This is a genomic window from Microvirga sp. KLBC 81 (assembly GCF_003075415.1).
In the GTDB taxonomy this organism is placed as follows: Bacteria; Pseudomonadota; Alphaproteobacteria; order Rhizobiales; family Beijerinckiaceae; genus Microvirga.
The window spans coordinates 113,086-167,053 of sequence record NZ_QDAH01000005.1 but is presented as its reverse complement, the minus strand read 5'-3'; the positions used below and the strand labels follow the sequence as shown (position 1 = coordinate 167,053).

The window sequence follows — 53,968 nt, the reverse complement described above, 5'->3', positions numbered from 1 at the left end:
CCGATCAGGACAGGCCGCGTACCCAGGATGCCTTGCCATGTGAGGGAAGGCGCGTGCAGGAACCGCACGCTGAACAGATAGAAGATCTCCAGCACCACGAGAGTGTTCACCACGATCGTGCGGGCCTCCTCGATGGGCAGGTCGCGCCTGATCGCCCATTCGAACATGCCGAAGGTAGCGACGACGAATAGCACCGACACGAAGACGATCCGCCAGACCAGGAACCCGGACACGATCGGCTCGTCCAAGCGGCGTGGCGGACGGCGCATGACACCGGGCTCCGGCGGCTCGAAGGCGAGCGTCAGGCCTAAGGTCGCGGCCGTGATCATGTTGACCCACAGAATCTGGACGGGCGTGATCGGCAGCGTCAGGCCGAGCAGCATCGCAGCAATGATGGCGAGCGCCTCGCCGCCGTTCGTCGGCAGGGTCCAGGCGATCACCTTCTTCAGGTTGTCGTAGACCGTCCGCCCCTCGTGCACGGCCGCGACGATCGAGGCGAAGTTGTCGTCGGCCAGCACCATCTCGGCGGCCTCCTTCGCCGCTTCCGTTCCCTTGCGGCCCATGGCGACGCCGACGTCCGCCTGCTTGAGCGAGGGGGCGTCGTTCACGCCGTCGCCGGTCATCACGACCACTTCGCCGTCGGCCTGCAATGCCTGGACGATGCGCAGCTTGTGCTCCGGGCTGGTGCGCGCGAAGACGGCCACGTCCCGCACTGCGGATCGGAACCTGTCGTCGTCCATTCGGTCGAGCGCGGTGCCCGTGATCACCGCGCCGTCGCCGCCATGGATGCCCAGGGCACCGGCAATGGCCCATGCCGTCGCCGCATGGTCCCCGGTGATCATCTTGATCCGGATCCCGGCCGACTGACACTCCCTGACCGCCGCCAGCGCTTCCTCGCGTGGCGGGTCGATCAGCCCGAGCAGGCCCAGCATGGTCAGCCCGGTCTCCACGTCGGCGAAACTCAGTGAACCCGATGGGACCTGCGGCAGCCATTTCGCCGCGATCCCGAGAACCCGCCGTCCCCGGCGCGCCGCCGTGTCGGCTTGAGCCGTCCACCAGTGAGGATCCAGGGGCCGCTCACCCGACCGGGTGCGCTCCCTGGCGCACATGGCGATGACCGGTTCGGGAGCCCCCTTCACGTACAGGATGGCGCCGCCCTCGGGCAGGCGGTGCACGGAGGCCATGAAGCGGTGCTGCGCGTCGAACGGGATCTCGTCGACGCGGCTGAACCGACGCCTGAGCTCCTGCGGATCCATGCCGGCCTTCATCGCTAGCAAGACCAGCGCCCCCTCCATCGGATCGCCGTCCACGGCCCATCCCGCCTCCGTCCGGCGCAGGCCGGCATCGTTGCACAGGCAGGCCCCCTGCGCGATCTCCGTCAGGACGGGCCGGTCGTCCACGGTCAACGCCGCTCCGTCCCGCCGGATCTCGCCTTCGGGCGCGTACCCGCTGCCGGCTACCTCGAAGCACCCGTCCGGCGTGACGACCGTCTGCACCATCATCTCGTTGCGGGTGAGCGTTCCGGTCTTGTCCGAGCAGATCACGGAGACGGAGCCGAGCGTCTCCACGGCCGGCAGGCGCCGGATGATGGCATTGCGCGCCGCCATCCGCTGAACGCCGATCGCGAGCGTGATCGTCATCACGGCGGGCAGCCCCTCGGGAATGGCCGCGACGGCCAGCCCGACGACCGCCATGAAGGCCTCGCCCCACGGCATGCCGTGGACCGCAACGGCGATCCCGAACACGAATGCCGCCACAGCCAGGAGCGCCCCCGTGAGCATCCGGGCGAACCGGTTCATCTGCCGCACGAGCGGGGTGGTGAGGGGCTCGACCTCGCCCAGTAGGGCGGTGATCCGGCCGATCTCCGTGCCGGCCCCGGTCCCTGTGACGACGCCCATCCCCTGCCCGGCCACCGCGAGGCTGCCCGAGAAGGCCATGCAGGTCCGGTCGCCAAGAGCCGCGTCCGGGGCGACCGGACCCGTTCTCTTCTCCACCGGCACCGACTCGCCCGTGAGGATGGCTTCGTCGATGCGCAAGCTGCGCGCCCGAAGAAGCCGCAGGTCGGCTGGGACGCGGTCTCCGGCTTCGAGCAGCACGATGTCGCCCGGGACGAGCTCCTCGGCCGTGACCGTCTGGCGCTGCCCATCCCGGATCACGGAGGCCTGGGCCGAGATCATGGCCCGGAGGGCCTCCAGGGCGCGCTCGGCGCGCCCCTCCTGGATGAAGCCGATGACGGCGTTGACGAGAACGACGAGCAGGATCACCGCCGTGTCGACCCAGTGTCCGAGGAGCACCGTGACCGTGGCGGCCCCGAGGAGGACGTAGATCAGGACATGGTTGAACTGCGCGCGGAAGCGGGAGAGCGCACTGCGCCGCTCGCCCTCGGGCATCCGGTTGTATCCATGCAGTTCAAGCCGCCGCCGGACCTCGTCAGAGTTCAGCCCCTCAGGGCAGGTCTCGAATGCGGCCACCGTTGCCTCGGCGGTCTCCGCATGCCATGGGATGGATCCGGGTGGCCTCCGCCCGTCGACATGGTTGAGCCTGTTGACCTGGTCCATCACTGCCTCGCTGGAACCGCGCCCGCACCGGATCGACCTGCACCCGGATTTGAGAGTCGATGGGTCAGCTAAAGCGATGACGCAAACCGTAGCCTTGATTCACGTCAAGATTGCGAGCTGCTCGATGGTGCGCGGCTGCGGGTGCCGCCACCGTACCCGGGTCCGCCCCGGGCGTTCGGTGCCGGCTGTCCGCGGCATCCGCCCGCTCATGTTTCCCGGCCTGCGCTCGTCAGGCCCGGGCGGGCTTCATTCCCCGCTCCGGCTTCGCCAGGCGCAGCTTGGCAGCCCCGGCCAGGGCAGACAGGGCGGAGCCGAGCAGCACGCGCGGCCGGGAAGGCGAGCAGGCCGATGAACAGGCTCATGGTGAAGCCGATCCCGCACAGCAGCGTCACGCCATGAAACTGCGCCCAAGTGGCGTTCGCCGGCAGGTCCGCCCAGTCCAGGCGGATCACCGCCCACGAGAAGGCGAACACCCCCACCTGCTTGCCGACAAACAGCCCACGCGCGCCCCGAACGGCACCGGGTTCAGCGGGGCCTCGAGGCTGACCCCATCGAAGTTCACCACCCGCACGAGCATGCGCAGCCGCTCGTGGGTACCCAAGGCCTGCTCGAAGGTCGTGATCAGGCAGCGCATGTCGTCCCGGTGGATGCGCCCGTTCACCTCGAAGCCGACCATATCGGGTCTGGACGTTTCGATCAGGTGCACGGAGGGTGCCGTCGGCACAGGTTCCGGCTCGCTCGACGTGACGGGCTGCGAAGCCCAGGCCAGCGCCTCGTCCCGTTCACGCGGTGCAAACGCTCGGATCCCGATTTGGGGCAGCATGCGTGCTTGCACATGGGCGATCCGGCGGATCCACTCCTGCTCGGTCACCACGGTCGCCCGCGCGAAGCGGTGGAGTTCGCGCAGCTTTCCAAACCCGTAGCCGAGATCGCGGGTGAACGCGCCCGGCGTCATGCCCGTCATCGCGACCTCGGCCTACAACGCGATGCGCTCCTGGTGGGCCAAGGCGTCCTCGACCGCCGCGATGCCGCGCTCGACGTCATCCTTCTCGACACGTCCGTTCACGCGCAGCGCCACCACGTGTGCGGGGGCAGGCAGAACCTCCAGCATGGCAGCGTCCTCTTAGGTACCGGACCACATCATGCGGTCCCGCATGGCCTCATTATAGGGCGGCATCCTACGAGGTGATCCTCCGGCAGGATTGATGCCGGCAGGGCGAGTGGGACATGGAAGGAGGAAGGCCCTGCGCCTGTCCTCTGGATTGCTTGAGGGTACTCTGGATCCGTGGGAGCATGATCCTAGACCCGGAGAGGAGAAACACGACCATGCTATTGGCGATCGGACTGGCCCTGCTCATCATCGGCCTGGGCCTTGTGCTCGCCGCCCGGCCCAACCGGGAGGGAAAGCGGCTCCTTCCCATGTCCGGCGGACTGATGGTGGTCTATCCGGCCGTCTGTCTGGCGTTCATCGCCTTCGGCATCATCATGACCGTCATGAACTTCTGATCGACCAGGGCCCGACGGCCTGATGGCTGGGTCCATCGAGATCACGTCCGGGACTGGGACCCATCCCCATCCGCGCCAGTTGCCGGGGTGAACATCCGCACCCCATTCAGTCTAAAGCCCGCAATGGCGGCCCGCGCGCTCTCGGACGCCAGCCAGTCATGCCAGGCTCTCGCCTCGGGGGAGTCCTCCCGAACGAGATGGCTGGCGTAGGCGGTGCGCAAGGCCGGATCGCCCTCCACAAGGATCTCAAGGCCGCGCCGGTCCGTCTGCGCCGCCCAGGTCATCCGCTCAATGAGGACGTAGGCCCCCCAAAGTCCGGCCTCCCTGAGGACGCTGGGCTCATCGCCCCTGCTCTCCACGTACCAAGTCGAGCGGACTTGGACGTTGATGCCGATGCTGTCCCACAGGGCCAGCTCCAGCTCCCGCACGCCCAGCGCCGGGCTGCTCGACATGTAGGTTCCCCGCGCGGCGGCGATCCAGCGCAGGGCCGTCTTGATGTCCTTCAATCCGCGCACGCGGGCCCGCTCCGCGCGGGAGCCGACCAGGATCACGTCCCCATGGAAGATAATCCGGGGCTCCTCGCGGCCGAGAGGTTGGGTTCTCTCCAGCACACGTTTGGGCAGGAGGATGGCCTGGGCACCCACGCCTGTCGGGTTGGCGTCGCCCCCCATCGGCGCTGCCCTGGCGGCGATCCCGGTCTCGGCGTGGAACGCGGGGGCCAGGGCCTGCACGAGCCCGGCGAGAGGTCCGGCCGGCACTCCTACCGTGACTGCGCGCTCCTGGGCCATGACCGGTCCGAGGCCCACCCACAGCAGGACCGCCATTGACAGAAGCACCGAGGAACGCCGCATGGGAACCGCCATGACCTTGACATCAGGATAACAGGCGCGCTCGGTCTTGGTTCGCGGCGCAGCCATCCTCAGCTCAATGCGACCGCTATCGGGCGCAGCATTCCCCATTCCGCTTTCCGGATCGGACGCGACCTCTACCCACGCCAGAACTGCGGCAGGAACAGTACCAGGACCGTGAACAGCTCAAGGCGTCCCAGCAGCATGCCGAATGCAAGCAACCATTTGGCAGCATCGGGCACGGTCGCGAAGTTGCCGGCGGGCCCGATGGTGGGCCCGAGTCCGGGTCCCACGTTCGCCAGGACCGTCACGGCGGCGCTCGCGCTCGTCAGGAAGTCGAGGTCGAGCGCCATCAGGAGAATAGTGAACGCGCTGTAGCACGCAAAGAAGAACGCGAAGAACACCACGACCGAGACGATCACGTCCTCCGGCAGCAGGCGCCCGGCATACATCCGCCGGAAGACGCCCTTCGGGTAGATGAGCTGGCGCAGGTAGCTGCGCAGCACGGTGAACATCACCTCGAAGCGGAAGATCTTGATCCCACCGGCAGTCGAGCCCGTGCAGCCCCCGATGAACGTGAGGCCGAAGAAGACGCCGATCGCGACGTTCCCCCATAGGCTGTAGTCGGTGGTGGCATAGCCGGTCGTAGTCACAACCGAGACGACGTTGAACGCTGCCAGCCGCGCTGCCTCCTCCAGACCATACCGGCCCGACAGGACCAGCCAGATCGTGAGACCAACGCTCATGACCAGCAGGAAACCGAGATAGGCCTGCGCCTGGGAGTTGCGCAGGCTGTCGCGCTCGCCCCGCAGGAGCCGCACGTAGAGAACGAACGGGATGCCGCCCGCCAGCATGAACGCGGTGCCGATCCACTGCGCCGCCAAGCCGAACTTGCCCATGGAGCTGTCGGAGGTGGAGAATCCGCCGGTCGAGAGCGTGGTCAGGGCATGCACGAGCGCCTCGAAGGGCGTCATCCCGGCCAGCCAGTAGAGAATGCCACAAATCACCGTGAGGCCGAGGTACACCAGCCCGAGGGCCATTGCGATCTCGCGCACGCGCGGCATCACCTTCTCGGAGCGGTCGGACGACTCCGTCCGGAAGAGCTGCATGCCGCCGACACCAAGGGCCGGCAGGATGGCAATGGCGACCCCGACGATGCCGATGCCGCCGAGCCATTGGAGCAGAGCCCGCCACAGCAGGATTCCCGGTGGAGCCGCATCGAGGCCGACGATCACCGTCGAGCCGGTGGTGGTGAGCCCGGACATCGACTCGAAGAAGGCGTTGGTGAAGCTGTCCCTCAACTGGGCATAGTCGGAGATGTAGAGAGGCAGCGCGCCGAACAGGGCAATGGCGGTCCAGGCCAGCGGCGTGAGCACGAAGGCTTGACGGAGGCTGAGACCGCCCGTCAGGCGGCAGCGGGTCAGATAGGTCAGTCCCGCACCGCAGGCGAAGGTGAGGCCGCTGCCGAGGAGGAACGCCCTCCAGTCGGGATTGCGCACGATGAGGTCCGCCACGGCCGGCAGGAGCATGGCCGCCGAGAGCGCGAGGAGCATGCGCCCGACCAGGTGCAGCACCGGCCGCAGGCGCGGCGGCGACCACGGGCCGAACGCGAGCCGGTCCCGCAGGGAGATGACATTCCCCGTTCTCATGGCTCGTCCCGTGATGGGCCGGCCAGCAGGGCCTCCGCCTTGCGCAGGGCGCGATAGGTGACCAGGACAATCACCCGATCCCCGGGCTCGATCACCGTCGACGAGGTGGGGATGATCACCTCATCGCCACGCACGATCGCCCCGATCAGCATTCCCTCAGGAACGCCAACCTGACGGATGCTGCCGTGCACCAGCCGGGAGCCCGCCTGGGCTGTCGCCTCAATCACCTCGCCGAAGTCCTCCCGCAGTGTATAGAGAGCCGAAACGGACCGGTGACGAACGTGGCGCAGAATGCTGGAGATCGTGATCGCGTTCGGCGCTACGACGGTATCGATGCCAAGGGTCGGCAGAAGCGGCTCGTAGGAGGACTTGTTCACCAGGGTGATGGCGCGTGCGCATCCTTCCCGCTTGGCCAGCACCGAGGTGAAGATGTTGGTCTCGTCGTCGTTGGTGACCGCGATGATCGTCTCGGCGGCTTGGACATTCGCCTCGATCAACGTCTCCTTGTCGAGGGCATCCCCGTGCAGCACGACGGCACTGTCACCGAGTTCCTGCGAAATGAACTCGGCCCGCTCACGGGAGTGCTCGATAAGGCGAATGGATGTCGCGGGCGCGGATCGGGCCAGCCTCTTGGCGAGGTTCAGGCCGACATTCCCGCCGCCGACGATGATCACGCGCCGGGCAATCTCTTCCTCATGCCCGAGGAAGCGCATGATGCGATCCACGCGCCGGGTCTCGGCCACCACGTAGACATCGTCCCCCCGCTCGACACGGTCCTGGCCGTGGGGGACGAACGCCTCCCCGTCCCGCACGATCCCCAAGACCACGAGACCGGCATCGGGCAGGAGGCTCTTGAGTTCGCTCAGGGGATGCCCGATGAGGGAGCAGGCGCCCGAGTTGCAGTGAATGCCCAGAAGCTGCACCCGCCCCTCCGCCAGGGGCACCGTATCGAAAGCGCCCGGCGTTCTGAAGCGGCGCTCGATCCCGCTGGCGACCTCCATTTCGGGCGAGATGATGACGTCGATCGGCATCTGGTCGCGGGCATAGAGGCCGAGCCGGCTCTTCTCGAGGTAGCCGCTGTGGCGGACCCGGGCGATCCGGCGGCGCACGTTGAACAACGAGTAGGCCACTTGGCAGGCCACCATGTTGACCTCGTCGGATCGGGTGACCGCGATCAGCATATCGGCATCTTGCGCGCCGGCCCGCTCCAAAACCTCCGGATGGGAGGCATGGCCTACCATGCCGCGAACGTCGTAGCTCTCGTCGACGCGCCGGGCCTGCTCAGGGGAGGAGTCGATGACCGTGACATCGATCCCCTCGGTGGCGAGGTGACGGGCGATGGTCGAGCCGACCTGTCCCGCTCCGCAAACGATCACCCTCATGACCCTTCGGCCTCCACACCCCGGGTGCATGTATGTGGGGCAGAGGAAGGGCTGGGCAACGCAGCCTCCGGGGCGGCTTGTCGGGTCGGATCACCAACCTAGTTCATAGGCTGAACCTTCACCGTGATCGTCCCGGCGTCGAGCGGACGTGCGCGCGTCGTGCGCCCCTCGCCGGAACGGCGGTCATCAAATGCTGCGGGAGGACAGGGCGGCGATGCTCCGACAGACTGGATGGCCCCTTGCGGTTGCTCTTCTGACCTGCCTCATCGGTACGTCGCCCACTTCGGCCTCGCAACCGGCGGATCCTGAGGCCGTTGCCGAGGAGTCTTCGGAAGGCCTCGTCCCCGTCCGGGTCGCCGGGCCCTTTGAGTTTCCCTGGTCGGTCGGCTTCCTGCCGGACGGCTGGCTCTTGGTGACCGAGAAGCCCGGGCGCCTCCAGCTTGTCACGCCGGATGGGCGAGCACAGGCGATCAAGGGGTTGCCACCCATCCGGACTGGGGATCAGGGCGGCCTGCTCGACGTGGCGGTGGACCCGGACTTCGGCCAAAACAAAACCGTGTACCTGTCCTACACCCACGGCACGCTTGAGGCGTCGACCGTCCGGATCCTGAAGGGCAGGCTCGATTTGAGGAGAAGGGTTCTCAAGGATCACACGGTCCTGTTCGAAAGCGATCCACCCGCGAGCGCCAACGAGCAACTCGGCGGGCGCTTGGCCGTGACGCGCGACGGTTACCTGTTCCTGTCGCTGGGGGATCGCTGGGAGCCTGGCCGGGCGCAGGACCTATCCGATCATGCCGGCTCCATTATCCGGATCCACGCGGATGGTTCCGTTCCGAGTACAAACCCCTTTGTCTCGGTCCCGGGTGCCAAGCCCGAGATCTGGTCCTACGGCCACCGCAATCCGCAGGGGCTGGTCGCCGACGAGCGGCACGGGCAGGTCTGGGCAACGGAACATGGCCCACAGGGCGGCGACGAGATCAACCTAATCCAGGCTGGCCGCAACTACGGCTGGCCCATGGTGAGCCATGGCCTGAACTACGACGGCTCCCCGGTCGGCTCAGGCGGCAGCACTGCGCCCGGCGTGGAAGCGCCGGTGCATGTCTGGCTGCCATCGATCGCGCCCTCCGGGCTGACGATCCGGCAAGAGGGCCAGGCCACGTCACTGTGGCTGGGGGCGCTCGCGGGCCAGATGGTGGTCCGGCTCGGTCTCAGCGAAGACAGGGCTCTCGATGAGCGGCGGTTGCTGGAGGGGGAACTCGGCCGGATCCGGGACGTCCGCCAGGGACCGGACGGGTTCCTGTACGTCCTGACCGACGATCCGGAAGGGCACCTGTATCGCTTGGTGCCGGCCGCCGACGTGGCGCGGCAGGGCATCGGCCGTGGTCCGCTCTGAGCGCGTCGGATCCTGTACGGTGCCATGCGGCCTTCCCTGTGCGGGAACCGATCACCGGCGGGGCGGCGATATTGCGCGGCACCGGATCGGCCACATGCTTGGCGTCCATCGGGACAGTATCCCGTACAAGCGCAGGCTTCGGCGGCAGCACCGTGCAGCAGGTGACGTAGTCCTCCGGGCCGAGGTAGGGATGGTGGCGCGAGCCGCACCAGTGTCCCCCGTTTCGCCCGTATCTCCGGCCAGGGCGCGGTACTGGACCCGACCGCCCGGCACATCGACCCAGTGGCCGTACACGTACATGCGGACTCAGCTCTGTGTCACCCGGTAGAACGCGGGCCGGCGGTCGGTGCGGTCGCAGCAGCTCCGGCCCGATGCATCGACCAAGTCCAGGTAGATGCCATGGGCCCGGACGGAGAGCAACCAATCCAGGACGAGACCGGCGATATCCAGTGCAAGCCTTGCAAGGATGGGACACTCCCTCCTGACGGTCTCAGGCATCCACAAGGCGATGGCGCTTGGGCACCACTGCGAGCGGTATCCTGCAAGCCGTATGTTCTTGCCGTCCCGAGCACCACTTCCTCGGCTCTCCCTGTTCATTGAGATGGAAGGGTGACGAGAGAAGGAGACGCATGTGAGAGCTGCTGCTCGATCCATTGCAACAATGCTGGATTCCCGCATCACAACGGTGCCGTTGATGTCGGTCTTCCAGAGTTGCTGCACGAATTAAATTAGGTGCTTACGAATATCCTTAATCCAGAATGCAATGATCACTTCACTCCAACGTGTCTTCCCGGCCTGTCGGTTCGAGCTGAACGGAAGATACGAGGATGGGAGTGATCATCGACCCGCGGGGAACAGGTGGGGCCGGCAAGACCGAGTTGGTTCGCCACATTCTGACGGAGTACGGGTGGGAGCGGGATGGACGCTATGATGTCGGTAGCGACATCGCGGTGATCTGTCGCGAAGGACGCGGCCGGCCGTTCAGGTATCGCCTCTGGCACCCGCGCGGCAGACGCCCCCTCGCGGTCCCGGGGCATTACGAGCGGACCAGCGGTGGCTGCGATACGATCACGGTCCAGGATGGCGGCCTTGCGGAGATCATGCGGCGCGTCGGCGGCTATGCCGTGTCCGGGCATGACGTGGTCATCAAGGGCTTGCGGCTGAGAAGCGAGGTCGAGTTCTTCATTGATCTTGAGCGTTCGCACGGCCTTCATATCCTGTACCTGGGCACGCTGCTGGGTCGGTGCGTTCGCAATCTGATGTCTCCCGCCGTCGTGCGCGCAGGGACGCGCTGCCGTTCATCGAGAGGAACACGGCGGCCGAGCACCGGCGGGTGGAGGAGGCGTGCGAACGCCTTCGGCCGCACGCGACGGTCGAGATCCTAGAGCATCGTGCGGAACCGAAGGTCCGCTCTCAACGATGCTCTCATTCAAGGAGAAAGCATCGGATGGGTCCCAAAAGTGCAAATCCACTTTTCACGTCCGAGGCTGCAGGCGACATTAAAGGACTGCTCCCTGAAGGAACTCGTCGGCTATTATATTCAGTTTTAATGAGAAGATTGGTGGGTGTACAAGGACTCGAACCTTGGACCCGCTGATTAAGAGTCAAGCCCATCCCATTGAAATTGCTCAGGTCTGTTACTCAGGCCTAAGCACTTCCCTTGATCAATCCGAGGCTTACGAGAGCCGCCCTCTGAGCGTTACAGAGTACCGTCAGGGCATTCACCTGAGCCTTCAGATCGTTGATCAACTGCTGCTCGGTCGCCGTGTACGTCGCGCCAGCTGACGCCGAAATTGGCGTGGCTGGCACGGCGGCTTGACTGGCGCCAGCAGGTTGGGCAACCGGGTCGGCCCCAAAGAACCCGCGCAAGGAAGCAGCCGAACTCCCGAGGATATAAGTGACGAGGGTCGACATCGTCCGCTTCCGGCTGACGGGAGAACCGGACGGTAAGCGCACATAGAGCAGCTCGTTATCATCGACCGTGGCTGGAGCGCTGGTAAGTTCGGAAAGCTGAGGCATGGTCCTATCCTTCTGAGAGGACTATCGGTCTGGATGCCGTGCCCTGCACCGCACATCAGCGGCGCTTCAGCTCGTCCTTGATCTCCTTGAGCATCTCTATGGAGATTTTCACCTGCTCCTCGAGGCGGGTAATGCGGTCCTGGCTCTGCTCTAGGCGAGCAAGTCTTTGGTCGACAGCGGCCCGCCGTTCGTCGCGTTCGCGAAAGAACCGGGCATCAGCGTCTTCGAGCTTCTCCAGCCGGCTGACATAGCCGTTGGCTGCCCAGCCCGTTCCAGCCGCATAAAGAACGCCACCCACCACGATAGCCCATCCAATGCGACGAGGCAGGACAAGATAGCCCTCGTTGGTATCCGGCAGCTGGTCCTTGCCCACTATCATTGCCCCTGTTTACGCCGCCCGCTGCCCGGTTGTTCCGAGGTCAGGAGCTACACTGTCACCCACACCACGCCTTGCGGCGAGCATTGTTTCCTTTGGCGTTGTCAACCGTAATCGGGTGATCCGTCGAGGCCCACCGTTGCGGACGCCAGTCTCGGCAGACCGAAGCCTCAATCTGCTTTGTCGATGCGCCAGCCATCGTCTGACAGCCGGCAAGCAGGGTCGGTAAGGCAAAGGCGCATAGCCCCATCAGCCCGAGCTGCTTCATCGTTCTTCTCCTCGAGGACCAGTTTGGTTTCAGCGGTCAGAGCTTCCCGGCCCTCGTCCCAACCACGGCGGTACTCACGCCAGCCGCCAAGCTCGAATCCAATCCAGCCCGCGAGCGCAGCCGCTGCCAGGACGCGCCAGTTGCTAAGCAGCCAGATCATGCAGCAGCCTCCTTGCGGCTCTGGATAAGCCAATAGAAGCCGAGCCCGAAAGCAACTGCGACTGCGCCGGCAAAGACGTACTGCATTGGGCCAGAGGCGAACGAACTCGCGAGCGTCGTTAGGATACCCGTCGCCCAGGTAACATTCTCTTTGGTGATGACCGGTGGCACCTTCGGGGTGGCAGGGACCGTGTTCGAGGCGACGAAGGATTCCTTAGCCCACAGTCCCGCCTCAGCGGCACGCCGTGTCACAAGCCCGGGAACCCGTCTCCCGTTGTCATTCACCCACTTCATCAGCTCCTCAGGCACGGCATCGTAGCCGCCCTTGTTGAGCTTCTTCAGTAGTGTCGACGTCAGGAAACCCTTTGGAGCCTTCGGTTTGTCTGGGTCGCCTGTCCCAACGTTGAAGGTGAAAGAGACCAGTGCCGCGAATTGGTTGTCAGTCAAAGGCACCTTCACGCCCCGCTCGACGGCCAACTCTGCTTGGGCGAGATCCTCTAGGAGCCAAGTTTCGGCCTGCTCCTTTGTGCAGGTCATGCCCATTCGGACGCCGCGAATGTGGCCGTAGCCGATCGTGGGAACGCCGCCGCCATCGAGGTAAGCCTTCAGCCGGAGCCCCTCAAAACCCTTCAGCTTCTCCAGGCCTTCCTGATTGATCTTTCGAGCCATGCCCCGCCCCTTCCTTGTTGGGGCGAGTATCAGGGGGCGGAGCCGGGGCGGCACCGCACAGGAGTGCCGCCCGAATGTCTCGGTGGTCATGGTGTCCTCGTGATGGGAATGAGTCTTGGCTCAGGGGCAGAAAGCGGCTATATCCAGGCCATGGCCTCGACCTCCCCCCTGCTGCTGATCGCCCTCATCACCCTCTATGTGGGAGGGGGGCTCTTGCTATGGTGGCACCAGCGGCACCTTCCACCGCTCACGAAAGAAGAGCGTGAACAGTACGACCGCGACGCTGCGATGTGGTAGCGCACTACAGTAGCGATTTCAGCGCAGTCGTCACATTCGGAATGGTGATCTGCCGGAGCGCCGGCAGATCTGGGTGGATGCCGTCTGATAGATCCGCCAGGGTCTTGCCCCGCCATTGCGGGTGATTGTCGATCAGTCCGACGCCCTGCTCTCGTGCCACCGTCCGGAGCGCATCGTAATAGTACGCTACATTCGCTTTCCTGCCGGCTAGGACCGGATTGGTACTGTCGACGGCAATCTCATTCATGGTCATCAGGAAGATTGCCGTGCCGGGCGAATTGGCGCGGATGGCCAAAATCATCGCACGCATATTGGCAGCGTATTGAGCCAGTGGCATGTTGAGCGGCGGATCAGAGTCGTTCATGCCGAAGGCGATTGTGACCGCCTTAGGCTTGAGCTGTATCACCGACCCGATATTCGCGAGCCCCCAATCAGACATCATCCCTGGCAACCCCAGGTCGTAGCACACCACAGGCCGAAACGTGGTCAGAGACAGGAGCGCAGCAACTTCTGCTGTCCAGTTTCGAGAGACGTAACCTGTCGTCAGGCTGTCCCCGATACAGGCGAAATCAAAGACATCCCTGGTCATCACAGGTACTCGTCGCGAGGGTCAAACCATCCCTTGACTGCGATGTAAATAAGGGCGCCCGAGGCCTGGCTATCCATCGAGTAAACCTGACGGGCCGTGTTGGTCCAGACGAGCGTGTTGTACGTCGCCGCGTTGATGGAAGCATTATTGCGGCTCGCGATCGCCGAATAGGTGTCCGCTGTGGACGGAGCACCAAGATCGGGATCAGTAATCCAGACGAATACGACACCAGTGGTCGAGCTTGTGTTGTGCGTTCCGCCGAGATCCGCCAGCACCTTGATACCGGCTGGAACGCTCAGGGTCCTCAGGGTGGGGGTCGGACCATTCGAGACACCGCTATGGTCGACGACCAGTGTCCCCTTGTAGTGAAACCACCCACCAACTTGGCGGAATTGCTTGATATTGCCACTCGCGTCCGTCAGCACGGCACCAATACGCCGCCGCGCCGCCCACCCGCTCGGCATGGTGGGTGTAGTTGGGGACGTTGAGAACAGGGCGTCAACAAGACCGTCCGAGGTGCGCCGGATCAGATGAACATGGTAGCTCGTGTTCGCTGCCTTCGCGCCTGTATCCAGACCGCCCGCATTGTTACCGGCAGCCCAGGCTGCATCAAGGCGCTTGGTGATGCCCGTTGCGAGCGTCAGATCATACACATTCGAGCTATCCCGTGCGGCTCCCGCTGCTATGTCGATATCGTTGGCGCCGTCCACGGTGTTGTTGGACATCGTCAGCCCGAAGATGCTTCCGCGGAGCCCCGCCAGTCCTGCAACGTCCCCTGCTGACAGAAGACGGATGCCACCCGGCGTGGAGCCGTCATGCATGCGCAACTGCCCACCGGCCCAAATCGGCTCTCCGTCCGGACCAACGTAGGCATTTGCGGCAGCCAAAGTCGGGAGGTCAGCGGCTGCGCCGACTCGGGCAAAGCGTCTCGGAATCCGGGCCATCAGGCACTCCAGTCGTAGATATTCAAAGCAAGATCGCTATCGAGAGAGAAATCGAAGATCTGCGCTCCGACTGCTGTCGCGTATGCAGCAGCAGAAAGTTCAGCGGCCTGAGCCGCGTTTTTGTGCCCCTCAGCCTGATTTCGATATCCGAGCGTCTCGCCCGCGTAGCTTTGAGCAGCATCGCGGGCGCCTTTCGCCTCGTTGGTCAGGGCCTCAACGTCAGCAAAGCCGCGCGTTGTGATCGGACGCCCTTGCGCATCGAATTCCAGAACACGGTTCGCCCGCGCCGCCTTGCCCGGGAGGGTCATATCGATCGGCGCATCCGAGGCGGGTGCGGTTAGAGTCCGCTTGAGCCTCTGCCAGATCTCGCGCACGCCGGCCGTCAGGATGTTCAATTCTGTGTTCTGATCGCGCGCCGGGAGACCGCGCCCTTCCGCATACTGCGAAATGCGCCGTGGAGATCGGTTCCCCTCAATGACGAGCATCCCGGTGACGGGCGCCGTGAACGTGATTGTGCCGGTATAGGTGTTCGGCGCGCCCCAGTAACCAGAGAAAGGCGCAGTGGTCAGGGACCAGTTCCCAGTTTGCTCAATCCCGTCCAATGTGACGGAAAGATCCGCCCCAGTGCTATCGAAGATCGGGAAGCCGACATCGAACGGACCCACCGCATTGTTGGGCGTATAGGTTGTAAGCCGGTCGGCATCGAGGATGTTGGGCTGCGTGCTCATGAGCGCTAAGGTGCGGGAGAGCAGGCGTCCCCGCACCGCACATAGTCAGCGGCGAGAGAGTGGTTCGACTCCAAACAGTTCGTTCCCGGCATCTTCCACCTGGTTGAGGAGACGCCTGAGGTAAAACAGGTTCTGGAAGGGGATGAGCCGCCGCGCGTTCGCCGTGTCCCGGCCGCTCCAGTCTTCTTCTCCAAAGGCGGCCCCCGTTGCCTTCGTGATGGTCTCGATCTTGCCGGCTGACGGGCCCATGAGCTGGGAGAGCACAGTCTGGGACGAGAAACGGGACAACGGCCTATCAGCTCCGATCAGCCGATAGATATCCACTCCGCCCCGAGTGGCTTTGGCTGAAATCGCGTTCGCCTCGTCAAACCAGCCGAGGATACCAGACCGAGACAATCCCTCCTTGATCCAGTCCTGAGGGCGCTCCGGCAGGGGCTTGCCCGAGACGACGGAGTACAGGGCCGCCGCCATCATGCCGGCTGACAGCCCCGTAATCAGCCCCGACAGAGTTGCCGCATCACGACGCTGAAGATTGGCCAGCATCAGGCGCTCGGTTGCCGCGAAGATGAAGCTCTTGTGCTGTCCGATCAGACCAATGATCGGCTTGCTCAGCCAGAGCGGCTTCTCCTGCCCCGGCGTCACGACCACGATATCAGCCTCACGCGAGACGGCGCCCTCGAACGCCAAGCGCGCGGCACGGTCCTTCCAATCTGCAGTATTCGGCAGGTACACGCCATCAACGATCTCGCCCCCGTCGACGAAGGACTTCCAGATCCGCTGTGCCATGTGTTCGTCGATCCCCGAGGCCGCCAGGTTCTCGATCTGCTTGGCCGAGGCCTTACCCTCCGCGAGGGCCTTCGTCGCTCGGAATATCTCGTTTCCTGACGTGATCGCGGCAACCGTCTTGGTGAAGTCCGTCCATGGCGCCTGGAGGTTGAGCACCTGAGAGGCTTCAGCTCCTGCCTGTAAAACACGTTCGAGCCGAGATTCCGGACGGTAGACTGCCGAGATGTCGTTGATCGCGCGGGAACGCGTAGCGAGCGCCATCTCGGTAGCAATGCCCATGGCCCTATACTGCGACTTGGCCTGTTTCCAACCGTCCGATGCGCCAAGCAGGCCCTTAACGAATGGGCGGTAAGCATCTCCCAGAACGGTCGTGAACCCCCAGCGGAATACCGACCCTGCTATATCAGGGATGGACGAGATGGCCGCGCCGCCAAGATCCGTCATCATGTTGTACGCTCGGACGGCGGCACCGACGCGGCCTGCATTACGCGCAGCAGCTCCTCCGCTGCCGAGAGCGAAGGTCCCACGGATGCGGTCGCGCATGGCGGCAATGTCTTGGATAGCGGCATCCCGCTTCGCAAAGATCTCTGCGGAGCGCTTCTCGTCTGCCCCTTGAGCGAGTGCCTGTGCCTCGTCGTTGATCTTGCGAATGACCTCAGTGAGGTTGAAGTCACCGAAGCGCTCAGACAGGACGATGTCAGGCACGGTCGTGTGAAGGAACTTACGCGCTGCATGAGACACGCTGTCGTCGAGGAAGTCCTCGATTATCTCATCCGGGATCATGAACTCGCGCTGAGCCAGAGCGCCCCGCGGTGCGTCGCGGCCCGCCGGCACACCGCCCCCACCCGTGGACGCATCGCCATAAGGCAGCCGGCCATCCGGCGAGGAGACGATACGGTCGGCAATCTCGCGAGCCCTCGCCTCCAACTCCATCCGGCTCATCTGCCGATCGGAGCCATGGATACGGCGAACCGCATTGAGTACGTCGCCGTCGGCACTCGTCAGGCGCGGCAGGTTCGGGTCTCGCCCTTCCATGGCCCTGTTGCGTGACTTGATGGCGGACAGCGCCTCCTTTGCGGAGTTGCCGCCCCACCCTTCAAGCTCCTTCTCGATCCTGGCGAAGACAGCCGCCTCATTGTCCCGGGCGATGGCGAGGGCATCATTCAGGAGCGATTGCTTCTTCTCGGCAATCGCACGCCGCTCTTCCAGGGTCGCCGCCCGTTTGACATTGCGATCAGCAGCCGACCCGGCCTCACTCAGGCGGGTCCGGTTCCGACCAGCAGCATTCTCAACTTGCGCCGTCCGACCCCGAGCCGCCGTGATGGCGTCGCGGGTCTGAGCGACGACGTCCTTTTCACGGGCGAGCGCACCCTCCGCGCCTTCCAGAAGAACCGACGCGGGCAAAGGCGGCATGCCGGGTTGATCGAACCGCTCCGGCCCAGCCGGGACAGACTCGGTATGATCAGCCAGGAAGCGCGCGACATCGAGACGATCCTCTGCCGGATAGCCGAGCCGGACCATCTCCGCCTTGGTGTCATCGGCAACGCTCTGCATCTCGATCAGGCGAAGGTCATCAGGGGCGAGCTTAGACTCGACGAACCAATGAGGCTGGTTGCCCCGAAGCGCATCCTCAATGAAGCGCAACACCTCATCCGGCGAAGGGCGTTCGGTGAACCAGCCGGGGAACCGGTTCCAGAGCTTCTCGCCCCACTCGTCGAGAGAGAGCCCCTGACGATTGAGCAGCCCAGGAAATGCGTTGTTCCCGCCGATGGCCGCGCGCAGATCGCCGCCAGTATCGAGGACGCCGCCCTCCTTCACGATGTAGGCCGCGAAGTTCGGTTCCTTCGGAGCCTTCCGGCGCCCGATGACCATGTCTGCCAGGGTCTTATCTTCGTCCGTCGCAAGGAAGCGCTGCTTGAGCTCCGCCTCCTCAGCCCGGTCAAGAGCAGCCGGCGACATGCGGGATTGCCGCTCCTCGCGTTGGAGAGCCGAAACCTCCCGCTGTAGCCCCTCAATTTGCGCCCTGAGTTCGGGATCCTGGATCTGGGAGCGGAACGCCGAGACGGCTTCGGCCAGTTCCGACAACTCCTGCTCCTGGTTGCCAAGCCTCTCCTCGAGCGTATCGACACGGTCAGCCGTCCGGTTGACCTCCATGCCGCGCTCTTTCACAGTGGCATCAAGGTTCTGGATGCGCTCCTGTGCGCGTTCGAGCTTCGCCTCCAGTTTCTTGGCTTCTGCCTGAATAGACCGGCGCTCTTCATCGAGAGCCTCAATCCGTCCCTGGAGTTCGAACTTGCGAGTCTGCTCCTGCTCCAGCCAGTCCGCCGAGCGCTTCACGAAATCGCTCATCCGCGACGTGATCTTGTCCCGGTTGTAGGAGCGCGTGAAATACGACTCCGCCGTCTTTACATCGACGCCTTCAGGCAGCATGCCGAGCTTGATCGCCCTCTCCTTCCAAGGTTCGAACACGTTGGCGCGAACCCACTTTGCGACCTCCGCAACTTCCGGGATCTCATGCTGATCACCGCGGCGCATAGCCTTGCCGACCTCATCGTCAAACTGGCTGAAGGACAGCTTTTCACCCGTGCGTCCGGCGACTTCCCCGAATGCATCACGAAGCCGCGCCCCTGTTGGAGCTGCATCGACCGACCCGAACCGGTACCGCTTCCAGGCATCATCCATAAGGTCATCGAGTTGAACGGCTGTCTGACGCTGGGCGAGACGAATCTCGCGTTCAGCAGATGGGCCGCGCGTCGTCGGGATTCCGAGCTTGTTGTCCACGGTGGCGAGCGCCGTCTCTGCCAGATCTACAACAGCACGGCGAGCGCTCGATAAGTCGCTCTGCATGGTGCGCAGGACGGGCGAGACGCGCTCCACCATGTCACCGAGGCCCGGCACCTTGTCGAGTAGGTAGGATTGCGGGCGAGCGATGCGGGTATCCGAAGCCGCCGCGCCAACGGAAGCGGCGAGCCCCGGCTCAGGAGCGTCCCCGAGAGATACTCGGTCGCGATCCAATGCCACTTCCAGCGCACGACGCTCAGCACGAGACAGCAATGCCGCCGCTCCGGCACCAAGCAGCCCGGACAAGACCGTTGACGTTGCCACCGAGGCAAGCAGATCGCCCGTGGTGCGGGTTTCCTGTGTGCCCTGTAGGATAGCCTCAGATGCGAGACCCTGGACCGCGCCAGCCGCTGCGGCCGAAAGTGCCGTCCGACCGATGGCATAGCCGCCTCTGGCGCCCCGGTAGATTGCGCCTCCGGGCAAGACGATTGTCGGGTCGACAAGCCCCATGCCTATTGAAGCCACGATCCCGGCAACCCCAGAAGCCGCGACCGTGTTCGCGTCCTGGATCTCCTGGTCGATTTTCGACTTTAGCCACTCCGTTTCCGCACGGGATCGCGAGGCGGCGAAGCGCTCCCCGTAATCGAACTCGTATCGGGTATCCTTAATGTCGGCTAAGGGATTGTAGCCCTCCTCCGGCTGGAATGGCTCATGCAAAGCGGCAATTGCGGAACCTACGGTCGAAGACTGCCGGAACGCCGCGCCGAGAGTATCACCGATGCCCGGATCGCGCGCTTGCGGCGCGTCAATCCCAAGCGGCAAGCGAGCGCCAGGACCAGCGGCCGGCTCAAGAATATCCATCATTGGGGCAGCCTCGTCACGGGATCGATTGGTTCAAAACCGGGCGTGGTCGCGTCCTGAACCTGTTGGTTTATCTGCTCACGCCTGAGGTTGCGGCGATCCTGCTTCATCGCCTCGGCCTGCCGCTCGCGGACTGGTGCCATCGCCTTGTCGATATTGAAGCGAGCATCGAAGGCCTCAAGCCTGCCTGTCGCCGGGTTGGTGAAGACGACCTGATACCGGGGCGGACGCTTGGCAGCTATGTCGGCTTGCGTTTCTGGCGTCGAGACAAGGGTATAGGCCGGGGTAGTCGGCCGCATTTCGACCGAACCACCCTTGCCCCCCGTGCGGCTCGGTTGAAGCCCCAGCCGCGTGATTAGGGTTTCTTCGACTTGCTGCCGCATCCACTCATGCGAGCCGTCGACGGCTGGATAGTACTGCTCAGGAGCATGCTTCATCACGCGCCCGCCATTTGTGGGAGACTCTTTCCAGACAGTCTTCAGTGTGGTCAGGGCTGCCTTGTGAGCCGCCTCCGGGTCAGCGGCCTCAATGTTGGCGTCCTCGATCATCTGGCGATAATCCGCGAGGAAGGCGGCACGGGCGCTGGCATCAATGCCGAGATCGTTAATCGCCGCATCGTCGCCCTTCTTCTTGGCCCATTCACGAGCCTCGGAGCGCATCTCCTCAACGATCTTGCTGGTGCGCCCATCCGCCAGCTTGCCCAGGCGCTTGGCCCCTTCGTCCGGCGTCTCCCACGCAAGGCGGGCCTGCCAGCCCTGGACCTTCGCGACCGCATCCGCGCCGAACGTCTGCACGAACAGATCAGGGTTGCGGCGGAGCAGTTGATCCATGCCCGACATAGCCGCCGTGTACTTCCCGTAATCTGTCGTCTTGGTCAGGCCTTCAACGGTCTGGGCCAACTTGTTGTCTGCCAGTGTCGCGAACAGGACATCGTTATCCAGCCCGCCGATGGCGCTAAAGAAGGCCGAAACCGTGCCACCGTCGCCGCTCTGCAGGATCTGCCGGACTTGCGGCACGTCATCAGGGCGCAACACTGAGCCGAGAGGCTGCCCGTGGTAGTTCGACACGGTTCGCGCGACAATGGCGCGCTGCTGCAATTGGGCCCGCAAGGTATCGACACTATCGAAGCGGAGCGGGCCGATGGATTCCCGCACACCCGTTCCCAGCTCGCCCGAGAGTGGCCCAGAGCCTGCCAGGGAGAGCGGATCGTCCTGCAACTTCTTCGTCAGGATCTCTTCACGCTTTGCGAGCCCGTCACGCAGAGCCCGGCCGGCTGGAGGAAGATCCCCCGCCTCAGCAGCCCGGTCCAACTCGTCGACTGCGGTGCGGATCGCAACAACGGATTGCCCGTCGACCCGCTCAAGCAGTTCCTCACGTTCAAACCGCTCCGCGATCTCCTTCCGCATTTTCGGATCGGAGAGCAGGGGCGCAAGGGCAACGACGTTCTGGATCTCATCCTGTGTCGGCTGATCACCATTGTCCCAGGCCGTCTTGACCTTCGTCCAGGCGGCTTCGACCTCAGCATTGAACTTGGTCTGGAGCTGCTTCACGGCAGCGGCGTACACGGGGCCTTGCCCTACGGAGCCGCTTGCATCTCCAACCTTGTTTCCAAGGAGACTGTAGACTTCTTGGGCCGTTCGAGCGCGCCCCCTGCCACCATCTGTGAAGAAGATCGTCCGGTTTGCGTCGACAGCATCAGGATCGACATAGTTCGCGGCTGGTGCATTCGGGTTCGTGCGGAGTCCGCCGATGAACCGGACAGCGCCAGCGCCGCCAAGGAAATGCGCGGTATAGAGGTTCTGAGCGGTCGGCTCAGCCCCGATCGAGCGGAGCCTAGCCTCGTTCTCATCAGTGAATATCCGGATCGCGCGGCGCTGCTGCTCAGGGTCCGTGCGCCCGTCAGCAGTGAGCCCGAGTTCTGGATGATCCTCCCGAAGTTGATCCCACGTCCCCTTAGTGAACTGGAAAAGGCCGGTCGCAGACGAGTTTGGGTTTCTCGCGTTCGGATCGCCACTGCTTTCCGCCGCCCCAATGGCGCGATAATAGGCCTCGCGATCTGTCGTGCCAGTAGCCGCCTGCCCCCGCAGCCGTGCCATTGCAGCGGCCTTCTCGACAGGCGTCCCACTCCGCAGGATAGGCGCGATCTCATTGACGACGCGCGCTGTCTCAAGCTGAGCGACCTTCGAGTATTGGCGGTACTGCCGCAGGGTCGTTATGGTGTCGTCGACCGTGCGGGGATCGACCCTATCCTCGGAGTTCAGGGCGGTGATCAGCAGATCCGCTTGATCTGTCGTCTGCCGGATCGTCTCCTGCCGGACAGCCGCCGCAGCCTGAGTGCGCGCTGTGATGGCACCGAGATACTTCGCCCGCTGATCAGGCGGGAGCTTCAGGTCTTCGGCATTAAGCCGCTCCTCCGCTGCCTTCAGCGTCCCGGCGAGATCGCCAGTCTCAAGGTATTGGCGTCGGTACTGCCCGACGATTGCGAGCGCCTTCAGATGCTCCCCAGTGCGCCCATTGTCGATCGCTGCCTGCTCAGGCGAATAGGCGAACTTCGGATTGCCTGCCCGTTGCGCACGCAGATCAACAAGCTCCTGTTGCTTCTCCAGGAACTCCGGCGTGTTGACGCCGCTCTGCTCCGCCAGGCTCTCCAGCTGATCAGAGAGCTGCTGTTCACGTGCATTCAGGTCATTGTTGAAGCGCTGGAAGTCCACCCGCTCCTTGTCGACCATCAGCCCGCGGGCAAGTTGGCCGGCCACATTCCCGGCTTCCCGCTGGATCAGGGGCCGAAGAAACCGATCACCGCCCTTCCCGATATCCCGCACATAGGCATCGGCGGCCTTTTGAAACTCGTCCGGTCGACCGTCGAACTGGATGCGAAGTTGGGTAAGATCCGTGCTGACCTTCGTTCGCGCCATGGCAAGCCCGGCCACACTCGCCGCATGGTTGTAGGCGCGATCACCTTGGGAGAACTCAAGCCAACGGCGGTTCACTTTCACATTGCCATCGGCATCCATCGTGACGGCCTGCGCGCCAGCTGCCTCTTGCATCGGGAGCGTCGCCTCTTCCAGGCGGTTGCCGAGATAGCCGAGAGCCCGCGCCGTCATCGTATAAGGCGCCATGACCTCCGACGCAGACACGCGGTTCTCTGGAACTGCGGCGAGGCCGGGCTGAGGCTTGAGGGCTCCAGATGCCTGTAGAATATCAACCATTAGCCCAACCCTTGCCCCGCCTTATACAGCCCCTGCGCAGCACTGAGCGCGTCAGGGATGACGCCCAACATGCTGGCATTCATCGCCTGCTTGCCCGCATAGAGCGCCATCGCAGCATCAGTGTCGGAGCTGATGGCCTTGATGATCTCATTCGAGGTCGCCACTTGCCGGGCGCGCGAATTGATCTGTTCCGCCTTTGACGCGAGAGCCCGTGACGTGGCGCTATCCACACCTCGGTTCTGTCCCGCCGTGATCGCGTCGATGTTCGCCAGAGTCGTGCTGAGCTCATCTCGGTAGGCCGCATCGGTTTGGATAGCGCGCACTCGCCCGGCTTCAGCCGCCGTCTTGTAGCGGATGGCCTTGATCTTGCCTTCCATCTTGGCCGACTGCCCGGCGCCGATGCCCCCGGCGACTTTCAGCCCGGCGCTCGCAGCCGTCATCAGGCCCGCTGATACTGGATCGCCCATCAGCCCCTCGGAAATACAATGTTCATAATCCGAGAATGGCGGGGGCACCGGACGGATGCACCGCACACGAGGCCGCCCCGAAACCTCAGACGGTCACTTCTGAAGTCAGTTCAAGAATGGTCAGAGAGCCAGGGAGCGTTTGCTTCACGGACCAGCGAGGATCCCACTCCCGGCCCAGCACGCGGGCCCGGTATGTCTCGTCGCGCAGAGGCGGTGCTTCCTCTTCGTTTTCCCCGGCATTCCAAAACCCCACCAGGCGGCCGGCAACCTCGATGGCCTGCGAGCGCTGCACGACGGCGGCAACCTGTGTCAGACGGCGGCGGCGAAGCCGCTGCTTGCGGGACTGCCCTTCCTGAGATTGCGGAACAAAGGGTTCGACCTCAACTGTGAAGTTGAAGCCCCCCAATAGCCCAACCGCGTTCTCGACAGGGATAATGCCAGACAGCGAGCCATCGGATTGGATTTCGTAATCCCCGCGGTACCAGCCTTCACGCACGACACTGAGCGTGGTTCCCGGAGCCCAATTGTAGGCATAGGTGGTATCGACGAATAGCGCCTCGCCCGTTTCCGTCGTCAGCTGCGTGAAGTTTTCCAACTCGAGCGGCGCCTGCCCTGTCGGACTTGCCAACGCGAGTGTCGCGTCAAGGAGCAGGTCCTCGTCGAACGACTCTGTATAGCGGAGAACTCCGGCTCCTGTCTGGTAGGACGCATTGACGATGACCTCCGGGCCAGCAGCACTCACCCATTGGACGGCACCGAGCCCATCCCACGGCACCCAGCCGACCCATTTCTGCCGGCTGTCATAGCGGGCGACCGCCATGCTGCCATCGGCATTGACAACATAGAGATATCGCTCCGGGGCGGCGACATCGGACGACGTGACTGCAAGGGCGACAGGGCTCTTGATGAGCGGCCCGTGAAATTCTGTCAGATCGTCCACGGTATAGGATTGCGACTCGACTGTTGTACTGCGGACCGGGACGATCGCCATAACTCGCGTCCGCCCCGCATTGACATAAACGATGCCCTGGCTGGAGCTCTGCGGACGTACCGGCGCTGCCGCATCCTCGGTGATTTTCTTGAAGGTTATCGATCCGGGGCGCAGCGGATTCGCCGCCGAGATCGGAATGAGAAACACGCCCGTGTCAGTGAACACGAACTCGTCCGCCCCACCGACGATATCCAGGACAGTGCAGTTTTCCGGAACGTACTCGAAGATCGCTTCGTCAGCTTCGGCCCCAACCTTAAAGTCGTTGAGCGTGCCGACCGCCGACCAGCAGATGCCGGGGCTATATTGAGGGAAGTTCGCGAAGATCAGCCTTTGCGAGTCGGAACGCACGATTCCAGGCCACCCCCTGAAATCGGACATCAGCGCTTCTTCCCATTGGGTCGTTAGCGTAGGGTTGACTTCTGCCTGAGCCGTAACCTTCATTTTCGACCGGGGGCCTACAATCATTTCGCCTGTTCCGGTCGGGGTACCATTGGTCAGGTCGAACCCGTTCCAGTTCTTGGATACGAGGACCTGAACGGTAAGCCCGTCGATGACTGCCACCTGACCCTTTGCGCCGCTAATGAGCCCCTCAATGACATCCCCGACCTGGAGCCCCCGCACATTGTCTACCTCGATGTTGATAGTCGGTGGCAATTGCTCGATCACCGTGGCGGTCGCGACGGTCGACGAGTTTACCGCTGTAATCTGCACCTGACGTTCAGCATACCGAAAGCGGACGCCGACATGCCCGCTTGAAAGGACCGGCTTGGAAAACGTCAACGTGATCGTGCCCGTCCTGGCGCTAGGTTTCATCGTGATCCCGCTGCCGGAAAAGTACTGATGAAAGGGCTCGCGGCGGGCACCCGTTGCGTCCACGGCGAATGTGAACTGCGCGGACGACCACACCCGCGCGACGGGGTCGTAAGAGAACACCCGCGGCCGCATCTTCTGATGTGTGACGATCACATTTCCGCCGCTTACGTCGAAACGCAAATCCTTCAGCCAAGAGGCTGCCCACGGCATGTCACTGAACGTAGCGGACTCCGCCAGTCCGACGCTCCGGAAGATCACCCGGCCCGGCTCGAACGTCATATACCAATATTCGTTGGCGGCTGGCCGGATGCGCTCGGTGATGCCGGTCGTCGCGAATAACAGCCTCCGGCCAGGGCGGCGAGCAATGGCCCCTGTATTCAACAGGCGGACATTGCGGGCCGTCCGAAGACCAGCCTGCATGATGTCGGTATCGTCGCGACGAAGGGCTGTCGGATCGAGTTGCCCAGCGGAGAAGTCGCGTTGAGCCTTTACCTCGCGATCCATGGGTTAGCTCCCATAGGGGAAGCGCGGTGCACGGCTCGCCAGCCCGCGCCGCCTCGCAGCCGTACGAGAACGTAGAATGACCCGCCGCCCCTCCTCCTGGTCAGACTGAGAACGGAACTCCGCTAGTTCCGCATCGACTCTGGCGTCCCGGCGCTCTGCATTCGCCGTGTCCTCGTTGAGACCACGCAGGAGATGGGCCTCAACCTTCATTGTCAGCAGCTCGATGAACATCGGCGGCCACTGATCCGGCGAAGGGGTGCGGACGTATTTCACCGACACCCCAGCGTCATATGCGCAGCAGACCCGGTGATCGACAATCTCGTATTGGGTGAGCGGATAGCCGTTGAGATAGACGCCCGCGACGTGCAGGCAGTCCGCTGGGAGGGCGTATGCCTTATTGTAATGCTCCAGCGCCGAGGGCGACTTCGGCAGGAGCCCGGCGAGGTCTACAGTCGTCGTGGCGAAGTTCCAGCGGTGCTTGCTGATTAGATACTGGACCGAGCGCCTGTATGCGGAGTCGGCGGCCTGCCATTCGGGCGAGCCGTCATACTCGAAGTTCAACGGGTTGTTGCCCGTTTCGAGCAGCGCGTCATTGATGATCGTGAGCCTGTCCATGCCGACACGGTGCGGCCAGTCTGCTTCCCATGCACCGCACATGAAAAGGCCGGGCACATGACCCGGCCTTCCCTACGCCCCCACAGCCATCCCTTGCGGGATTTAAGCGGCCTTGAGCTCTTCGAGCTTCTTTTCGGCCTCTTCCTTGGTCAGCCCTTCGTGGAGTTCAGTCTCGCCACGCATGACGGAGTAGGAACCACGACCGCGATGAACGACCTTCAGCTCGTCGCTGAGCGAATTGTCAGCGGTTGCCTTCTCGTCCGAAAATGGAGAAGTCGAAAACCGGCCACCGCCGTTCTGGACAGCCTCGCGAGCGTCCACCGCCCACATCTCGTGCACGGCCTCGACGACATTGCCCTTGTCATCCTTGAACCGCTCGTAAACCTTCACCTTATCCATGGTCTGCCTCTATTTGCCTGATACGAGAACCGACCGGCCTTATCCGATCGGAGTCGTCAGGAACGCGTCGAAGTTGATCGAAGGCGTGGTTCCGGCGACCTTCGTGTAGATCCGGACATACCGGTACACGGTGTCGGCCTGCTCGTTCGTCACCGGCAATTCATAGATGCCGGTCGTCGAAGTCTGAGCGCCACCGTCGCGAACCGCCGTGTTACCGAGGTTCAGGCTCGCCAGGTTCTCGATCCCAGACGCGAACGTTGCGGAGTTTGAGCCCTGGACGATGATGTCGTAGGCGTTGTCCGCGCCGACCGTAATGGCCGACACGTTGATCCGGGCCACCGCGTCAAAGCGAGCCGCGCCCATATCGAGGATCTGGTTCGAGCCGCCGACCTGAGCGGCGGCAGAAGCAGCGACAGCGCCAGCGTCCTTGAGCTGGAGCAGCTTGTCGAAATTATAACCGCGAGCACCCATTTTGCTCTCCTATAGTCCTACATCCAAAGAGGGCGGGAGCCGAAGCCCCCGCTCAGTGCCCGTTAGCCCACGAAGGCCGCGTTCGTGATGGAGCTGAGGCGGGTCAGGCAGTACTTGTGCTCGTCCACAAGACCCACATCCCAGTTCATGTGATTGCGATAGGTGATGCCGTCCTGCAGCAGCCCCATGTCCTTGAACGACATTGGCTTCAGCTCGATACCTTTCAGGCCACCGTCGCGGAACGAGACGATGTAGAGCGAGGAGCACTGAGCCGCACCACCACCTGCGCCCACTTCCGTGAACGGCAGGAGCGAACCGTGATCGTCCTTCTGGTAGCCCCAGAGGATCGGAAGACCGGCATATGACATCTTCGCCTTGCCGACCTCGTCCCAGGACTGGATCACGAAACCAGAGATCGAAGTGTTGCGCGCTGCCTGGATAAACAGCGGCTGCATCGAGTAGTCAGCCAGGATGTGGGTCGGCTGATTGGTGTTGTTGATTGCCTGATCGAGCTTCAAGAGAGAAAGCGGACCACCACCCGAAGCCGCGTTGTTCACCATCGTGCGGTTGAACAGGCGGGCGCGTCGCTGAAGGCCATCGAACACGCGCGGGTTCGTGGTGTTGTCACCTTTCAGGAAAGTATCAACCCAGAGGCGGCCGGCAGAGGCCATCGCCATGGTCTCTTCACGGGCACGACGCTCTTCGCCATAACGGTCCACGATCGCGCGATCCACGTCGAGATCATGGTCGATGATGTACGAGGCTTCCTGGAACGGGGTCACCTTGCCGGTTCCGCTCGTAGCGCCCTCGTTAATCCCGCGGAAGCCCACGGTCGGAAGGCTGGCCTGACGGAAGCCCTGATAGACAGGACCATTCAGGCCATCGAACGGAATGGCTGCCATGATGTCCGAGGACGTGGCGAACATTTCGATCAGCGGGCGGGCCGGATCAGTCGTCTCAAGCCCCTTGGCATATTCAACTAGCGTCTTCATCTCTCAACCTCTCTACAAGGGTGCTTAACGGCTACCGTTGGCGGCCCGTCGCGCATGGGCCAGACGCTGAGCGGGGCTCATCGCCTGGTACTCGTCTTCGCTCAGGGTGCTGCCTCCCGAACGACCTGTCTGTGTGAAGCCCGGCATACCGCCGGAGGAGCTGAGACGCATAAGGCGCTCGAAGCCCTCAACGGCCTTCGCGACGGGCAAAATGTGCTTGAAGACGTCGGCGTATTCGACGCCGAGCTTCGCAGCGATGAAGTTCTCGACCGCAGCTCGACGATCTGCAGCCTTCGGACCGAGTGCCTTGTCATTGGCCTCGGTCAGTTCCGTGATGCGAGCATTCTCAGCGTTCACGGCGGCAACCCGCGCCTCGATGAACGGCTTGAGCATCAGGTTCTCGAAACCCGCCTGATCGAGCCCCACCGCATGCGCGATCTGACGCCCGAGGCCAACCATCGGGTCATTCTCATCGAACTCGAAAGACATGCCCTCCGGCAGTTCGAGATCAGCGGGAAGCTGGAGCTGATAGCCATCCGGCTTTTCGGGAGCAGCGGCGCGGCGCGAATCCTCGCCAGCCTTGAAGGCCGCGAGCTCGTCCAGATGCGCCTTGAGATCAGAGCCCTTGATCTGGCCAGCCTCTGGATCCCAGAACTGCTCAGAGAGCCAATCGGGGCGTTCGGTCTTAGTCGACCCGCCGTTTTGCGCCTCTGTGGACGCGCCCTGCTGCGTTTGCGGCTGAGCGCCGCCCTCGTTCGACTGCTGCGTCGAGGTCGTCTGGGTCTGGGTTTCGTTGGTCTGTTCCGGAGGCATCCGTCTCGCTCACCGCGAAGTTGATTAATTCGCGAGCAAGCCTCCTACGCCCGTTGCTGTCGTGCACCGCACAGGTCGGGGCATCCATCGGCAGGACCTCCATTTGCACCTGGCGAAGCCACAGAATGGCGAGCTTATGGTCATTCGAACTCTGGCGCCCGGTTAGAATCCGGGCCCAGGCGTCCTTCAGTTCTTGCGGGTCGATGTTCATGCTGTCGGCACTCCCGGAGGCGCTCCGCCGCCGCCCATCATCGGTGCGATCGTCTCGACAGCCTGCTTCATTTCCTCAGGCGTCCGGATCTTCACCACCTTGTCGCGGAGCTTCTTCTTCAGGTTCGTCAGGGTTTCCAGAGGGTCGATCGCGGCCTGACTGATCTCGGGGAAGTAATTGCGCGCCATCTCGAGGAGGCGGCTGGCAATCATGGCGTCCTGCTGGTCTTGGGCGACTTCGGTCGGGTCATAAGGCACAAGCGAGAGCACCTTGCCGTTGACCTTGACCGGCTCGATCTTGCCGCGCTTCTCCAGCAGGAACTTGAAGCGCAGGAACACTTGGGCTGGGAACTCCCGCCAGAAGATAGCGCCGGGCGTGCCGATGCGCTTCTTCGTCCGCTGCAGTTCGTCAAGCCACTGCTCCGCCGTCGGGGGCGTCTTACCGAGCTGCTCCGGGAAATCCACGAAGTGAAGTCGGCGGATACGCTCCTCGATCTTCGCCGTCTCGAACTCGGTAAAGTCGACGTTACCCTCAAACGAAAGCTTCACGAAGTCACGACCGCTGCCAGGACGAGAGGGGTATCCCATGCCTGGCTCAATGCCGCCGCTGAAGTTGGTAATCCCATCATCTGGATAGGAGAACGGCGGATGGATCTGGAAGTCGGCGTTCTCGATCTTGAGCGCCTCGGTCTCATCGAGGCGCCGCAGTTCCGGCAAGCTCTTGATGGTTGGGCCAGTGCCGAAGGCATACATCGTGTCCGGGTCGAAGCGTCCGACGATCAGCGGGCAGGATCCCTCCCCGACGAATTCGCTATCCCAGACCTTCTTGTTTCCGACCAGGATCACGCCCTGCCAGACAACATCGTCAGTCCGATCCCACTTGCGCCAAAAGCCCCACTGCACCTTGCAGCGCTCATTGGGCTTCATCTTCACCTTGTCGGCAACCTCTTTCGGGAGCGTGACCCCTGGCAGTAGCGCCTTCAAATGACGATGCCGGGTATGGCGCACCACGAACCGATCATCGATCTCGCCATAGGGACCGACGTTGATCTCCAGCTCGCGAAGTGGAATCGGCTGGCAAACGATGGGCTCCGCCGGACGCAGGTCATCGATCCACATAGCGCACGTCCCGACCGGCAGATCCGGGAAGAACGTCAGCGCCGCGGCAGCATAAAAGTTTGAGGCCTTGATAGCCTCGTGAATCGTCGTCGATTGGGTCTCGATGTCCTCTGACACCTCCGCCCAATCGTCCTCGCTCAGATCGACGCCCGGCTTCTGCTGTGCCCACTCGATCGCCTGAGGGATGAACGTGTTCACCATCTCGGTCGCGAAATCTTGCGCAACCTCCATCCCAAGCGAGGTTTGCAGTTCTGCTGCATCCTCAGGCTTGGTCTGGGTTGGCGCCGACTGCGAAGAGATGTCCCGGCACCGTTGCGGCGCCGTGAAGAAGTACGCCTCGCGGATGTCACGCTCGAACATGACCTTCTGCGCTCGGCAGTCTTTCAGCCGGTCGAGGGCTTCCTTCTCAAGCGCATCCGCCGCCATCAGCTTACCTCACCGTCGCGCGTGTGCCGGTGCCGGCCAGGAGAGCACGAGTGCCGAATACCCGGGCAAGCCGGTTCGTCTCGTTCTCAAGGGTGTCCTGCAGACTCGCGGCTTGCTGGTTTTCAGCAATGCCGCGCTGCCGAGCGAGCTCTCTTCGCTGTTCCGCGGCCTGTTGTTCAGCCATACGCAGCGGCGCCTTACTCGGCTTGAATACGTTACCCATCGTCTACGATCTCCGCTCCATAGCGGAGACATTGCCGGAAAAGACGGTCTGGGCGCACCGCACATCCAGGCACTCCAACGAGATGCGCCATGGCTGGCACGCACCAGAACCCTAGACGCAACCACCGCGAGACCTTGCCCCGCGGCTTCATCGCCAGCGTGACGCCGTGTTCCCGCAACCGTTCGATCTCCTGCTGTGCAGCCTCTGTCCCCGCCGGAAGGATCGCAATCCGGGTATTGCCGAGGCTCACGTCATAGAAGACCCACATCCTCTGATCCGGCACCCAGCCATAGGCGGTCACATGCTTGAACCGCCCCCAGGACAGCAGGTTTACCCAAGGCGTCCGGGAGCTGTCCTGAAACACCAGGAACCACATCGTAGGCTCGATCGCTACGCGGGACGTATCGCCGTCAGCCATCAGATCCTCCGGAGGGAACGGCGGGACTGCCTCGTCTGGACAGGAGCCGCGTGCGTGTTGCTGGGACGTTCGCGGCCTGTCATCACCCTGCCCTCGCCCGCGCCGAGGACCAGGTATTGCAGGGCATCGCATGGATGCGAGTACCGGTTCTTTGCCGGTTCGGCTTTCACCGTATCGCCCTTCTTGAAGTGGTATCCGCCCGCCATGCCCATCTTCAGCGTCCGACAATTGGGCGAGAGCAAGAACCGGGGCATGCCATCCCGCATGCCATTGAGCACGAACTCGACCGCCTCAATACGGGTCTGAATGGAGTTCGAGGGAATCGGTGCCGGGGAGACGCGCATACCGTGATCCCGGAACACGTCATAGGCGGTCTGCTCGTCGGCTTGTGTCTTGTCTTGGCCCTTTGGATCGCCGTAGAGCCGGAGCCGGCCGGTGCGCACCGCCTCTTCAAGCGCCCCAATGGAATCGCCGTCGACCAGGCCAGGGCAATTCTGGAACAGCCACCGCCGCAGGATCGGAGCGAACGTGGTCGCGCCCATGTCGTTGCCGATGACCTCACCAACGATCACCCAGCGGTCGTTGATGATCTGACCGATAATCGCCGCAGGCGTTCGCCCGAAATCGAGGCCCACATAGAGAGGATGCCCGGGATTGTACTTCAGCGGCACCTTGGCGACGTGCGTCTCTTCAACGAACATCGGCCAGACCGGCGTTCCCTCAACGGGCGCCGTGATCCGGTTCATGATGCGGCTGTCGATCCAGCGCTTCGACTTGCCTTTGATCGTTTCGAGGTAAAGCGGCCGCCCGTTGATCTTGGGGATCCAGGTCAGGTTCTCGGCTTCCGGATTCAGCTTGTAATCGACGACTGTCTTGCCGTCGGGGCCAAAGATCTCGATTAGTCCTGGCGGCTGGACAAAATAATCCCAGTCCTCCGGCCACTGGTACTGCTGCCGTTCCTCATCCGGCATGTCTTCCGGTAGCGGCACCTCACCCGTCATCATGACAAGCCAGTTGTCTTCCGACGGCGCGTTCATGTCTCCGAGCACGCCAGACCATGTCGCGCCACCGTCCTTAATCGCCGGATAGTAGCCGGCACGCGATTCCGCCTCGTCGAATAGCTCTTTCGGTATGTACTCGAGCTCATTGAACCAGATGCCGGTCCATTCAGTCGAACGCAGCTTGTTCACGTCCTCCGGCTTATCGAGCGCCAGGAACACGACCTCGGCAATCACATCGCCCTTGCGCAGCGTGTGCACCATGGGCTTCGACCAGATGAACCGGCCAAAGTCCTTCTCCGGGAACCAAGCAAGCCACGTCTTGACGGTCGACTGCTGCAGATCCGGATAGGTGTTGCGGACAATCGCCCAGCGCGTCCGCCGATAGCCATCAGGTCCCGGCTTCTGCTCGCACGCCCGGCGATAGATCTCCAAGCAACTCATCGACGACGTGCCCGAACGGATCGGGCCGCGGATGATCCGCACTCGGGCATTCGACTTCATGAAGCCGCGGAGTACCTTCCCGTCAGGAACGTAGATCGGACGGCCCTCGGCGTCCCTATGGATTTGCGGCGGAGCCGCCGTCATTTCGAGGAGATCGGTCAAAACATGCCCTCCTGAATCGACCCGCAGGCTCTGCACTGGCAACCGTTCGGAGTGATCCAGAACAGCTGCTCGCCACATTGGCAGGACCACGCGACCGAGGGCTCGACCGGGTTCTTGAACTGTCCCCACGTCCGTTTGCACGCGGGGCACTCGAGATGCACCGTGCCGACTGGGGCACCCGCAACCCACTCATGTTTACAAGCCATGCAAACGGCTTGACCGGAAAGGTGAGGCCCTTCCGGTTCAGTCCGCTCACTGCCGAACAGGTTGAGGATCTCGGCACTCATGAAATCGTCCTCACCACAGCGGCGACGAAATCCGCATCTGGATCTTCGACGCGCGCAAGTTTCGCTTGCTCAACCAGCGGCGCACTCGGATGCCGCCACTCCTTGAGCCGCGCCTTCACCCGCGAATGCAGGCACAGGATCGCCGGCTGCTTCGCCGGATGGAGCACGATGAACTGCTTCCAGCGGAAGGGCCGGCAGATCTCGCCGTGTTCGAGGGGGACGGTTCTCATTCGAGAACCACCCAATCATTCGCCAGCATGTCGGTCTGCGACGCGAGCCAAGGCACGAACTTGTTGTCGGCCGTCTTCATGCCGATCCACGGCAATGCAGTCGCTTCGTCTTCGGTGGTGAGCCGGTAGACCGGGTGGGTTGTGCCGCCACGCGGGATATCGTGGATGGAGAGCACTAGGCGCAGAAACATGCCCTTGCCATTCCAGCCGGCTCGGGCGACGCGATGACCGACCTTCAAGGCCTCGATCGCATGGCCAAACGACAGCGCCGTAAACGGCTGATAGGACGCCTCGAAGACATCCTTGGGCGACCACGAGATATAGCCAGCATGGTTGGGATGGTTCGAACGATCGCCGTCCGTGTATTCAACGAGACACCCCTCATCATTCGGGTTCTCGTCAGCTGGCACTGTCCAGCCGCGATAGGCGTTGTACTCGGCGCGAGTCATCGGCACGGCGATGATGCGCTTGGTGCCATAGTAGTGTCGTGTCATCTCAACCCTCGAATGTTTTGAAGCCAAAAAATCTGAGGAGGCCGAAGCCTCCCCCGTGTCACTCAGCAGGGGTGAAATCGACGTAGTATTCCTTGCCGAGTTCGAATGCTTCGATTGCCGACGGGTTAGTGATCAGCATCGTGATCGAACCGCTAGGGGTCCATTTCGACCATTCCTTGTTTGCCTCGCCGCTCGTGGCGGCGGTCAGGCGGACCTCGGCAGAACCTTCTGGGTTGCCGTGGGTCCTGACGATCTGCTGGCACTTAAACTTCGCACGAACGTTCATCTCATCCTCGAATATTCCGGGTGCAAAAAATTTCCCGACCAGACCCCGGATGTTTTGGGCGGAAATTGCGTGTGGGGGTTAGGAGCTGCTGTCTGCGCGCTGGATTTTCCCCCACCCCCTCCAGTCGCCGGGCCTCGCGAAACGCAGGCACCATGGCCAGCAGCAACGAACGAACACACCGGGGCTGCTGGCTGAGCGGATGGCATGCCCTCGACAGCACCGATGTCTGCTCGTGCAGTGCAGCAATCGACCCGAGTGAGCGTGTTACCGTCAGACATCGGTAACGCCCTCTCGATTGATCAATGGCTTAGCGTCGTCCTGCCGCTGACTTGAAATCAGCTTCGGCCCTTCAGAAGGCCCATCGAGGTTGATCACGTAGCCAGCAATCACGTTCTGACCGCCATTGATCGTGATGCCGCCCTGCTCCTTATCGCCGTCCAGGTAGCGTGCGGCCTCAAGCGCAACTTTCTTGCTTGCAGCCGTTGCGTCAGCGGTCATCCCTTCATCCCTGATGGAGACCGCGAGGAGAATGTTTCGGGCTCTCTCGCTCTCCCGGAGCTCCTCAATCTCCTGGAAGAACTGCTTACGAACGGCAGGATCTCTCAGGATGAGGCGGGCACGTTTGCGCTTGAGACCGACGGCATCAGCAGCGTCGACGAGCTTCTGTCCTTCCACCATGAGATCGAGGAAGCGCCTGACCTTGGGGATGGCGAGGACGGTACGTCCTGGTGTGTTGAGCTTAGGGAGTTCTGTTTTCGCCATTTGATCATCTACCTCGATGGATCGAGGTTCGTTCGCTGGTCGCTCACTTCCCGATGAGAAGAACGCGGGCGTGCGGGGCGACGCGGGGGATAATGGGTCTGATTGGCGGCTGTTGGCACCGCACAGACTGGCAGTCCCCGCTCGCGAGGCTGATTTGTCTTTGAGAACAGCAGCTTAGAAAATCGGGCCTGAAACGATTGAGCTGTCGGTGCGGAAGCTAGGCCCTCTTGACACGCGAATGGCCGGGTTGACACTTGTCAACCATGACGGACGACCTGACACGGGCTGTAGGGCTGGAACTGCTGAGGCGTGGTGAGATCACTATGGCTGAAGCGGCCGAGATGGCCGGCGTCTCGAGGCAGGCGATTTACAAGATGTGCCAGCGGGCCGGGATTGATCCGGTCAAGGCCAGGCGTGCACTAGTCGAGCGCAGGACCGTGCAGGTGACGCGGGTCTTGGCAGGCAAGCCCTATCAGGCGCCGATGAGCAAACGACAGAAACGAGCGATGGCGGGCCGGCTCACCCAGAGCAAAGCAGGGGCAGAATAAGATGCAAGTAGAGCAAACAACGCCATTACCGAAGACAACGTCTGGCGATTGGTGGTTCCGCGGAGCCGCCCTGATCACGATCGTCTGGTTCGGTTTTCTCGTCGCGCTCATCGCCTTCAGGGTTGCCGACTACTGGCCCCTCTTTGAGCCGAAGCCAACCACCAGTGAGGCTACAAGCACTCGCTTAACACTCAACGAGATCGGTGACTTCTTAGCCGGATCCTTTGCTCCATTGGCCTTCCTGTGGTTCTTCGTATCCACGTGGCTACAACGTGAAGAGCTAAAGGAAACTCGCCAAGTCCTAGCTGATCAGCAGAAGGAGCTTCGGACAGCTGCGAAGGAGAGCGCAGAGCAAACTGCCATCATGCAACGGCAGCTTCAGACAGCGCAGGAGCGAGAGGTATTCGAGGAGCATCGGCTTAGATTATACTACTTGGCAAAGTACATTCTCTCAAATAGCGGGCTCAGCTTCACATATTGGAAAGATGGCGACGCGCAAGCACAGCAGATTATCAATCCAATTTCCAACTTCGAATTCGAGCAATCTGACGAGGCAGTTGATTTCGTCTTAACTCGATTTAGGGATACAATTAATTCAATTCCCAACATTCCTTCGATCGCAATTGTAGAAATTAGCGGCGACTTTCGCAGAAGCCTTGAGTACATCTACTTGGAACTAGATCATCTGGTGTGGAGTGACCGATACGCGTCCAACAGCCTGGTTCAAGCAAGAATCAGAGGCGCCAATCTCCTATCAATTTATGCAAGAGCCAAAGATGCCAGCAGCAGCGTAGGAGTAGAGTGACCTTCATAACATCACACTGCGTTATCGTTGTCGCTACGAAGGCCTTCCTTCCCTTGCCTCTTGAGATCCCCGACTGTCGTCATGGCCGCGACCAATTCATCAGAGGCGGAGGCATCGGCACGCTTTTATGATTATGGCCGGTCACTGTCTCGATAATGGCCCAACGGCTGACGCCGAACTCTCTCGCCATTGCGACGAAGTTCCGGTCACCCCGTGCATACCGCATTCGTGCTTCGATGATCTGCTCGACGGTCAACTTTGAGCGTTTGTCTATCTGGATCCGAGGATATCGGCGCTGCATCAGACGAACTCCTCCTCGGCGGTCGGAATCGTCCCCTTCTGCGCGATGATCACCGCGTCATCGAATTCGCCAGAGAGAGGGTCACCCGTTCGCGAGAATGCCAGGCCGCCCACCTTGTTCTCAGGCAGCCGCTCGATCGCGAGTTTCGCGGACGTGGCGCTCTGCACCGCCTTGGGCTCGTCCGCGACAATCTCGTCATTGAGCCAGCTGAACGTCTGAACAACGTAGTAGGTGACCTTATGCCCTTCGATGTGATCCATTTCTGCCCTCACGGAAAATGAGAACAGAATAGGAACATTTGGGGTAACCCTGAGTCAACCTGCCACAGGTCACCTAGGCATGTGGATAACGTGAACAAACCAAGAATATTCAGCCTGGGGACTCGTGTTGTCCGGTTCGTCAGCGAGCCGTAGTGCGCAGGAGTAGAAACTGCCCCGATCGTGACGCGCCCTTCCTTATCACCGCGCCTGTAGGTGACTTCACGCCCGCAGTTACTCCTGAGAACTGGTGAGTGGGTTGATGAACACGGCTAAAAGCCCGCCGGGAACAGGCGATCTGGTCACTCTGAGAAGGTCAATACCGGGTAAGCGAGAGCACTAAAATGTCGATGTCTCAAGCAGGCGTTATTGCCGCCGATGAGAGGTCCCTCGACATACAATTGTTGGTGCTGTATCCGACACCTCTCCGCTTCTGCAAATTTACCTAATAAGAAGAGTTTCAAGTGTCGGTCGCCTCAGAGTTGAACAGCCCGCCGCCGTTACCATTTACGGGTGAGCGATACATACCAGGAATGGGTGGCAGGATCGCTACGGAGCACCTGCTACGGTATTTCTTTGCCAAGCAATTTGCCCACCAAAAAGTGGTACTGGATATTGCCAGTGGTGAGGGCTACGGCAGCGCATTTCTTTCGACGGCAGCCCGCCGAGTTGTAGGCGTTGATGTTTCCGAAGCCGCCATTCGATATGCACGGCATCGATATGTCGACTCACCTAATCTGGAATTTGAAGTAGGTGACATCCAGAAGCTGGCCTTTCCTGATGCTACATTCGATCTTATCACGTGTTTCGAGACGGTCGAGCACGTACAAGAGCCAGCTCGCGCAATTCAGGAACTTCGCCGCATACTTAAGCCAAGCGGCACACTTCTAATTTCTACGCCCAACCCAGAGAGGTATACGCGGGAATTCGACTATCATAATCCATTTCACATCAACGAGCTTGAACTCGACGCCTTTGAAAGTGTCCTCCGGTCCTATTTCGAGAGTGTTCGCTTGTTGGGGCAGACTTCTGCGTCTGCATCCGTAATTGCGCCTCTGACTGATCTGAGTTCAATCGCATTAGAGAGCACTTCTCCTCGCTTGCGGGTTGCTGATATTGAAGCTCTAACCGGCCGCGCGCACCCCAAGCCGTCTGCACCGATCTATTATCTTGCTGTCTGTGGGGGCGATTTCGCAAACATAGATGAGGAGATTATTTGCGCCGATTTTTCTGATGGTGGCGCAATTGAAGATGAGTTTCTATTGCGTCGAGTTCTCGCTGATGCGGCCGCCAGCGAAGATGAGAAGCAAGTACTAAGACGTACTCTCAACAACATAATGCATGAGCATGCAGTTACGTTGGAGCAATTGGAGCAATCTCGGAAGGAGGCCGCCCTCGCTCGGAAGGAGGCCGCTCTCGCGACCGAGAAACTCCAGGCTTTGGAAGGTAGTACTAGCTGGCGTGCACTTGGTCGTGTCCGACGAATCCTCTCGCGGCTCCCTCTCTTGAGAAAGGTCATCCGCCGTATTGCTCTCGCCTTTTCTTCAGCCGGGGAACTGAAATGAATGACCCGACGATTTCATTGGCTGGGCATGAGTATTTGAAGCAACTGAAGTCCAGCCAGCGCAACTATCGTGATCCCGCATACCGTCCAGGGCGCCCTCCTGAATTTGAGACCACGTCCGCGCCTGTTAAGCTGGTTGCATATTACCTGCCGCAATTCCATCCTATCCCCGAGAATGATGCTTGGTGGGGCAAAGGCTTTACCGAGTGGACCAATGTCACGCGAGCGCGGCCGCAGTTCCCAGGACACTATCAACCTCATCTTCCAGCGGACCTCGGATTTTATGATCTTCGTAACGAACAGGTGATTGAACAGCAGGTTAATCTTGCAAAGAGCTACGGAATCTCCGGATTTTGCATTTATCATTACTGGTTTGGCGGAAAGCGTCTCCTTGAGGGACCGCTTGAGGTCCTTTATCGACGCAAAGATATAGACTTCAATTTCTGCCTGTGCTGGGCGAACGAAAATTGGACTAGGCGGTGGGATGGACATGAAGCCGAAGTGCTTATTGGCCAAGATCATTCGCCAGAAAACGACGTTCGTTACATCGATGACGCTCTTCGATACATGGACGATCCTCGATATATCCGTATTGATGGGCGCCCAGTCCTCATCGTTTACCGCCCGGGGATTTTGCCTGATGTTCAGGCTACTATCGAGCGTTGGCGAAAGCGCGCACAAGAGAGCTTAGGTACTGACCTGTTCCTGGTCTATGCAATGACCTTTGGCTTGAGTGAGCATCCTGCCACTCTCGGGTTCGATGCAGCTGTTCAGTTTCCCCCGCACAACATTAATGCGCACGAGATCACACAAACTGTGACGCCGTTTAGCAGCAGCTATAACGGCCACGTTTATGACTATGGTAGGCTCGTCTCGGGGGCCAGAGGTCTACTCGCGAGCTTTGACTTCCCCGTTATTCCTACGGTCTTCCCGAGCTGGGACAATACAGCCCGACGCGGAGATCAAGGGCATTGTTTCATTGGTTCTGGGCCAAGCGGATACGCCAGCTGGCTGGCTGAGGCAGCACTTCACGCTGTAGATAAGCCAGTTGGTGGAGGGAGTTTCGTCTTTATCAATGCATGGAATGAGTGGGCTGAAGGTGCCCATCTGGAACCTGACCAGAAGTATGGCCACGCGTTTCTTAGAAAGAGTGCAGAAGTACTCAAACCTTATCTTCCGCTCCGGTCAACTAGTGGCAAAAAAATGGGACCGCCTCAAGCGCGTGCAGTCTTAGCTCCGACTGATAGCGAAGCCCAAACCCAGGTTGCGAAGATAATTCATGCATTCTATCCTGACACCCTCCACGAATTGCTGTCAGGGCTTCCGGAGGGGGCTCGAAATGATGTCTTCATTACCATTCCCGACGAGCCTTCGCCGGCACTGCTATCTGTGATTGCTAAGCATCTAAAGGATCCACACATCTACTTCTATCCAAACTGGGGGCGCGATATTCGCCCATTTTTGGGTGTCCTACGAGCAGTCCACGCGCACGGCTATCGCTACTTTGTGAAGTTGCACACCAAGAAGAGCACGCATCGAGCCAATGGGGATGCGTGGAGGGCTTCACTTGTCGGCCCCTTGGTCGCATCTCTCCGGGATCGGCAACTCGAACTGTTTCTTGATAAGAACCCGGAAGTGGCTTTAGTGGCCTCGTCGGACAATATTCAGGATGGTACCACGTTCATGGGATCAGCCATGAACGTGGCATGGCTGCGCCGGTTATGTGCGGAATTCGAATTGCGGTTTGATGAGGAGACCTTCAATTTTGTCGCCGGGAGTATGTTCGCGGGGCGCGTCTCATCGTTTCTTCCCATCGCCAATTATCCATATCTTAGCTCTGCATTCGAAGAGGAGGACGGGCAGTTAGACGGCACGTTAGCGCATGCTCTTGAGCGATTTTTTGGGTTGTTCATTGAGGCAAGGGGCGAGGCTATTGCCGGCATTGAGATGAGGCATGGGCACCCTGTGTTCGAGAGGCATGTCAATGAGTCCGGGATAAATTACAATTACGCAATGGCATACCCGCGTCGTATTGGCGCTCGCTGAGACCTTTTGTTGGTATGCGTTGGCGGTATGTTGTGGCTGTGCCGCCATGGTCAGACCATGGCGGCACAGCCCTCCGCCATACTAGCGAAGCGCCAGCATGACGACTTCGGGATCCACTCAGCTTTCACCTCGGGCGGCTCATTGGCCCCATCCAATGTGTTTGACGACGAGCCGTCCTTTGCTGTTCCTAAAGGCGGACCTCGTCCAGCACCCCGACCGCTCCCACAACTTCCTTGTTTGACCTTTCATCTTTCGCTCTCCGGCTGATCATCCACATCTGCAAACGATTCTTTGCTCGCCCCATTGCAGCTGTATAAGGGCGCTTACTCAGCGCCTTGCAGCGCTGATGCCGGCACGATTATCGGTTCCGGCTTGCCCTTCGATTGCCGCTTTTGGCCCGCACGGTGCTTCTCCCAGCGGGCTTTGGCTGCGTTCATGGCGATGTCCCGGCGCTGCTTTTTCGTCAGCCTAACCTTACGGATGCGGCCACCTTTTCGGGCTCGATTTTCGAGAAACTTTTTGAGTTCATCGCCCGTCAACAGCTTACGAGGCAAGGCTTTGAGGGCATGCTTGCTTGATGCTTGCTTCTCGACTGGAACCACCGCCAGTTCGAGTTTCAAAGCGCCAAGCAACAGCGGGAGAGACTCGCGGCCAATCGCCCTGTTGTTCTTCTTGTCGGCGCTCCCTTCGATCTTGCCGACATAGCCACCGGTGAGCCCTGCCCTGTCTTCAAGCGCGATCTGAGACATGCCCTGTTGGATGCGCCGCGCCTTCAGCGCATCCACGAGCCCCTCATACGTCCCGAACGTCGCCAGCACTTGCGGGCTCTCCGTCTGAGGCGCGAGTTGCGCCGTCTCCTTCTTTGTCATCTTTGCCCCCTATTGGTTGGTCCATGTCCTGGCGCCGTTCGGTCGCGGCGTTCAGCAGGTCTTCGTATTTTTTGTCCATCGCCATCTCAGCGATCTTGGCGCGCATATCGAGGCTCATCGGGAGACCATCATGGATTCCCGCGAGAGCGAGCTGCCGCTTGATCAGCCGTGAGCTCGCGTCGACGAGCTCCTTCTTCCCGATATCCACCTCACGTTTGCGATCGTCAGGAACCCGCTTCAGGTCTTCGAGAAGGGCCGCCAATCCATCAGCCACCCGCTGCCGCTCCTCGTCGGTCGGCAGCGTGTAAACTTTGGCCGTGAGCAGCGCCGTGATCTTCGCCCGCTCCTCGAGGAACGGTGACACGATCTCCCGGCAGAGTTCGGCCATTTGCGGCGGCGTTGGCGCGAATGCGGTGTTGATCCCTGCCCTACCCTCCAGCACACGTCGGCAAGCCTCTGAGACGGCCCAGGCCGGGAAGACAGACAACGCAGCCACGAAGAGCTTCACGTTCATCTCCGCGCTTGCGGAATCCGTTATCCCGTGCGTCGGGAACGCGGCCCGCAGCGTTGAAACCATGCTTCTGATCTCGGTTTCCGTTGCACGAACGAGCGCCCTCTCCAACTCCTGGCCTCGTTCAGCGAGAGAATGCCGTTCCCGCTCGGTCGGCAGGCAGGCAGAGCAGATCTCCGGGCGATGCGACCCCGGCACGGTTTCGAGCGCGTTGCTCAGGCGATCAACCAGATCCGAAATCTCCCGGCTAGGTGCGGTCGGGAGGGATGATCTCGATGTCGTCGTAAGCTGGTTCATATCGCTCTTCCTTCAATTGCTGGTGATATTGGAAAGCCAACTCAACAAATGGGTTTCCGCCGCGGCTGGGTGGTCGTTGTGGTGGCCCTGTTCGGTATTCGTCGTTCCACTTCTCCTGCCGGATGAAGCGGTCGAGCGTCGGCGCGTACTTCGGATCGCTGATGTGTGAGACCAGGCGCTCGATGCCAGCAACAAGCACGTCATAGGGCAGCTTGTCTGAGCGGTAGAGCGTTCGCAGCCGTTCGAGTGAAACCTTCTTGTCGGCACCCTTCGGATAGAGTTTCCAGATCCGATCTTCGTAATCGTCTGGCCACTCGTGCCGACGAGCATTCTCTTGAGTATGAAGAGACGTAGTCTCTGAATACTCTTTAGAGATAGAGATAGAAGCTTTTTGCTGGGTTACCCGAGAAGAACCCGTTGGGTTTGCCCCATCCTTATTTTCCAAGGACTTAGGGCGCCCACCATGTTTTCCGTTTTCGCGCGCAGCCTCTGCACGTTTGCAGACCTTGTCGCGCTCTAAGAGTAAGCGTTTTTGCGTCCACTTACCGTCTTCGAGAGTCCAGAACTCCATCACCCGCGGCTTGATCCGAGCCCAGGAACGAGGGTCTACGCGAGCCCACCGGCAGAGCCTTGAATCGTCGTCTGGCAGCGCGCAGTCCGACGAGCGCCAGGCGACCATGAGCAGCATGAGATAAGCGCCGGTCTCAGTCGCATTCAGATGGCCTGTGTCGGCAATGAACGCATCGGTGAAGAGCGGCAGGCTGGGGAATTGGCTCATGACAGCTTCTCCCGCCGTTCACGGAATGCCTCGACCAAAGTCCCGTAGCGTGCCTCTACGCTGGCTTTGGCGCCGGCCCGGGCTATCTCCATCACGCGTGGGTCGCCTTCGGTCCACCAGCCCGGCTTGCGTGGGTTGTGGGGCTTGGTGACGGCGCGCGGATCACCTGTCTCGCGGCCGCGGCGAACGATGGACAGGACCACGTTGCGCGTGACGCCTTCGGCATCGGCAATGTCGCCGGCAGAACTGTTAGCCCACGCGTTTAGCACACGGTTTCGGAATGCGGCTGTGTTCGCCATCACCGCCCCCTTGCCCGGAGCCGATAGGGACGCCTCTCTCGGGTCTCGCATTGATAGACGGTCGTGAGAATGTTCCCGCGAAAGATGAACCGGAGCCCATCACGGACGATCGTCTGCCGGCCAGGGCGAACTATGGCGCTCAGGATCCCGGCGAGCTCCTCCCGCATGGCTTCAATCTCCATGCCGCAGGCGCGCTCGAGATAGCGCAGGAGGGCATGATCCGAGACGGTAATGCGATTGCCCGTCGCGGTCGGTTTCGCATTCTGGCGCCACTCCTCGAATGAAACCTCATGCTGTTCGTAGGCGTCGATCGTCATAGAAGCGCCTCCTGCTGGCCTTGCTTCGGGCGGGTAACCATTGGTATGGCTCCAGGCATCCAGCGGTCCCGGTCCGCCTTGATCTCTTCGTAATTGCGAGGATGCTGCGCCTTGAAATCCGGCATGTGAGGACCGGGGACGTATCCCTCGTCCGTCTTCCTCAGCCAGCCCGTATAAGGATCAGTCCAGCGCGTCGGAGAGAGCTGCAGCGCCTTGAAATCAGCTCGGGTTACCGGACGCTCCTCAAGGATGATCGCCAGCTTGATCGCCTTGACCTTCCAGGCAGAGAGAGAAACGGGCGAAGCAACTCCAGCAGAGACATCCGGCACATAGTCAGGGACGTCGCACCGCTTCATCGGAGCCCATTCGTGCCAGTCGCTAGAATCCACATACCGAGTGTTCGGCAGCTCGGGCCCATATATCCGATACCATCGGTCTCCGGGTTGCTCATGCCGGCATGTGATGACAGTGATACCTAGCGCAGCGCAGACCGAACGGAGAGCGCCATCCTTCCCGGCAGGGACAAGCACGGCCCTGTAGTCTGGTCCGGTAGACGCGTACGAATAGTTGATGTGCCCGGGCAGGATCTGTGCGAGCACCTTCGCGTTCAGGGCCAACTTGGCTTCAACCCCAATCTGAACGCCATCATTGCGAACTAGCAGGATGTCGAAGCCTGCCGTCTCAGGATAGGCCTTCCACGTCCCGCCCTTTGTCGCCGCCTCAATGAATGCGGAACAAAGATCGGCTTCTTTCTCGAATTGAGCTTTATCGCTCATGCTGCCCCTCAAGTTTCGCTTGTGCCTTCGCCACGGCTTCGTCGAGCCAGTTGCGCACCTTCTCGGTCCCGAAGGCCTTCTCCATGATCGCGAGCTGCTCAAGCGTGCTGACACAACTCACCCGGTCCTCAACGAAGTGGTGATACTTCTCGGCCTTGGAGGAACGGACCTGGAGGAAGTACATGAACCCCTCCAAGGCCTGTTCCTCAGTGATCTTCAGAACCTCGTGCTGGCGCGCGTAGGTGGTCATGCTTTGCCCTTGCGATCTTCAGGCAGCGATGTCTCGATACCGCGGTGAGCCTTGCCGTGGATTGGCTTGATACCGAGCTTGCCTAGGCGCCAGTGCACCGTGCGATAAGGCATGTCAGGGAACAGCGCCTGCCATACGTCATGCGACGTGCCGCCATCACGGATGATCTGGCGGGCCTTGCTGATGTCGTGTGACGACCATTCTGTCGGCTTACGATGGCGAGCCGCTTCAGCCAGCCTCACGCCTTTGTCGTGCCAATAGCTCATGCCGCCACCTCGTCGAACTTGCCGACTTGGTTGCCCCAGGTAGCCCAGCCTTCACGGCTCTCGCGGGAGAAAAGCTCGCAGTACGGCCCCTCAGCGTACTGTTGCGCGCGCCGGTAGGCCTCATCAGGTTTGCGGGAATGGGCCCGGACTGGGGAGAGGATGACCTCATGTACCGAGGCGGAGAGGCGCTTTGGAGATCCGCGTCGGAAGAGCAGGCAGTCTTCCGCGTTCTTTCTCGTCGTGAATCCCTGCCCCATGTGCAGGCTATCCGAGAACACGAATAGCGGGTCATTCTCGGCTCGCTCCGTCTTGATCCAGACGAATGCCCGGCCGGAATAGCGAAAGCCCCAGGTCTCCGCGATACGCTCAATGTGGAATATCTTCGGGCTCGTAACCCACAGGAAGAGCCAGCAGCCGTCAGGATGCGCCAGCTCCTCGACGGGTAGCCGCGCGATCTCGTTATCGGTCATCCTGTCATAGTGCTGAGGGCGGCCCTTTGTGCCTGCAGAGAACTTCCACGGCGGATCGGCCATGATGACCTTGAACTGATTGCGCGGCAGAGGATCGAAAATCCAGGTCATGCGCCTGCCCCCACATACGCGCGGACGGCGTCATGAATGAGGGTGACCGGACTCACACCAAGCCGCACCGCACGGGTCTTGAGGGCACGCACGACTTCTTCAGGAAGATCAAGCGCCAAGCCATCGACAGACGCAGACAGCCCGAGAGACGGCGGCAGAAGCATTGTGGCCGTTTGGCTGTTCAGGATGATCGTGCGCTTGCGGTTCTCAACGATGGTGACGTGACCACGCTCAACGAGAGCATGGACGAGCCGATGCACTCCTGACTTCGAGCGCAGCCCGAGGCCATCGGCAATCTCGTCGAAGCTGGGAGACGCCCCATGCTCGCTGATGTAGCGGCGAATGAAGTCCCGGCATTCTTTCTGTTTGGGTGTCAGGCCTAGCACGGCAGCGGCTCCACAAGGATCAGGAGCCCGGGCATGTCCGAGTAGACCTTCTGCACCAGCGCATCGACGATCTGCTTGTCATCGCGCCAGACAACCTCATTGAGCGCATCGAGCGTCTTCAGGAGGTTGTCGCAGTCAGGAACCTTTGTCGGACGAAGAACATGCACCAGGGCGAGTTCGCGCTTCTTCTTCGAGAAGCTCTGAGGGACTGGGAACGAGGCGACCACCCGGACGGACAAAGGACCGTCCAAGGGTGCACGCTCACCCATTGCTTGCTGGGCCGCATACTTCAGTTGCGCCTCATAGGAGCGAGTCTTGCTCGGCGTGAAAGCCCGTCCCGACTTTGTCGAGAAACGAGGACGGCCCTTGCCAACAGGCTCACCGGCGAGGCGGATGGATATGCGGCCCAGATCGGTCATGATCAGGCGCCCGCAGGTTGGCGACGGTCCAGGAAGGCCGGCACGTCGGGAAGCGAGGATTCCGCGATGGCCTCTTCAAGATCGACCTGCTCCCCGAAACTGATCGTCGAGCGCGTGCCATCCCTGCTGACGAAGGCGGCCGCAACTCCAGATGCTTTCTCCGCATCTGTTCGTGGGGCCACCTTGCCAAGGGCCCCGAAGTCCCGCTGGATAGCAGCTTGCCCAAGTGGCGTGTCGCTGAGCATCCCGAGCGCCTGCATGTAGAGTTCGAGGATCGCTTCCTCTTCCATGCGCTCGGCATAATCACGCTTCCGAAGGGCGATGATCTTGCGCATCACCTTTGTGTCGAAGCCGTTGCCCTTAGCTTCGGCGTAGACATCCTTGATATCGCCCGCGATACCGGCTTTCTCTTCCTCCAGGCGCTCGATGCGCTCGATGAAGGACCGGAGTTGATCGGCGGCAACGCTCTCTGTATTGAAAGCGGCCTCCGAGTTGTGCCCAATGTTTGCCATCAGTCTTTACCCTATCCTTTTTGAGTAGTCCGAGTGTCCATTCGACTTCCCGAAACAACTTCTCTAGTTTCCTAAGCGTATCCCGTAGATGATACAGTGCGAGAATACGTTCCTTCCATTACGCAACACGAAGTCTTTTCCGCGCAGAGATCCGCGCAGATCCTTTCTTGCTTAGATTTTACTGGAACTGACGGTTAACTTTTGTGTCGTTCCCAGCCTCTAAGCCCCCACACCCACCGAGCAGCCCGCCGCGTTTTCTCACTTGCGGTCTGCAACTGCTCAGCGAGCCACAACAGCGCGCTACCGAGCGCGTCTTGAATTGAATTCACGCCTTAGTTCCTCGATGGCTGCACGGTTGTCGGCTTCACGGCGTTCTAGATCGGCAAAGACCAGATCGGCCTTGAAGGCAGGCCACCAGGACGGGCGCGCATCACCCATCAGAGCTTCGAGGATCTCGCGGCCAGCATCGGAGCGAAGCAGCTCCGCCAGCGCATCGGCTGACATGCCCGTTCCTTGAGCCAACCAAAATTCTGCAGCCCTATGCGTCACCCCTGCCCGGCTGGACAGGTTCACGGCCGTCTTGCTCGGCCAGAGACGGCGAGCCACCGCAACGACCGCTTCAATTACGGGGAGACCGCTTCGGTCGAAGCCGAAGGAGCTTGCTGCCGAGCTTGTGTAGGTTCGAGACATCAGGCGCCTCCGTTCAGATCGGCGCGCTTGGTACGCGAAACGATAACCAACGGCCTGTACCGTTGGGGGATTCCATCCATGGGGGACCTCCTATGTCCGATACTCACCTCACCGCCGATGACTTGGCGGCCACTCTCACAGCCTTCGCGATCAGCCTCGTTGCAGCCCTGAAGCCCAAGAAACCGAATGAAGTGCTGGAAAATCTTGCGAACGAGCTGGACGACTTCGCCAACAAAGCGCCGGACACTCCGGCCGCCGATGCGCTCGCGATGACCGCGCGCATGCTGATGGCCAGCGAACCGAGATGAGCCGGTCATGCCTCAACCCTCCGGATGCGGATCCAGCCATCATCGGTCACATGCTCAAGCCATCCGTCACGAATGCGGGTCATGCGCCAGCTCCGGCAGGCTCAGCGCTTGCGGCGCCCCCTCCCGCGAGGGGGCTGGATCGAGGGTTTGGCGGCGGATCCCATAGGTCAGGACGCAGGCTCCACTTGGGGACCTCGCCTCCGGTAGCCTCGTGAATGGCCTTGGCCAGCTCCGCAGAAACCCGGCCGCTCTTCTTGGCATGCCAGATCGCGTTTTGGCTGACCCCGCAAAGCTCACCGAGCTTCGCTTCCGATCCTGCTTTGGCGATCGCCGCCTCAATAAGTTTTCGAGTGCTTGTCATGAAGGAAATAGAAAACACACTTGCGTGTGAATATCAACACGAATGTTTGTCTGATAACCGTGTTGGATCTGTAATAGATAACCGTGTTATCGCTAACCCTATGAGTGGCAACGAAATTCGACAGCGCCGGGAAGCCTTGGGACTTACGCAAGAGCAGCTCGCTCAAAGGGCAGGAACCAATCAGCAGACCCTGCACCGCATTGAGACGGGGGAAACGAAGCATTCCCGCGCAATCCCAAGGATCCTAAAAGCCCTCGAGGACGCCGGCAGCCCGACGCCGCCAGCCGTCCAGGTTGCGAACGATCCTGAAATCTTCGCCCGAGCGACAGGCATAGGCGGCGACGTGCCAGTCTATGCGGCAGCAGAGGGCGGTCCGGGCGAGATGGTTGTCGAGAAAAGTCCGATCGACTATGCACCCCGGCCGGAACCGCTGCAGGGCGTGAAGGACGGCTACCTCGTCTATATCAGCGGCGAATCCATGTCCCCCGAGTATAGGCCAGGTCAAAGGGCAATCGTTCATCCAAAGCTGCCGCCAACACCGGACGAGACCCACATCTTCTATACAAACAATCCGGCCGACGACCGCGCCACCATCAAGCACCTCGTGAGGGTTACGCCGGAGGCTTGGCACGTAGAGCAGTGGAACCCACCCAAGAAGTTTACCTTGGACCGCAGCGAGTGGCCCGTCGCTCATCGTGTTGTAGGAAAATACGCGCGGCGCTAACAGCGAACACATTTAACAAACTTCTGTGTTGACACGCTAACACAGAGCCGTGTAACGTCTCTCCATCCACAGGAGAGGCGAATGTCAACGCATCCCGATACGGGCATCGATACATATCTCGACCGGGTAGACGCCCGGCTCGCAGAACTGGACGACGACGGCGAAAAGGCCGTTTTTTTGAATTTGTGCATCGGCAAGACCGAACTGAAGCGTGAGCGGTTCGAAGAGACGCTTGACCCGCGCTATGGCGATGCGATCTCGATCAGCACCATTCTGGCCGGGCTCCACTCCCGTCACGCCGACGTGGTGAAGAGCATCCAGGCGCGCATTGCTGAGGCCAACTCCAAGCTCGCCAAGCCCGAGCACTCCCAGCTCATCAACGCTTTCAGAGGCCGCCGCGAGGGCTTTGAACTCGCTGAGACCGTGCGGGAGGGCGTGTGATGGCACAGCACACTCCTGGGCCTTGGGAAGCCAAGAACGACCATCCAACCGAACCGCGGATCTTTTACATTCGCGGAACGCACCCGGGGGGATGGGAGCAAGAGATAGCCGTTCTCTACAACGAGAACGGCGAGAATGCCCGTCTTATAGCCGCCGCTCCGGATCTGTTGGAGGCATTGGACTGGCTCGTTACTGCGCTCAAGACCGGAACACTCGCAACGTCCGGAGATCTCATAGGCAAGGCTGAAGCCGTCATCGCCAAAGCGGAGGGCCGCTGATATGGCGCGCTTCCAGCATCCCGCAGTGCACGACGTCGAGAAGGTCAGCGCCTCCGTCATGACCCTGAGTACCGACCACTGCGTCACTCTGAAATTCGAAGGCCGCGACTACTTTGGAGATCCGTCCGAGGCAGAGTTTCGCGTCTTTATCCCCCTCATCCATACCGAATACGCCCACGCGCTCGCAGCCGCAATCAACGCCGTACCGGTGCCTGAGAAGAACGAGGACGCAGCATGATCATCAAGCAACTTGGTCGATACAACTTTGCTGGCAGCGATAAGGAATGGTCCGTTCAGATCCGGCTTCCGGACGGCAAGTGGCTTTCAGAAATGTGGCCAGAAGATAAGGAGCCCGACATCGAAGGACTGCCTCCAAGTGAGGTTATCGAGCTGATCGCCACTCGTCTTGAGGAATGGTGGATCTGCACCGGCCGCGAGGAGAAGCGCGAGAGGATCGCCTACGCGCGCAGCGTTGCCGCGCAGATGGACCACGATTGGGCCAGCGCAGAAATCGCCCGACTTGAGAAGCGGATCGCATCGCTCCGCGACCACCTGATTGAACAGCCAGAGCAGGCAGCATGATCACGGAATCCTTCATCGCCACACAAGACGGCCTGATCGCCGCATTCCTCATCGGGATTGTGACCGGCCTCCTCATCGGACTGGTCATCCTCATCGCCGCCTATCTCATCACCGCACGCGGTGACGAAGACCAGGACCCGCATTCAGAGCCTTACGGAGGCTGAGGCAATGGCTATCACAGCCCCCGGTTTCTATCCGGACATTCCGGCAGACGAGTACCATGCTGATCCTTGCGTTCAGCCCTCCCTCTCCTCGTCCATCGCTAAGATCCTGCTCGAGCAGAGCCCGCTTCACGCCTGGCACTGCCACCCGCGGCTTGGAGGGAAACAGCAAAAGCAGAAGCCGAGCCGCGACATGGAACTCGGTACAGTAGCTCATAAGCTTCTGATCGGACGCGGCGCCGAAGTCGTAGTGATCGAGGCAGAGAACTACACGCGCGGGGACGCCAAGCAGGAACGTGCAGAGGCCTATGAGGCCGGGTGTGCCCCCATCCTTCGCCCTGATCTTGAGATCGCTGAGGCAATGGTCGCGGCAGCACGCGAGCAGCTCTCGCGCATTCCCGATGCCGCCGATGCTTTCAATCCTGAGCTTGGTCAGGGCGAAGTTGTCATGGTTTGGAAGGACGAGTCCGGCCCTTGGTGCCGCTCAATGGTCGACTGGCTCCCCAACGATCACCTCGTTGTGTGGGATTACAAAACAACAGGCCAGTCGGCCGCGCCCCAGAGCGTTGGACGTAAGATCGCTGACATGGGGTACGAGATCCAAGCCGGCCTATACGAGCGCGGCCTCACCTTCCTTGACCCGTCTGTTGCAGGCCGACTGAAATTTCGCTGGCTCTTCCAAGAGACGGAGCCTCCTTACCTCATCATGCCTGTAGAGCTTGATGCAGTCGGTATGGAGATAGGCCGCAGGAAAGTCGCGGCGGCAATCCACCTCTGGGACAAGTGTCTCTCGTCTGGGTTTTGGCCAGGATACCCGACCCAGGTTGTGCAAGCCGAATACCCGCAATGGTCCGCCTCGGCTTGGGAGTGGCGCGAAACAGAAGACCCAATGCTGGCCGGTGTGAGCTACGGGCGGCCCGGTGTCGTCATTCGTAGACCGCGCGAACTCATGGAGCCCTGCTGATGCGAGCCGTGCTCCCATTGCCGCCGGTCGAGGAGCTGCGGCGGCTGTTCGACTATGACGCTGAGACTGGGCTGCTGACCTGGCGAGAGCCTAATGCAAACATGCTCAAGCCAGGAGATCCGGCAGGACGTGTCGGCAGCGCAGGATATCTTGATGTTGCGGTTGCTGGTCGACGCTATCGGTCCCATCGGATCATCTGGAAAATTATCCACGGGGCTGATCCAGTCGGACAGGTCGACCACATCGACGGCAACAAACTCAACAACCGCCCTCAGAACCTGCGAGAGGCATCACACGGCGAGAACCAGCAGAATTCAGGGCGGTATCGCAACAATCGTGCAGGCTTCAAGGGCGTCTACTTCCACCGCAGAGACAAGAACTACGTGGCTTCGATCCGAGTGAATGGGAAGCAGCGGATACTTGGCACCTTTGCGACGCCCGAAGCCGCCCATGCTGCCTACTGCGAAGCGGCTACCCGCCTTCACGGCGAATTCGCTCGATTTGAATGAGGACTCCATGACCTTCACATTCGCCCCCGCGAAGCGCGAGCGCGTCTCGCTTCTCATCGCCCTTGCTGGGGCATCCGGCAGCGGCAAAACGTACTCAGCCTTGGAATTGGCAACCGGCATGTCACCAGAGGGCAAGATCGCCTTCATCGACACGGAAGCCCGTCGCGGTCTCCACTATGCCGACCGCTTCAAGTTCATGCACTCGGACATGCGTCCGCCCTTCCGGCCTGAGCGCTTCATCGAAGGCATTCGCGCAGCCGAGTCCGCCGGCGCCGAAGTTGTGATCATCGACTCCTTTAGCCACGAATACGATGGTGAAGGCGGCATCATGGATTGGGCCGACGAGCTGGCAGAGAGCGGCGTAAAGTCTCCGGGTAACTGGAAAGACCCAAAGCTCGCTCACAAGAAGATGATGAACGCCCTGCTCCAGTGCCGGGCCTCGCTGATCTTCTGCCTCCGCGCAGACGAGAAGATCTCGATCGACAAGAAAGAGGTTGAAGGCAGCAACGGCCGCACCTTCATGAAGACGGTCATCACGCCTCTCGGTTGGATGCCAATCTGCGAGAAGCGCTTCATGTACGAGATGACGGCGAGCTTCACGCTGACACCAGATCGCCCAGGTCGCCCGAACTTCAGCCTGCCTCACAAGCTGCAGGATCAGCATCGAGGCATGTTCACTGACGCCGAGCCGATCTCCCGAAAGGCTGGTCAGCTGCTCGCAGAATGGGCCCGTGGTGGCTCTCCCGCTCCCTCCCGGCGTGATGACATCGACACGTCACGCCCAACTGCCGCGCCCGTGTCGGCTCAAACTGATACGGGCGCGGGCTTTCCGGGGGACGAGCCGCAGCTGGATCCGCGCGTGGCGGCAATCATCGACGACGCCCGGGTGAAAGCGGATGAGGGGCTTTCTGCCTATCGAGAGTTCTTCGGCGGGCTGGCGCCAGAAGGGCGAGCCGCGCTCGTGGAGTCTGGCCATCACGAGAAGCTGAAAGCTAGAGCTGAGAGGGCGGGAGCATGATCGAGGACTTCATCCAAGGGAATGTCCATCCCTATCAGCAGCGCATCAAAGAACTAGATGCGGAGAATGAGCGGCTGAAGGAGCGGCATTGGGTAGACACAGGAGCAATCGGGGTTTGCCACGACGAGATTGCTAGTCTTAAGGCCGAGAATGAGCGACTGCGCCAAGAGGAAGTCATAGCCAAGCACGCATATGAGGTGCGGGGCCTGTTCCTTAAGGCTGCTATCAAGCGCGCCGAGGCAGCTGAGGAGCGGGCATCCAGCCTGAAGAAAGCGCTGGAGAAGAATGCCGCTCTTGTTGCCGCCCTTTGCGATGACGACAAGCGGACCGTCAAATTCACCGGCATCTGGTCTCACCTCGGGACGACAACGGTCGGCGAAGTTCTCGACGAGGCCGAAGCCGCCCTCACCCCCGACAAGGAGAAGAGCGATGTCTGAGAACAAGATCAGGGAGCTTACCTGGGACGCCATGCTCGCTGCGCGTTTCCAGGGGTGGCGCCTCGCTCCCGACGACGCCACGCCAGAAATGGTCTCTGCGGCGCAGAAGGTCGATTGGTCGAACGAAGACGAAGAAGCGACGGTACACAACGTCTGGCACGCCATGATTGCCGCTGTTCCCTCCCGCCAGCCTGAGAGCTTGAACGGAGAGGAGATCGGGGAGCTGATCGATGCACTGCAATCGGCTGCCGGTCCGAAGTGGGGGCAAACTGGGCCTATTCGGTTTGGGAAACTCTGCGAGCAAGCCGCCCTCGCCCTCTCCTCTCTTCAGCAGAAGGTAGAAGAGCTGATTGCCGAGCGGGAAACGCGCAAAGTCATTGAATTGAAGATGACGCCCATCTCTGAAGGCTTGCCAAAGCGGGACGAGCTCCATGGCGAGCAAACGATCCTGACCTATTGTGAGCAAGTTGGCACTTGGGATCTGGTCTTCTGCGATGCGGGCTGGCCGGATTTTGATGATGGCTTCCGTCTAGGCGTCTCGCATTGGTTAGACATCACAGAGATGTG

The 53,968-nt window shown here is 61.3% G+C and carries 65 protein-coding genes and 1 pseudogene (2 of these 66 running past the window's edge); 20 read left to right on the top strand and 46 right to left on the bottom strand.

The window, feature by feature from the left end:
• The 4 genes from DC522_RS06045 to DC522_RS36795 form a co-directional block, all read right to left on the bottom strand.
• Nucleotides 1-2,558, bottom strand: partial view of a cation-transporting P-type ATPase gene (locus DC522_RS06045; protein ID WP_116527792.1) — the 5' portion only. It extends 199 nt beyond the left edge of the window; the window shows 2,558 of its 2,757 coding nt (coding positions 1-2,558); it begins with the start codon at nucleotides 2,556-2,558; its stop codon lies beyond the left edge, outside the window.
• A gap of 206 nt (nucleotides 2,559-2,764) precedes the next feature.
• Entirely contained in the window at nucleotides 2,765-3,031 is a 267-nt protein-coding gene (locus DC522_RS35770; RefSeq protein ID WP_371678967.1) for a Na+/H+ antiporter NhaA, read from the bottom strand.
• On the bottom strand, nucleotides 3,007-3,522 hold the full coding sequence (locus DC522_RS35765) for an STAS/SEC14 domain-containing protein (RefSeq protein WP_116527790.1): 516 nt from the start codon (nucleotides 3,520-3,522) through the stop codon (nucleotides 3,007-3,009). Before DC522_RS35765 ends, DC522_RS35770 begins: the two co-directional genes overlap by 25 nt.
• A 12-nt stretch (nucleotides 3,523-3,534) precedes the next feature.
• Nucleotides 3,535-3,669: a hypothetical protein gene (locus tag DC522_RS36795; RefSeq protein ID WP_256369838.1), complete on the bottom strand. Its 135-nt coding sequence runs from the start codon at nucleotides 3,667-3,669 to the stop codon at nucleotides 3,535-3,537.
• 215 nt (nucleotides 3,670-3,884) lie between these two features.
• On the opposite strand from DC522_RS36795, the gene DC522_RS06030 reads away from it, so the two are divergent.
• Nucleotides 3,885-4,064 carry a hypothetical protein gene (locus DC522_RS06030; RefSeq protein WP_116527789.1) on the top strand — a complete coding sequence of 60 codons (180 nt, stop codon included), beginning with the start codon at nucleotides 3,885-3,887 and terminating at the stop codon, nucleotides 4,062-4,064.
• Between the two features lie 41 nt (nucleotides 4,065-4,105).
• Here DC522_RS06030 and DC522_RS06025 read toward each other — a convergent pair whose 3' ends face one another.
• The 3 genes from DC522_RS06025 to trkA form a co-directional block, all read right to left on the bottom strand.
• Nucleotides 4,106-4,981, bottom strand: a complete 876-nt coding sequence (locus DC522_RS06025) for a hypothetical protein (RefSeq protein ID WP_133239243.1) — start codon at nucleotides 4,979-4,981, stop codon at nucleotides 4,106-4,108.
• Nucleotides 4,982-5,049: 68 nt separating this feature from the next.
• Nucleotides 5,050-6,561 carry a TrkH family potassium uptake protein gene (locus tag DC522_RS06020; RefSeq protein WP_116527787.1) on the bottom strand — a complete coding sequence of 504 codons (1,512 nt, stop codon included), beginning with the start codon at nucleotides 6,559-6,561 and terminating at the stop codon, nucleotides 5,050-5,052.
• Nucleotides 6,558-7,943 carry a Trk system potassium transporter TrkA gene (gene trkA, locus DC522_RS06015; RefSeq protein ID WP_116527786.1) on the bottom strand — a complete coding sequence of 462 codons (1,386 nt, stop codon included), beginning with the start codon at nucleotides 7,941-7,943 and terminating at the stop codon, nucleotides 6,558-6,560. The genes DC522_RS06020 and trkA overlap by 4 nt, the downstream gene beginning before the upstream one ends.
• A 214-nt stretch (nucleotides 7,944-8,157) precedes the next feature.
• Here trkA and DC522_RS06010 point away from each other — a divergent pair, with 214 nt between their 5' ends.
• Nucleotides 8,158-9,336, top strand: coding sequence for a PQQ-dependent sugar dehydrogenase (locus DC522_RS06010; protein ID WP_165820063.1), 1,179 nt, complete (start codon nucleotides 8,158-8,160; stop codon nucleotides 9,334-9,336).
• Nucleotides 9,337-10,169: 833 nt separating this feature from the next.
• Nucleotides 10,170-10,721 carry a hypothetical protein gene (locus tag DC522_RS06000; protein WP_133239242.1) on the top strand — a complete coding sequence of 184 codons (552 nt, stop codon included), beginning with the start codon at nucleotides 10,170-10,172 and terminating at the stop codon, nucleotides 10,719-10,721.
• A 262-nt stretch (nucleotides 10,722-10,983) separates the two neighbouring features.
• Here DC522_RS06000 and DC522_RS05995 read toward each other — a convergent pair whose 3' ends face one another.
• The 4 genes from DC522_RS05995 to DC522_RS05980 all read right to left on the bottom strand — a co-directional run bounded on the left by DC522_RS05995 (nucleotide 10,984) and on the right by DC522_RS05980 (nucleotide 12,827).
• Nucleotides 10,984-11,355: a hypothetical protein gene (locus DC522_RS05995; RefSeq protein WP_116527782.1), complete on the bottom strand. Its 372-nt coding sequence runs from the start codon at nucleotides 11,353-11,355 to the stop codon at nucleotides 10,984-10,986.
• A gap of 55 nt (nucleotides 11,356-11,410) precedes the next feature.
• Nucleotides 11,411-11,728 carry a hypothetical protein gene (locus DC522_RS05990; RefSeq protein ID WP_133239241.1) on the bottom strand — a complete coding sequence of 106 codons (318 nt, stop codon included), beginning with the start codon at nucleotides 11,726-11,728 and terminating at the stop codon, nucleotides 11,411-11,413.
• Nucleotides 11,729-11,901: 173 nt separating this feature from the next.
• Nucleotides 11,902-12,159: a hypothetical protein gene (locus DC522_RS05985; protein ID WP_116527780.1), complete on the bottom strand. Its 258-nt coding sequence runs from the start codon at nucleotides 12,157-12,159 to the stop codon at nucleotides 11,902-11,904.
• Nucleotides 12,156-12,827 (bottom strand): lysozyme, encoded by a 672-nt coding sequence (locus DC522_RS05980; protein WP_116527779.1) that lies wholly within the window; start codon nucleotides 12,825-12,827, stop codon nucleotides 12,156-12,158. The genes DC522_RS05985 and DC522_RS05980 overlap by 4 nt, the downstream gene beginning before the upstream one ends.
• Before the next feature lie 108 nt (nucleotides 12,828-12,935).
• On the opposite strand from DC522_RS05980, the gene DC522_RS05975 reads away from it, so the two are divergent.
• Nucleotides 12,936-13,124: a hypothetical protein gene (locus DC522_RS05975; protein ID WP_116527778.1), complete on the top strand. Its 189-nt coding sequence runs from the start codon at nucleotides 12,936-12,938 to the stop codon at nucleotides 13,122-13,124.
• 4 nt (nucleotides 13,125-13,128) lie between these two features.
• Here DC522_RS05975 and DC522_RS05970 read toward each other — a convergent pair whose 3' ends face one another.
• From DC522_RS05970 to DC522_RS05870, 20 genes are all read right to left on the bottom strand, one after another.
• Complete coding sequence (locus DC522_RS05970) at nucleotides 13,129-13,713, bottom strand: SGNH/GDSL hydrolase family protein (RefSeq protein ID WP_116527777.1); 585 nt, start codon at nucleotides 13,711-13,713, stop codon at nucleotides 13,129-13,131.
• Nucleotides 13,713-14,657 carry a hypothetical protein gene (locus DC522_RS05965; RefSeq protein WP_116527776.1) on the bottom strand — a complete coding sequence of 315 codons (945 nt, stop codon included), beginning with the start codon at nucleotides 14,655-14,657 and terminating at the stop codon, nucleotides 13,713-13,715. The genes DC522_RS05970 and DC522_RS05965 overlap by 1 nt, the downstream gene beginning before the upstream one ends.
• A complete protein-coding gene (locus DC522_RS05960) occupies nucleotides 14,657-15,385 on the bottom strand; it encodes a hypothetical protein (protein WP_133239240.1) in 729 nt (242 codons plus the stop codon). Before DC522_RS05960 ends, DC522_RS05965 begins: the two co-directional genes overlap by 1 nt.
• A 45-nt stretch (nucleotides 15,386-15,430) precedes the next feature.
• Entirely contained in the window at nucleotides 15,431-19,816 is a 4,386-nt protein-coding gene (locus tag DC522_RS05955) for a hypothetical protein (protein ID WP_116527774.1), read from the bottom strand.
• Nucleotides 19,813-22,932, bottom strand: a complete 3,120-nt coding sequence (locus DC522_RS05950; RefSeq protein WP_165820062.1) for a transglycosylase SLT domain-containing protein — start codon at nucleotides 22,930-22,932, stop codon at nucleotides 19,813-19,815. The genes DC522_RS05955 and DC522_RS05950 overlap by 4 nt, the downstream gene beginning before the upstream one ends.
• Nucleotides 22,933-23,021: 89 nt before the next feature.
• Complete coding sequence (locus DC522_RS05945; RefSeq protein ID WP_116527772.1) at nucleotides 23,022-23,489, bottom strand: hypothetical protein; 468 nt, start codon at nucleotides 23,487-23,489, stop codon at nucleotides 23,022-23,024.
• An 85-nt stretch (nucleotides 23,490-23,574) separates the two neighbouring features.
• Nucleotides 23,575-25,797 (bottom strand): hypothetical protein, encoded by a 2,223-nt coding sequence (locus DC522_RS05940; RefSeq protein WP_116527771.1) that lies wholly within the window; start codon nucleotides 25,795-25,797, stop codon nucleotides 23,575-23,577.
• A gap of 3 nt (nucleotides 25,798-25,800) precedes the next feature.
• A complete protein-coding gene (locus DC522_RS05935; protein ID WP_133239239.1) occupies nucleotides 25,801-26,469 on the bottom strand; it encodes a hypothetical protein in 669 nt (222 codons plus the stop codon).
• Nucleotides 26,470-26,514: 45 nt separating this feature from the next.
• Nucleotides 26,515-26,811 carry a hypothetical protein gene (locus DC522_RS05930; protein ID WP_116527769.1) on the bottom strand — a complete coding sequence of 99 codons (297 nt, stop codon included), beginning with the start codon at nucleotides 26,809-26,811 and terminating at the stop codon, nucleotides 26,515-26,517.
• A 39-nt stretch (nucleotides 26,812-26,850) separates the two neighbouring features.
• Nucleotides 26,851-27,282: a hypothetical protein gene (locus DC522_RS05925; RefSeq protein ID WP_116527768.1), complete on the bottom strand. Its 432-nt coding sequence runs from the start codon at nucleotides 27,280-27,282 to the stop codon at nucleotides 26,851-26,853.
• 62 nt (nucleotides 27,283-27,344) lie between these two features.
• The gene (locus DC522_RS05920) at nucleotides 27,345-28,274 is read right to left on the bottom strand and encodes a major capsid protein (RefSeq protein WP_116527767.1); all 930 of its coding nucleotides are present in this window, start codon (nucleotides 28,272-28,274) and stop codon (nucleotides 27,345-27,347) included.
• 24 nt (nucleotides 28,275-28,298) lie between these two features.
• Nucleotides 28,299-29,087 (bottom strand): hypothetical protein, encoded by a 789-nt coding sequence (locus DC522_RS05915; protein ID WP_116527766.1) that lies wholly within the window; start codon nucleotides 29,085-29,087, stop codon nucleotides 28,299-28,301.
• A 207-nt stretch (nucleotides 29,088-29,294) separates the two neighbouring features.
• On the bottom strand, nucleotides 29,295-30,842 hold the full coding sequence (locus DC522_RS05910) for a portal protein (RefSeq protein WP_116527765.1): 1,548 nt from the start codon (nucleotides 30,840-30,842) through the stop codon (nucleotides 29,295-29,297).
• Between the two features lie 4 nt (nucleotides 30,843-30,846).
• Nucleotides 30,847-31,065: a hypothetical protein gene (locus tag DC522_RS05905; protein WP_116527764.1), complete on the bottom strand. Its 219-nt coding sequence runs from the start codon at nucleotides 31,063-31,065 to the stop codon at nucleotides 30,847-30,849.
• A complete protein-coding gene (locus tag DC522_RS05900; RefSeq protein ID WP_116527763.1) occupies nucleotides 31,058-31,483 on the bottom strand; it encodes a hypothetical protein in 426 nt (141 codons plus the stop codon). Before DC522_RS05900 ends, DC522_RS05905 begins: the two co-directional genes overlap by 8 nt.
• Nucleotides 31,483-33,087 (bottom strand): hypothetical protein, encoded by a 1,605-nt coding sequence (locus tag DC522_RS05895; RefSeq protein WP_245443995.1) that lies wholly within the window; start codon nucleotides 33,085-33,087, stop codon nucleotides 31,483-31,485. The genes DC522_RS05900 and DC522_RS05895 overlap by 1 nt, the downstream gene beginning before the upstream one ends.
• A gap of 283 nt (nucleotides 33,088-33,370) precedes the next feature.
• The gene (locus DC522_RS05885) at nucleotides 33,371-33,604 is read right to left on the bottom strand and encodes a hypothetical protein (RefSeq protein ID WP_116527761.1); all 234 of its coding nucleotides are present in this window, start codon (nucleotides 33,602-33,604) and stop codon (nucleotides 33,371-33,373) included.
• On the bottom strand, nucleotides 33,601-34,098 hold the full coding sequence (locus tag DC522_RS05880) for a DUF2829 domain-containing protein (protein WP_116527760.1): 498 nt from the start codon (nucleotides 34,096-34,098) through the stop codon (nucleotides 33,601-33,603). The genes DC522_RS05885 and DC522_RS05880 overlap by 4 nt, the downstream gene beginning before the upstream one ends.
• A 58-nt stretch (nucleotides 34,099-34,156) precedes the next feature.
• The gene (locus DC522_RS05875) at nucleotides 34,157-34,384 is read right to left on the bottom strand and encodes a hypothetical protein (RefSeq protein ID WP_116527759.1); all 228 of its coding nucleotides are present in this window, start codon (nucleotides 34,382-34,384) and stop codon (nucleotides 34,157-34,159) included.
• A gap of 270 nt (nucleotides 34,385-34,654) precedes the next feature.
• On the bottom strand, nucleotides 34,655-35,146 hold the full coding sequence (locus DC522_RS05870) for a hypothetical protein (RefSeq protein WP_116527758.1): 492 nt from the start codon (nucleotides 35,144-35,146) through the stop codon (nucleotides 34,655-34,657).
• Nucleotides 35,147-35,469: 323 nt separating this feature from the next.
• Here DC522_RS05870 and DC522_RS05865 point away from each other — a divergent pair, with 323 nt between their 5' ends.
• Both DC522_RS05865 and DC522_RS05860 read left to right on the top strand, forming a co-directional pair.
• Nucleotides 35,470-35,694 (top strand): hypothetical protein, encoded by a 225-nt coding sequence (locus tag DC522_RS05865; RefSeq protein ID WP_133239238.1) that lies wholly within the window; start codon nucleotides 35,470-35,472, stop codon nucleotides 35,692-35,694.
• Nucleotide 35,695: 1 nt separating this feature from the next.
• Nucleotides 35,696-36,499: a hypothetical protein gene (locus DC522_RS05860; protein ID WP_116527756.1), complete on the top strand. Its 804-nt coding sequence runs from the start codon at nucleotides 35,696-35,698 to the stop codon at nucleotides 36,497-36,499.
• A 300-nt stretch (nucleotides 36,500-36,799) separates the two neighbouring features.
• Here DC522_RS05860 and DC522_RS05850 read toward each other — a convergent pair whose 3' ends face one another.
• Nucleotides 36,800-37,060, bottom strand: a complete 261-nt coding sequence (locus DC522_RS05850; RefSeq protein WP_116527754.1) for a hypothetical protein — start codon at nucleotides 37,058-37,060, stop codon at nucleotides 36,800-36,802.
• 530 nt (nucleotides 37,061-37,590) lie between these two features.
• Here DC522_RS05850 and DC522_RS05845 point away from each other — a divergent pair.
• Both DC522_RS05845 and DC522_RS05840 read left to right on the top strand, forming a co-directional pair.
• A complete protein-coding gene (locus tag DC522_RS05845) occupies nucleotides 37,591-38,622 on the top strand; it encodes a bifunctional 2-polyprenyl-6-hydroxyphenol methylase/3-demethylubiquinol 3-O-methyltransferase UbiG (protein ID WP_116527753.1) in 1,032 nt (343 codons plus the stop codon).
• Nucleotides 38,619-40,667, top strand: a complete 2,049-nt coding sequence (locus tag DC522_RS05840; protein ID WP_116527752.1) for a glycoside hydrolase family 99-like domain-containing protein — start codon at nucleotides 38,619-38,621, stop codon at nucleotides 40,665-40,667. Before DC522_RS05845 ends, DC522_RS05840 begins: the two co-directional genes overlap by 4 nt.
• A 323-nt stretch (nucleotides 40,668-40,990) precedes the next feature.
• On the opposite strand, the gene DC522_RS05835 is transcribed toward DC522_RS05840, so the two are convergent.
• The 13 genes and pseudogenes from DC522_RS05835 to DC522_RS35375 form a co-directional block, all read right to left on the bottom strand.
• Entirely contained in the window at nucleotides 40,991-41,452 is a 462-nt protein-coding gene (locus DC522_RS05835) for a hypothetical protein (protein ID WP_133239237.1), read from the bottom strand.
• A 7-nt stretch (nucleotides 41,453-41,459) separates the two neighbouring features.
• Nucleotides 41,460-42,344: a hypothetical protein gene (locus DC522_RS05830; protein ID WP_133239236.1), complete on the bottom strand. Its 885-nt coding sequence runs from the start codon at nucleotides 42,342-42,344 to the stop codon at nucleotides 41,460-41,462.
• Complete coding sequence (locus DC522_RS35380; protein ID WP_205769517.1) at nucleotides 42,295-43,122, bottom strand: DUF1376 domain-containing protein; 828 nt, start codon at nucleotides 43,120-43,122, stop codon at nucleotides 42,295-42,297. Before DC522_RS35380 ends, DC522_RS05830 begins: the two co-directional genes overlap by 50 nt.
• A complete protein-coding gene (locus DC522_RS05820; RefSeq protein ID WP_116527749.1) occupies nucleotides 43,119-43,421 on the bottom strand; it encodes a hypothetical protein in 303 nt (100 codons plus the stop codon). Before DC522_RS05820 ends, DC522_RS35380 begins: the two co-directional genes overlap by 4 nt.
• Nucleotides 43,421-43,738, bottom strand: a complete 318-nt coding sequence (locus tag DC522_RS05815) for a hypothetical protein (protein WP_116527748.1) — start codon at nucleotides 43,736-43,738, stop codon at nucleotides 43,421-43,423. Before DC522_RS05815 ends, DC522_RS05820 begins: the two co-directional genes overlap by 1 nt.
• Nucleotides 43,735-44,514 (bottom strand): hypothetical protein, encoded by a 780-nt coding sequence (locus DC522_RS05810; RefSeq protein WP_116527747.1) that lies wholly within the window; start codon nucleotides 44,512-44,514, stop codon nucleotides 43,735-43,737. The genes DC522_RS05815 and DC522_RS05810 overlap by 4 nt, the downstream gene beginning before the upstream one ends.
• Nucleotides 44,504-44,764, bottom strand: a complete 261-nt coding sequence (locus DC522_RS05805; RefSeq protein WP_116527746.1) for a hypothetical protein — start codon at nucleotides 44,762-44,764, stop codon at nucleotides 44,504-44,506. Before DC522_RS05805 ends, DC522_RS05810 begins: the two co-directional genes overlap by 11 nt.
• On the bottom strand, nucleotides 44,761-45,030 hold the full coding sequence (locus DC522_RS05800) for a hypothetical protein (protein WP_116527745.1): 270 nt from the start codon (nucleotides 45,028-45,030) through the stop codon (nucleotides 44,761-44,763). Before DC522_RS05800 ends, DC522_RS05805 begins: the two co-directional genes overlap by 4 nt.
• Nucleotides 45,027-45,611 carry an MT-A70 family methyltransferase gene (locus DC522_RS05795; protein WP_116527744.1) on the bottom strand — a complete coding sequence of 195 codons (585 nt, stop codon included), beginning with the start codon at nucleotides 45,609-45,611 and terminating at the stop codon, nucleotides 45,027-45,029. Before DC522_RS05795 ends, DC522_RS05800 begins: the two co-directional genes overlap by 4 nt.
• Entirely contained in the window at nucleotides 45,608-45,997 is a 390-nt protein-coding gene (locus tag DC522_RS05790; protein WP_245443993.1) for a LexA family transcriptional regulator, read from the bottom strand. Before DC522_RS05790 ends, DC522_RS05795 begins: the two co-directional genes overlap by 4 nt.
• Nucleotides 45,991-46,416: a RusA family crossover junction endodeoxyribonuclease gene (locus tag DC522_RS05785; protein WP_116527743.1), complete on the bottom strand. Its 426-nt coding sequence runs from the start codon at nucleotides 46,414-46,416 to the stop codon at nucleotides 45,991-45,993. Before DC522_RS05785 ends, DC522_RS05790 begins: the two co-directional genes overlap by 7 nt.
• A 242-nt stretch (nucleotides 46,417-46,658) precedes the next feature.
• Nucleotides 46,659-46,928: pseudogene (locus DC522_RS05780) on the bottom strand (DUF2312 domain-containing protein); the annotation flags it as partial.
• A 300-nt stretch (nucleotides 46,929-47,228) separates the two neighbouring features.
• Nucleotides 47,229-47,618: a hypothetical protein gene (locus DC522_RS35375; RefSeq protein ID WP_205769515.1), complete on the bottom strand. Its 390-nt coding sequence runs from the start codon at nucleotides 47,616-47,618 to the stop codon at nucleotides 47,229-47,231.
• 92 nt (nucleotides 47,619-47,710) lie between these two features.
• Here DC522_RS35375 and DC522_RS05770 point away from each other — a divergent pair, with 92 nt between their 5' ends.
• Nucleotides 47,711-47,926 (top strand): hypothetical protein, encoded by a 216-nt coding sequence (locus DC522_RS05770; RefSeq protein ID WP_116527742.1) that lies wholly within the window; start codon nucleotides 47,711-47,713, stop codon nucleotides 47,924-47,926.
• Nucleotides 47,927-48,005: 79 nt separating this feature from the next.
• Here DC522_RS05770 and DC522_RS37180 read toward each other — a convergent pair whose 3' ends face one another.
• The gene (locus tag DC522_RS37180) at nucleotides 48,006-48,254 is read right to left on the bottom strand and encodes a transcriptional regulator (protein ID WP_371678976.1); all 249 of its coding nucleotides are present in this window, start codon (nucleotides 48,252-48,254) and stop codon (nucleotides 48,006-48,008) included.
• Here DC522_RS37180 and DC522_RS05760 point away from each other — a divergent pair.
• The 11 genes from DC522_RS05760 to DC522_RS05715 form a co-directional block, all read left to right on the top strand.
• The gene (locus tag DC522_RS05760; RefSeq protein WP_245443991.1) at nucleotides 48,142-49,011 is read left to right on the top strand and encodes a helix-turn-helix domain-containing protein; all 870 of its coding nucleotides are present in this window, start codon (nucleotides 48,142-48,144) and stop codon (nucleotides 49,009-49,011) included. The genes DC522_RS37180 and DC522_RS05760 overlap by 113 nt on opposite strands.
• 81 nt (nucleotides 49,012-49,092) lie before the next feature.
• Nucleotides 49,093-49,452 carry a hypothetical protein gene (locus DC522_RS05755; RefSeq protein ID WP_116527739.1) on the top strand — a complete coding sequence of 120 codons (360 nt, stop codon included), beginning with the start codon at nucleotides 49,093-49,095 and terminating at the stop codon, nucleotides 49,450-49,452.
• A complete protein-coding gene (locus DC522_RS05750; protein ID WP_116527738.1) occupies nucleotides 49,452-49,730 on the top strand; it encodes a hypothetical protein in 279 nt (92 codons plus the stop codon). Before DC522_RS05755 ends, DC522_RS05750 begins: the two co-directional genes overlap by 1 nt.
• Before the next feature lies 1 nt (nucleotide 49,731).
• Nucleotides 49,732-49,968: a hypothetical protein gene (locus tag DC522_RS05745; protein ID WP_116527737.1), complete on the top strand. Its 237-nt coding sequence runs from the start codon at nucleotides 49,732-49,734 to the stop codon at nucleotides 49,966-49,968.
• Entirely contained in the window at nucleotides 49,965-50,312 is a 348-nt protein-coding gene (locus tag DC522_RS05740) for a hypothetical protein (RefSeq protein ID WP_116527736.1), read from the top strand. Before DC522_RS05745 ends, DC522_RS05740 begins: the two co-directional genes overlap by 4 nt.
• Nucleotides 50,309-50,476, top strand: a complete 168-nt coding sequence (locus tag DC522_RS34660; RefSeq protein ID WP_165820061.1) for a hypothetical protein — start codon at nucleotides 50,309-50,311, stop codon at nucleotides 50,474-50,476. Before DC522_RS05740 ends, DC522_RS34660 begins: the two co-directional genes overlap by 4 nt.
• Before the next feature lie 4 nt (nucleotides 50,477-50,480).
• A complete protein-coding gene (locus DC522_RS05735; RefSeq protein WP_116527735.1) occupies nucleotides 50,481-51,437 on the top strand; it encodes a PD-(D/E)XK nuclease-like domain-containing protein in 957 nt (318 codons plus the stop codon).
• Entirely contained in the window at nucleotides 51,437-51,946 is a 510-nt protein-coding gene (locus tag DC522_RS05730; RefSeq protein ID WP_116527734.1) for an HNH endonuclease, read from the top strand. The genes DC522_RS05735 and DC522_RS05730 overlap by 1 nt, the downstream gene beginning before the upstream one ends.
• A gap of 7 nt (nucleotides 51,947-51,953) precedes the next feature.
• Entirely contained in the window at nucleotides 51,954-52,964 is a 1,011-nt protein-coding gene (locus tag DC522_RS05725; protein ID WP_165820060.1) for an AAA family ATPase, read from the top strand.
• Entirely contained in the window at nucleotides 52,961-53,401 is a 441-nt protein-coding gene (locus DC522_RS05720) for a hypothetical protein (protein WP_116527732.1), read from the top strand. Before DC522_RS05725 ends, DC522_RS05720 begins: the two co-directional genes overlap by 4 nt.
• Nucleotides 53,394-53,968, top strand: the 5' portion of a protein-coding gene (locus DC522_RS05715) for a hypothetical protein (protein WP_116527731.1). Its footprint extends 118 nt past the window's final position; 575 of the gene's 693 nt are visible here — the first part of the coding sequence; the start codon lies at nucleotides 53,394-53,396; its stop codon lies off the right edge, out of view. Before DC522_RS05720 ends, DC522_RS05715 begins: the two co-directional genes overlap by 8 nt.

Coding starts and splice junctions, on each gene's coding strand:
- DC522_RS05940 (WP_116527771.1), bottom strand. CDS start 25,797: ATGGATCGCGAGGTAAAGGCTCAACGCGACTTCTCCGCTGGGCAACTC.
- DC522_RS05750 (WP_116527738.1), top strand. CDS start 49,452: ATGGCACAGCACACTCCTGGGCCTTGGGAAGCCAAGAACGACCATCCA.
- DC522_RS05880 (WP_116527760.1), bottom strand. CDS start 34,098: ATGACACGACACTACTATGGCACCAAGCGCATCATCGCCGTGCCGATG.
- DC522_RS05950 (WP_165820062.1), bottom strand. CDS start 22,932: ATGGCGCCTTATACGATGACGGCGCGGGCTCTCGGCTATCTCGGCAAC.
- DC522_RS05955 (WP_116527774.1), bottom strand. CDS start 19,816: ATGATGGATATTCTTGAGCCGGCCGCTGGTCCTGGCGCTCGCTTGCCG.
- DC522_RS35765 (WP_116527790.1), bottom strand. CDS start 3,522: ATGACGGGCATGACGCCGGGCGCGTTCACCCGCGATCTCGGCTACGGG.
- DC522_RS05840 (WP_116527752.1), top strand. CDS start 38,619: ATGAATGACCCGACGATTTCATTGGCTGGGCATGAGTATTTGAAGCAA.
- DC522_RS36795 (WP_256369838.1), bottom strand. CDS start 3,669: ATGCTGGAGGTTCTGCCTGCCCCCGCACACGTGGTGGCGCTGCGCGTG.
- DC522_RS05760 (WP_245443991.1), top strand. CDS start 48,142: ATGGCCTTGGCCAGCTCCGCAGAAACCCGGCCGCTCTTCTTGGCATGC.
- DC522_RS05915 (WP_116527766.1), bottom strand. CDS start 29,087: ATGCCTCCGGAACAGACCAACGAAACCCAGACCCAGACGACCTCGACG.
- DC522_RS05905 (WP_116527764.1), bottom strand. CDS start 31,065: ATGGGTAACGTATTCAAGCCGAGTAAGGCGCCGCTGCGTATGGCTGAA.
- DC522_RS05805 (WP_116527746.1), bottom strand. CDS start 44,764: ATGACCACCTACGCGCGCCAGCACGAGGTTCTGAAGATCACTGAGGAA.
- DC522_RS05875 (WP_116527759.1), bottom strand. CDS start 34,384: ATGAACGTTCGTGCGAAGTTTAAGTGCCAGCAGATCGTCAGGACCCAC.
- DC522_RS06020 (WP_116527787.1), bottom strand. CDS start 6,561: ATGAGAACGGGGAATGTCATCTCCCTGCGGGACCGGCTCGCGTTCGGC.
- DC522_RS05800 (WP_116527745.1), bottom strand. CDS start 45,030: ATGAGCTATTGGCACGACAAAGGCGTGAGGCTGGCTGAAGCGGCTCGC.
- DC522_RS05845 (WP_116527753.1), top strand. CDS start 37,591: ATGGGTGGCAGGATCGCTACGGAGCACCTGCTACGGTATTTCTTTGCC.
- DC522_RS06010 (WP_165820063.1), top strand. CDS start 8,158: ATGCTCCGACAGACTGGATGGCCCCTTGCGGTTGCTCTTCTGACCTGC.
- DC522_RS34660 (WP_165820061.1), top strand. CDS start 50,309: ATGATCACGGAATCCTTCATCGCCACACAAGACGGCCTGATCGCCGCA.
- DC522_RS05725 (WP_165820060.1), top strand. CDS start 51,954: ATGACCTTCACATTCGCCCCCGCGAAGCGCGAGCGCGTCTCGCTTCTC.
- DC522_RS05810 (WP_116527747.1), bottom strand. CDS start 44,514: ATGAGCGATAAAGCTCAATTCGAGAAAGAAGCCGATCTTTGTTCCGCA.
- DC522_RS05975 (WP_116527778.1), top strand. CDS start 12,936: ATGAGTCTTGGCTCAGGGGCAGAAAGCGGCTATATCCAGGCCATGGCC.
- DC522_RS05850 (WP_116527754.1), bottom strand. CDS start 37,060: ATGGATCACATCGAAGGGCATAAGGTCACCTACTACGTTGTTCAGACG.
- DC522_RS05720 (WP_116527732.1), top strand. CDS start 52,961: ATGATCGAGGACTTCATCCAAGGGAATGTCCATCCCTATCAGCAGCGC.
- DC522_RS05785 (WP_116527743.1), bottom strand. CDS start 46,416: ATGACCGATCTGGGCCGCATATCCATCCGCCTCGCCGGTGAGCCTGTT.
- DC522_RS05770 (WP_116527742.1), top strand. CDS start 47,711: ATGTCCGATACTCACCTCACCGCCGATGACTTGGCGGCCACTCTCACA.
- DC522_RS05820 (WP_116527749.1), bottom strand. CDS start 43,421: ATGGCGAACACAGCCGCATTCCGAAACCGTGTGCTAAACGCGTGGGCT.
- DC522_RS06025 (WP_133239243.1), bottom strand. CDS start 4,981: ATGGCTGCGCCGCGAACCAAGACCGAGCGCGCCTGTTATCCTGATGTC.
- DC522_RS05920 (WP_116527767.1), bottom strand. CDS start 28,274: ATGAAGACGCTAGTTGAATATGCCAAGGGGCTTGAGACGACTGATCCG.
- DC522_RS05925 (WP_116527768.1), bottom strand. CDS start 27,282: ATGGGTGCTCGCGGTTATAATTTCGACAAGCTGCTCCAGCTCAAGGAC.
- DC522_RS05910 (WP_116527765.1), bottom strand. CDS start 30,842: ATGGCGGCGGATGCGCTTGAGAAGGAAGCCCTCGACCGGCTGAAAGAC.
- DC522_RS06030 (WP_116527789.1), top strand. CDS start 3,885: ATGCTATTGGCGATCGGACTGGCCCTGCTCATCATCGGCCTGGGCCTT.
- DC522_RS05865 (WP_133239238.1), top strand. CDS start 35,470: ATGGCTGAAGCGGCCGAGATGGCCGGCGTCTCGAGGCAGGCGATTTAC.
- DC522_RS05885 (WP_116527761.1), bottom strand. CDS start 33,604: ATGAGAACCGTCCCCCTCGAACACGGCGAGATCTGCCGGCCCTTCCGC.
- DC522_RS05900 (WP_116527763.1), bottom strand. CDS start 31,483: ATGGCTGACGGCGATACGTCCCGCGTAGCGATCGAGCCTACGATGTGG.
- DC522_RS35375 (WP_205769515.1), bottom strand. CDS start 47,618: ATGTCTCGAACCTACACAAGCTCGGCAGCAAGCTCCTTCGGCTTCGAC.
- DC522_RS05965 (WP_116527776.1), bottom strand. CDS start 14,657: ATGGCCCGGATTCCGAGACGCTTTGCCCGAGTCGGCGCAGCCGCTGAC.
- DC522_RS05870 (WP_116527758.1), bottom strand. CDS start 35,146: ATGGCGAAAACAGAACTCCCTAAGCTCAACACACCAGGACGTACCGTC.
- DC522_RS05985 (WP_116527780.1), bottom strand. CDS start 12,159: ATGATCTGGCTGCTTAGCAACTGGCGCGTCCTGGCAGCGGCTGCGCTC.
- DC522_RS05735 (WP_116527735.1), top strand. CDS start 50,481: ATGGCTATCACAGCCCCCGGTTTCTATCCGGACATTCCGGCAGACGAG.
- DC522_RS05980 (WP_116527779.1), bottom strand. CDS start 12,827: ATGGCTCGAAAGATCAATCAGGAAGGCCTGGAGAAGCTGAAGGGTTTT.
- DC522_RS05755 (WP_116527739.1), top strand. CDS start 49,093: ATGTCAACGCATCCCGATACGGGCATCGATACATATCTCGACCGGGTA.
- trkA (WP_116527786.1), bottom strand. CDS start 7,943: ATGAGGGTGATCGTTTGCGGAGCGGGACAGGTCGGCTCGACCATCGCC.
- DC522_RS05745 (WP_116527737.1), top strand. CDS start 49,732: ATGGCGCGCTTCCAGCATCCCGCAGTGCACGACGTCGAGAAGGTCAGC.
- DC522_RS05960 (WP_133239240.1), bottom strand. CDS start 15,385: ATGAGCACGCAGCCCAACATCCTCGATGCCGACCGGCTTACAACCTAT.
- DC522_RS05945 (WP_116527772.1), bottom strand. CDS start 23,489: ATGGGCGATCCAGTATCAGCGGGCCTGATGACGGCTGCGAGCGCCGGG.
- DC522_RS35380 (WP_205769517.1), bottom strand. CDS start 43,122: ATGAGCCAATTCCCCAGCCTGCCGCTCTTCACCGATGCGTTCATTGCC.
- DC522_RS05995 (WP_116527782.1), bottom strand. CDS start 11,355: ATGCCTCAGCTTTCCGAACTTACCAGCGCTCCAGCCACGGTCGATGAT.
- DC522_RS05740 (WP_116527736.1), top strand. CDS start 49,965: ATGATCATCAAGCAACTTGGTCGATACAACTTTGCTGGCAGCGATAAG.
- DC522_RS05970 (WP_116527777.1), bottom strand. CDS start 13,713: ATGACCAGGGATGTCTTTGATTTCGCCTGTATCGGGGACAGCCTGACG.
- DC522_RS05860 (WP_116527756.1), top strand. CDS start 35,696: ATGCAAGTAGAGCAAACAACGCCATTACCGAAGACAACGTCTGGCGAT.
- DC522_RS05830 (WP_133239236.1), bottom strand. CDS start 42,344: ATGAACCAGCTTACGACGACATCGAGATCATCCCTCCCGACCGCACCT.
- DC522_RS05815 (WP_116527748.1), bottom strand. CDS start 43,738: ATGACGATCGACGCCTACGAACAGCATGAGGTTTCATTCGAGGAGTGG.
- DC522_RS05930 (WP_116527769.1), bottom strand. CDS start 26,811: ATGGATAAGGTGAAGGTTTACGAGCGGTTCAAGGATGACAAGGGCAAT.
- DC522_RS05730 (WP_116527734.1), top strand. CDS start 51,437: ATGCGAGCCGTGCTCCCATTGCCGCCGGTCGAGGAGCTGCGGCGGCTG.
- DC522_RS05795 (WP_116527744.1), bottom strand. CDS start 45,611: ATGACCTGGATTTTCGATCCTCTGCCGCGCAATCAGTTCAAGGTCATC.